The following is a 57,671-nucleotide window of genomic DNA, read 5'->3' on the forward strand; positions in this document are numbered from 1 at the left end:
ATCGCGAGCAAGCTCGCTCCCACAAGGTTTCAGTGTCGCTCACATAATCTGAGCCAGGCACAAAACCTGTGGGAGCGAGCTTGCTCGCGATGGCGGTAGATCAGTCAACATGGATGTTGAAGCTGATGACCCCATCGCGAGCAGGCTCGCTCCTACAGTTGCGACTGTTCAACGTTCGATAATGGCGGTCACGCCCTGCCCGCCCGCCGCGCAAATCGAAATCAGCCCCCGCCCCTTGCCCGCCGCATCCAGCAACTTCGCCAGGTTGGCGACGATGCGCCCGCCCGTGGCGGCAAACGGATGCCCCGCCGCCAGTGAGCTGCCCTTGACGTTGAGCTTGCTGCGGTCGATCGAGCCCAGCGCCGTATCGAGCCCGAGACGGGTTTTGCAGTACTCCGGATCTTCCCAGGCCTTCAAGGTGCACAGCACTTGCGCGGCGAAGGCTTCGTGGATTTCGTAGTAGTCGAAGTCCTGCAAGGTCAGGCCATTGCGCGCGAGCAAACGCGGAACGGCGTAGACCGGCGCCATCAACAACCCTTCGGCACCGTTGACGAAATCCACCGCCGCCGCCTCACCGTCACGCCAGTAGGCCAGTATCGGTAACCCGCGTGCCTTGGCCCATTCCTCGCTGCCCAGCAGCACCAGTGACGCGCCATCGGTCAGTGGCGTGGAGTTGCCGGCGGTCAGGGTGCCCTTGGCGCTTTTCTCATAGGCCGGCTTGAGCGCGGCGAGCTTTTCCAGCGTGGAGTCCGGGCGCAGGTTGTTGTCGCGGGTCAGGCCCAGGAACGGTGTCATCAGGTCGTTGTGCCAGCCCTCGGCGTAGGACGCCGCCAGTTTCTGATGGCTCTCAAGCGCCAATTGATCCTGTGCCTGGCGAGGGATGTTCCAGGTCTGGGCCATCAGCTCGCAATGCTGGCCCATGGACAACCCGGTACGCGGCTCGCCGTTGCGCGGGAATTCGGGGATCAGATGTTTGGGACGCAATTGCAGGAAGGTTTTCAGTTTGTCGCCGGTAGTTTTCGCGCGGTTGGCTTGCAGGAGGATTTTGCGCAGGCCCTCGCTGACACTGATCGGCGCATCCGAGGTGGTGTCCACGCCACCGGCGATGCCGCAATCGATCTGGCCCAGGGCAATCTTGTTCGCCACCAGCAGTGCCGCTTCCAGCCCGGTGCCGCACGCCTGCTGGATGTCATAGGCCGCAGTGGCGGGCGACAGTCGCGAACCCAGTACGCACTCGCGCGTGAGGTTCATGTCTCGCGACAACTTGAGCACCGCCCCGGCGACCACTTCACCAATGCGCTGGCCGTGCAGGTTGTAACGTTCGATCAGGCCTTCGAGGGCGGCGGTGAGCATCACCTGGTTACTGGCCGTGGCATAGGGGCCGTTGGAGCGGGCGAAGGGAATCCGGTTACCGCCGATGATCGCGACGCGGTGCAGTTGGGTCATGAAGAGCTCCTGACAAAAGACCTGATGTAAACACTAACCCCTGTGGGAGCGAGCCTGCTCGCGAAGAGGTCAGCACATGCAACATCGATGTTGGCTGATACACCGCCATCGCGAGCAAGCTCGCTCCTACAATGTAACCAAGCGTAGGCCTTATCTCGTGGATCGAACGACTGATCGCCATTCATGGTCCACACTTTGATCCCCAGCTTTCGGAGCGTGTTCCATGTCTGACCGCTATATCGACTTCGCCAATTCGTCCATCGGCCATCGCCTGGTCGGCGCCCTGGGGTTGCCGACACCGACCAGACTGGAGCGCTGGCAAGCGGGCCGGTTGCGACCTGTAGAAGGCGCCCTGCTGATTGGAGGCGGGCCGTTGGCCGAACACGTCAGCGCTTTCGCCAACCGTCTGACCGACGCGATCTACAGCTACGGTGCCGAGCCTTCGATGGCCACGGCCTGGATTCCCGGCCATGGACCGAAACTCAAGGCCGTGGTGTTCGACGCCAGTGACCTGCTGCACACCGATCAGCTCAAGCAACTTCGCGAGTTTTTCCAGCCGCTGATGAAAAACCTCGACCACTGTGCGCACCTGGTGATTCTCGGGCGCGATCCGCAAACCTTGCGCGACCCGTTCGCCGCCAGTGCCCAGCGTGCCCTGGAAGGTTTCAGCCGTTCACTGGCCAAGGAGTTACGCAGCGGTGGCACCCTGCAATTAATCTACGTCGGTGAAGGTGCCGAGGGGCAACTGGAAGGCCCGCTGCGGTTTTTCCTCTCACCGAAAAGCGCCTTCGTGTCCGGGCAGGTCATTCGCTTGAGTCCGTGTTTGACGCCCGTCACCGACTGGACACGCCCGCTCGCCGGACGCAAGGCACTGGTCACCGGTGCGGCGCGCGGTATCGGTGCCGCCATTGCAGAAACCCTGGCCCGCGATGGTGCCGACGTCATCCTGCTCGACGTACCGCCGGCCAAAACCGATCTCGAAGCCCTCGCCGCACGCCTCGGCGGGCGCACCATCACCCTCGACATCTGCGCCGAAGACGCCGCCGCGCAGTTGATTGAACAACTGCCCGACGGTCTCGACATCGTGGTGCACAACGCCGGCATCACCCGGGATAAAACCCTGGCCAACATGACCCCGGAATACTGGGACGCGGTGCTGGCGGTCAACCTCAATGCGCCGCAAGTGCTGACCAAAGCCCTGCTCGACAGCGGCGCCCTGCACGACAACGGCCGGGTGATCCTGCTGGCGTCCATCAGCGGCATCGCCGGCAATCGCGGGCAAACCAATTACGCGGCGAGCAAGGCCGGGTTGATCGGATTGGCGCAAGCCTGGGCGCCGCTACTCCACGAGCGCAGCATCAGCATCAACGCCGTGGCACCGGGCTTCATCGAAACGCAGATGACCGCGCACATTCCCTTCGGCCTGCGCGAAGCCGGACGCCGCATGAGTTCGCTTGGCCAGGGCGGCCTACCGCAGGACGTCGCCGAGGCCGTGGCCTGGCTCGCGCAACCGGGCACCGGCGCGTTTACCGGACAAGCGTTGCGCGTATGCGGGCAAAGCGTTCTGGGGGCTTAAGGATGATCACCGACTGGCACACACTCAACCACGAACCCGGCCTGCCGGGATTGTACGCACGAGCGGCGACACGGCGAAAAATCACGGGCACCACCCTACCCGATTCGGGTTTGCGTTGCTGGGTCGAAGTCGATCCCAAGCGCCTGGCGGCTTATCGCAAGGTCTGTGGTTTCGCCGACAACGGCCTGCTGCCACCGACCTACCCGCACATCCTCGGGTTTGCCTTGCAGATGCAACTGCTCACGACCAGGGACTTCCCGTTCCCGCTACTGGGCCTGATTCATCTGAGCAATCGCGTTCGTGTACTGCGTCCCATGGGTGGAGTGAATCGGGTGCGCGTCAGCGTACATGTGCAGAACCTGCAACCCCACGCCAAAGGCGCGACGTTCGATCTGCTGACCACCCTCGACGATCAGTTGGGGCCGTTGTGGGAAGCAGAAAGCCGGATGCTCTGTCGCGGCGTCAAACTCGAGGGTGAACCGCTCGAAGAGAGCCTGGTATCCAGCCTGGCCCTGAGCGAAGTCGAGCACTGGAAAGCGCCTTCGGACATCGGCCGGCAATACGCCAAGGTGTCCGGCGACTACAACCCCATCCACCTCAGCGCGGCCAGCGCCCGACTCTTCGGCTTCCCGACCGCCATCGCCCATGGCTTGTGGAACAAGGCGCGCACGCTGGCTGCGCTGGCCGGGCATCTGCCTGTAGCGAATGTCGAGATCGCGGTGCAGTTCAAGAAACCGGTACGGTTGCCCAGTGAGGTGACGTTACTGGCCAGTGCGCCAGGGCCGAGCGGGGATTTTCAGTTGGTGGGTGTCGGGGAGCTGGAGCATATGGTCGGGCATTGGTGGCCGGTTGCCTGATAAAGCTGATACCTCGACGTGGCGAGGGCGCTGGCTCCCTCGCCACAAAAGCTCCGAGGTTAGTTTTGCGGATCGAGATTATCCAACGCCCGGTTCACCGCCAGCTCACCCAGCATGATCACCTGCGCAATCCCCAGCAGGGTGTTGCGCTGCGAGCCCTCCAGAAAACCTGCGAAATCACTCGCCATCACACTCGCCGACGCCAGCGACTCACAGGCGTGGGCCAGCAGGGTCTCGGTATCGATGTCCGGGGCGATGACGAACAGAGTGCTGGGTTTGTGAACGGCAGGTGGCTTGGGCGGATTGAGGTAGTGATCGAGGGCGCGGTCGGCGGCTTCGTGGAATTTATTTGAGTGAGGGGATTGGTAGGGGGAAACGTCGTCGGTTTCGGGGGGATTTGGGGTGGGTTTGAACATGGTGAAGCTCCATTCTTGGATTTGGAGTTCGCCATCACTGCGACCAAGCAGAAGGGTGGCGAACCGTACGCAGGTTGGTCGACCAGGGAATGGAAACCCGGCAGGGCCTAAGCCCTCCCACGCACAGCTCGCCATTAAGCAAGCACAAAAATGCCGCTCACGCGGCACTGTGCGCCATTCTAAACCCGGGCGACCAAACCCGATCACTGATTTTGCAGCGACAGACAAAGGCTAGAGATCGCACTTCCGACGGACAACCTGAAAAACGTGTCGGAGGTTTCCTCGGGACTTGAGGAAAACTACACAGGAATGTGTTGGCTGAAAGGGCGTCATCGCGAGCAAGCTCGCTCCCACAGTGGATTGGGTACACCTGCAAGATTTCGGTCGGCTGGCAGGCCGCCATCGCGAGCAAGCTCGCTCCCACAGCCAAAAGTGACCCGCTAAGAGCGGAACCATAAGTGGCCGTTGCCGAAGAAATGGATATGTACACAACCCAAACCTCCGTTTTGGCGGAATGATTCTATGCTGACATTACTCAGTGATGGTCAAGGTAGACGCACTCATGAAAGCCAGCCTCCCCCACAAACAAAAAAGTGCCGCCGCGAATGAGTTCGCCCTGGGATTGCTGACCGCCGCCATTCATCTGAACCTGCCGGGCATCGGACAGGTACCGAACCTGCCGGCGACCCTCACGACCAGTGCGAGCCTGCAATTTTGAGTGCCGGGGACAAACTCTTCGGGCGCCTGCTCCATCGCCATCCGCCGCCCCCGCCGGAGCCGCAAGAGGCACCGCGGGTGCACAGTTTCGGATTGCAGATGCAGCTCAATGCCGAGGGGCGTGTCGTTCAACTGAGCGGTCCGCTGCGGCACTTGCTGGCCCAGCACCCCCCCAGCGAGCAGGCACCGCATCTGTTCGACTTCCTGTTGCCCCACAGCAGCCTCGTCATCGAAGGCTCGCCGGCGGACTGGCAGGGGCAAACCCTGGACCTGGACTTCTACAGCCTCAACGGCCCCCCGCTGCATTTGCGCGGCTGGGTGCAGCCCTTGGCCGATACCTGGTTGTTGCAGATGCTGGACATCGGCGACCTGCTGCTTGAGCGCCTGCAATCGCGCAACCGCGAACAATGCCAGGTGCTGGCGCAGCAAATCGCCGAACAGTTGCGCCTGTGCAGCCTGACCCGCCTGCCCGAGGTGCTGACCGAGCAACTGCAAAGCCTGGCCCAGCGTTTTCAGATCCCCTGCATTGCCCTCGCCTTGCTCGATGAGCAGGAACATGGTTGGCAGATTCAACAGCACTACGCGGCCCCGGATGCACCGCAACTGTGGCAAAACGGTCAACGCCTGGGCACGGGGCTGGACAGTTTGAGCGGCTCGGCTCCGCAGCACCTGACCCCGCGCGAACACCCGCGCCTGCAAGGTACGTTCGGCAATACCGATGGCTTCGCCGTGCCCTATCATGATGCGCAAGGGGTGGTCGCCTGGTTGCTGTGCGGTTTCTTCACGGCGCAAAAACGCGCCCCCGATGTCACGGAACGCGACTGGCTACAAATCACCGCCGCGCTCGCCAGTCCCTTGCTCGGGCGCCTGCGCGAGCACCGTCATCACCTGCAACTGGAACGACTGGAATCGCTGCAAGCCTTGCTGGGAACAGGCTGGTGGGAAGTTTTCAGCGACAGCGACGAGGTTCAGTTGGCACCTTCGCTGGCGACAACCCTGAACCTTGGAATGTCGCGTTTATCCATGCAGGACTGGCTCGATCAGGTGTATCCCGCCGACCGCGAAGAGCTGCGCATCTGCCTGCAAGACTTGCAGGAGACTGGCACTCCCCTGCTGCTGTGCGTGCGCCTGTATCGCCCCTACGGTGCGCCCGCACCCGCCTGGTATCGCCTGCAAGGCCAGGCGCTGGGCGCGGGAAAAAACCGTCGTCTGGTGGGGTTCATGCTCGACATCAGCGACATCAAGAACCAGGAACAGAGCGCCATCGCCGCCCATGCACGTCTGGACAATCTGATCGCCAGCTCTCCGGCGGTGATTTACGTACAGCGCTATGTCGACGGTACGTTGCACCCGGTGTTTTTCAGCGACAGCCTGTTGCCACTGCTCGGCTGGACCCTCGCCGACTGCGCACCCGGGGCGCTGGGGGAGCGGGTGCATCCCGACGACCGACTGCAGTATTTCGAGCGCACGCGGCTGTTGCTGCGTGAAGGCTCGGTGCGTGCCCGCTATCGGTTGCGTGACAGTCACGGCGACTATCACTGGCTGCTGGATGAAGCGAAGTTGTTGCGCAACGACCTCGGCCTGCCGGTGGAAGCCGTGGGCCTGTGGCTGGACATCACCGAAGCGACCCTGGCCACCGAACAGGTCAGGCAGAGTGAAGAACGCTACCGGATGTTGGTGGAAGACTCGCCGGCGATGATCTGCCGCTACCAGCCGGACTTGACCCTGACCTTCGGCAACCGCCCGCTGGCCACCTGTCTGGAGTTGGCGCCCGAACAATTGCCGGGGGTGAATCTGGGCGACTGGATGTCCGGGGAACAGCGCACTGCATTCATCCAGCGGCTGAACCGACTGAGCCCCGAGTTTCCGGTCAGCACCGCCGAGATCAACCTGCAACTGCCCGGCTGCGAACACGCCTGGTGGGTCTGGTCCGATCGTGGGGTGTTCGATGAACAGGGCCGGTTGCTCGAGGTCCAGGCCGTGGGGCGCGACAACACCGAGGTGCGGCGCGCGCAGCAGCAGCTCACACAAAGCGCGAAAATGGCCACCCTCGGAGAAATGGCCACCGGCCTGGCCCATGAGATCAACCAGCCGCTGAACGTGATGCGCATGGCTATCGTCAACGTACTCAAGCGCCTGAACAACGGCGACGTACAGGTCGATTACCTGATCGACAAGCTCACGCGCATCGACACGCAAGTGCAGCGTGCCGCGCGGGTGGTGGACCACATGCGGGTGTTCGGCCGCCGCTCGGAAACCGAGCAGCAACCGTTCAACCCGGTCCAGGCCATCGAAGGCACGCTGTCACTGTTGTCCGAGGACCTGCGCGACAAAGGCGTCGACCTGCGCATCAGCGAGACCGGTTTTGAGGTGCAGGTGCGCGGCTATGTCGATCAGCTTGAACAGGTACTGATCAACCTGATGGTCAACGCTCGGGACGCGTTGCTCGGCAAGCGCGAAACTCTGCCCGGGTTCAAGCCGTGGATTTCGCTGTACACCGAACGGGATACACACTCGGTACGCCTGTGGGTCGAGGACAACGGCGGCGGTATCGACCCGCGTTTGCTGGAGCGGATCTTCGAGCCGTTCTTCACCACCAAACCGGTGGGCTTCGGCACCGGTCTGGGGCTTTCGGTGAGCTATGACATTGTCGAGAACATGGGCGGCAAGCTGAGCGTCAGGAACTCCACCGAGGGTGCGCGTTTCTGCATAGAACTGCCGATTGTGCTGCCGGATCAGATCACCAGGGATGGGCGTCCCGAGTGACAACGGAGGTTGGCACCCACCTCGACTTTGTTCAGGTCGATCCACAGACTCGTCAGTGCCAAGCATAAAACCCCTGTAGGGCACAGGGGTTGAGAGACTGGCTGACTCTAGGATGCGTGCGGTGGGTAGTTGGCCAATATCCGCGTGACTGTTTCCCAGATGGCATCGCGACGATCCGTCGGGTTCGGCGTGCGGCTGAGTATCTGTTCGTCACTGCCACGCCACACCAGTTTGCCGTCCTTGCCATCGAGCAGGTCGATCTGGATGGTCGCCACTTTGTAGCTGACGTTGCGGGTTTCGTTATACATAGGGGCGCCGTAGTAGCCATACCACGGGTTACCCCAGCCGCCACCGTAATTGGTGGTCACCTGTTGTTGCCGCTCTTCGACAATCAGGTAGGTCTGCACATTCAAATCGCCCTTGGCGCCTGCGGCGGCCGGGCGCAGACCGCGCTGATCCAGTTGATCGGCAACCGCCTGACGGATGCGCTGCTCGGTCAGGTCGCTCTTGATCCGTGGATCGTCGGGACGGTATTGCAGGGCGGGTTCTTTCCAGGTCCAGCTGCGATAGGCAGCAAAGTCGCGGCTGGCGTCGAAGTCATGATTGACCTGGTTGGCGGCGCAGGCACTGAGCAGCGCGGCCACTGCCAGTAAAACAAAACGGCGGAACATGATGAGTCTCCGGTTGAAGGCATGATCCTGCGGAATGCTTCTTATCTACAAGAAGCTAACTAGGAGGATACGCCGACATTGCCTTTTTCACAGCCTCCCGTATGGCATCGGCCCGCTCGCTTTCGCTGCCCCGGTTGCCGGTTTCAGCGCTGGAGCTCCACACCGGCTGGCCGCTCCTGGCGTCAAACATATCCACCTGAACCACCACGACTTGCTCCTGATAGGTACGAACGACAGGTACGGTGGCGTACCCGCCATATCCAGGGCCGTAGCCGTTGTAGCCACCATAACCGCCGCCGTAATAGTCGTCCTGTACCTGGCGCAAACGGGTTTCCAGGCGCAGGTCGGCGCTGACAAACAGGTCGGCCGGGCGATTGTCGTGCAACGGGCGCAAGCCGCGTTGATCCAGTGCATTGCTGACCGCTTCGGCGATCTGTGCCGAGTCGGCCCAGGCGGTGCCCGGTGGCAGATGCCCGTCGAGCCAGGCCCAACTGCGGTAGCGCCCATAGTCACGGGGGGCTGCCGGGTAAGCGCTGCGGTCAAAGGTGTTGGCGGCCTGGGGCGGCGCCGGTGGCAATGGGTTGGACGTGGCGACATAGGGGTTGCTGCCCTGACAGGCCGCCAGCCCCAGGCAGAACACCAGTACACCTGAATGACTTTTCATTGCGTGCTCCGATCAGACAGGCCGACAGATCCAGTGCAAGTAACGTCCAAGCCCGGCAAAGCTCGGATGACGACGGTGGGCCAGTTCCATTTCCAGCAGGTCCGCCAGCTCGGCGCGGGCCTGGAATTCCACCGGCATGTAATCGTGGAAAACCCGCACGCCACTCATGGTTTCGACCTGCCACAGACCTTCAAGTTGCGCCGCCAGCTCACGCGGATCAAGGGGCTGTTGCGGGGTCAGGCTCTGCTTTTCGCCGGCCATGTCGTTCTTGCGCATCTTGCGGAAATGCCCCTTGAGCAAGTTGCGATATATCAGCGCGTCACGGTTGTAGAACGCCAGGGACAGCCAGCCGTCAGCCTTGGTCAGCTGATGCAGCACCGGCAGGATGGCGTGAGGTTCGGCCAGCCATTCCAGCACGGCGTGGCACAACACCAGGTCGTAGGGTTCGGTGAGTTGCCCGAGCAGCTCCTGCCAGGGTGCCTGAATGAACGTGGCGCTCTGCCCTGCTTCGGCAAAACGCTGGCGGGCGCCTTCGAGCATCGGCTCGGCAGGCTCGGCGAGGGTCACCTGATGGCCGCGCTGTGCCAGCCACAACGACATGTGGCCAAGGCCAGCGCCGATGTCCAGCACGCGCAGCGGCCGGTCTGGCAAGATTTCGGCCAGATCGGCCTGCAACACCGCCAGACGGATCGCTCCTTTGGCACCGCCGTAGATTTTTTCGGCGAAACGGGTCGCCAGTTGATCGAAATGACGGTCGCTCATCAGTTGAACCTCCGTTCGCTGTCCGCCAGTTTGTTGCGCACCACGGCGTCCATGTCCAGGCCCAGTTCGCTGCACAGCAGCAATAGATAAAGCACGATGTCACCGACTTCCTGCCCGGCGTGGGCGAGTTTGTCCGCCGGCAACTGGCGTGACTGGTCTTCGGTCAGCCACTGGAAAATTTCCACCAGCTCGGACATTTCCACGCTCGCGGCCATGGCCAGGTTTTTCGGGCTGTGAAATTGCCGCCAGTCATTGCGGTCACGGATGGCGTGCAGGCGTTCGGTCAGTTCAACAAGGTTCATCGGGCTCTCCTGAAGACGTATAGCTTCGGGGGGATCACAGGTGAAGGCAAGGGCAGAAGATGCATGTTCTCTGTGCAACCCTCTATGCTTGTGGGAACTCGGCAGCCTGATCGACAGCCCAAGACTCAATTCTCTTTAAACAGGACGTTCACTTCATGCAGGTAGAAGGTTTTTCCGAATGGCTCGGCCAGGTACTCGGCTCGATCATCCGCTTCATCGTTGATGGCCTCAGTGGTCTGTTCAATCTGTTGAGCAACGCCAGCAGCAATTTCATCGAAGGCCTGTCCCAGGCGCTGGGCATGGATACCTCGGTCATCAGCATCGTGACCTTGATCCTCGGCCTGATCCTGCTGTGGTCAGCGATCCGCGCCTTTCTCAATGCGTCGTTCATCATGGGTTTCATCTGGTTGGTGCTGGGGCTGTGGTTGCTCAGCTGGATCATCCACTGACCCCACCGAACACCTGTGGGAGCGAGCTTGCTCGCGATGGCGTCGGCACATCAAAAATTGATTCAACTGAAAGAGCGCTATCGCGAGCAAGCTCGCTCCCACATTGGATCTCTGGTGTTTTATGAATTGAGCTCACTTAGCTAATCCGTTTTCACCGCTACAATGCCCGCTCCTCCAAGGAGCCTGCATGTCCAACCTGACCGCCGACTGGCGCGACCGCCCTACCCATCGCCGGGTCTGGGCACTCGCCGCGCCGATGATTCTCTCGAACATTTCCGTACCGCTGGTGGCATTGGTCGACAGCACCGTCATCGGTCACCTGCCCCACGCCCATCAACTCGGTGCCGTCGCGGTCGGGGCCAGTCTGTACACCTTCCTTGCCTGGGCCATGGGCTTTCTGCGCATGGGCTCCACCGGGTTCGCCGCCCAGGCAGCGGGGCGTGGGGATGGTGCCGCCTTGCGGCAGATTCTGTTGCAGGGCCTGCTGCTCGCCATCGGCCTGGCCGTGGTCCTGGGTGCGGTGGGCGTGCCTTTGAGCGGGGTCGCGTTGCATTTCATGCAACCGTCGGCTGAGCTCGATCAGCTGACCCGCGAGTTCTTCCATACCCGCCTGTTCGGCCTGCCGGCGGCGCTCGCCAGTTATGCACTGGTCGGCTGGTTCCTCGGCACCCAGAATGCCCGGGCACCCCTGGCGATTTTGCTGAGCACCAACCTGGTCAACATTGCCCTGAACCTGTGGTTCGTCCTCGGCCTGGAATGGGGTGTGGTCGGTGCTGCCCGGGCCTCGGTGATTGCCGAATGGACCGGCGCACTGATCGGCTTGCTGATGACCCGCAAAGCCCTGCGCGCCTACCCCGGGCATATCGTCTGGGCGGCATTGGCGCTGTGGCAGAGTTGGCGGCCATTGCTGGCGGTCAACCGCGATATCTTCATCCGCAGCCTGGCACTGCAATCGGTGTTCTTCCTGATCACGGTGCAAGGCGCACGGCTGGGCGACGCCACGGTCGCGGCCAACGCTCTTTTGCTCAATGGCCTGCTGCTGACCGCCCACGCCCTCGATGGCCTGGCCCACGCTGTCGAAGCCCTGTGCGGACATGCTCTTGGCGCCCGTAACCGCGATGCCCTGCGCCGTTCATTGGTGGTGGCCGGTGGCTGGTCGTTGCTCGCAAGCCTGGGCTTTGCCGCGCTGTTTCTGTTCGCCGGGCATCTGTTCATCGAGATGCAGACCGACATTCAAAGTGTGCGCGACACCGCGTTCATCTACCTGCCCTACCTCGCCGTACTGCCGCTGATTGCCGTCTGGAGTTACCTGCTCGACGGCCTGTTCATCGGCGCCACCCGCGCCCGGGAGATGCGCAACGGCATGCTGTTGACCGTGGCGCTGGTGCTGCCTTTCGGCTGGGCACTGCAAGGCGGGGGCAACCATGGCCTGTGGATAACCTTTCTGTTGTTCATGCTGCTGCGCAGCCTGACCCTCGGCATGATCGCCTGGCGCCTGCGCCGTAACGATGGCTGGTTCGCCGGCGGTATTCACTGATCGGGCGTGGCCCCGACAATCAATTTCGACCTCATGGCCAGGGTGGATCGTTCTGCCACAGGTTTCGCTGGTGATCGAGGCGTTCCTGTTGAGTTCCGCCCGGCAACGGCTGCACGGGCGCCGCGTCGGGATACTGCAGGCGTAGCCATATCCAGCCATCGAGCACCGGGCGCTCGCTGAACCCCAGCGCGATCCCCTCCTGCACATGAGCCCACAGGCGGGGAAAATCGACACCGGTGGATCGGTTCCAGCGCCAGGCATGCTGCTCGAGCAGGCAGGTTTGCAATTTTCCCTGCTGCCCAACGCTGAGGCTTTCCTCGACTGCCAACGGGCTGACCGACAACCCCGGGCTGGACAAGCGCTGCCAGCCCTCACACCCCATCGCGCGGTCGGCCCAACTACCGCCGAACCAGCGTAACTGGTGGATAGGTCCTAGCCAGCGACTCAGTTCAACCGCATCGCAGGCATCGAAAAAATAACTCGCCGTGGTTGGGTTGTAGTAACTCAGAAGGGCCCGGTGCAGGCCAAGCGTGACCGTGAGCATGCGCCGCAAATGCGCCAGCAACGACGAAGCGCCCGCCTCGCTGACCACCAGCAGTCCGGGCCAGCGTTTTCCGTCGACGATGCATAAATCGGCCAGTGCCGGGCAGGTGCGCAGATCGACCAGGACCGGCCCCTGTTCATGTAGCGCATGCCACTCTGTGCCTTCGAACAACCCGAACCATCGGGCCTGGGCAAACATTTGCCGAAGTGTGACACCCGCCTGCGGCGTGCCCGGCACATCCAGCAACAGCCACTGCGGGGGTGCCTCGGGCGTACGTGTGGCAATCATGCTCCAGAGCTCTGGCCAAGCTGCGTCGCCAGACGACAGGTGCACAAAGCCTGTGCGCAATGGTTGAAGCTGCCGCCACCGGGTAGCAGGCACAACATCAGCAATGGCTCCCCCGAGCGCAACCATTGCTCCAGGCCCTCATCATGGGTGCAGCCGGGCTGGGGGGTGTCGGCGTCCGTCACCTCGACCGTTGCCGGCGCATGCAGCACCCCGGTTATCTGCGGTTGATCGGGATCGCCCTCGACAAAACCCACGACCACCTCGGTCCCTTCCCGTATCGGCGTGAACGTCGAACCCTGCAACTGCCTGGCCAGGGGCAGCCAGCAATGACTGGGCGTCGCCCCTTCGCCCTGATAAAGCCAGTCGAATTGCACCGGTACCGGCCTTTGCGGGTCAGGGCTTGGCTCATCGACCTCGACGACCCACGCCCGTTGCGGGCCATGCATCCTTGGTTCGATCGTCACACAGGGCGGTTTGATGGGTGCCGGCCAGTGCAGGACACGGGCCTGGTTGTGGTAAGGCGTCGTCGTATCCTGGCTGCCCCAATGCTCAACGCGGGTCAGCAGCCAGAGCCGATTGCAATCGGCAACCGGATGACCGGACAGTGGCATCAGTCGACCGCTACGCAAGGTCGCCAGGTCCGTCCGGCATTCGGCGCACTGCACAGCTGTCCCACCGCTACGCCGACGTTCGAACTGCCGCACCGCCGGTCGATCGCCCTCGCTGCGCAATACCACAGGTTCGCCGGTTGGAAAATGCTGCCGGTCATCACCAAACACCACACAGTGCCCGCGGGACTGGTGTTCGAAGTGGTAGTGAAGCCCCTCCTGGGCGCACAGTCGCTGGAGAAATTGCAGGTCTGACTCTCGATATTGTGTGCAAAAATCCCGGGGCGGGTATTGGCCACTTAGCTCCAGACGTCGATCCTTGCCGGTAATGCCGTGCTCCTTGAGGACCTGGTCGAGGATTTGCGGCACTGAACGGGCACTGAAGATTCGCTGGCTGAAGCGCTGGGCCAGGCAAGCCAGTTTTGGCCCCAGACGCACCTGGCAGAGTCGGGGTCCGCTGGCGTGGTCACGCTGGACGAGCTCATGCAATTGTCCATGCACGTAGCTTCCGGCTGGTCCGAAATGCAACGAGGCAGGGCGATACAGCAAACTGGCAAGGTCAAGCACCGGGTCTTCGATCAGCAGTTCCAGGTCGAACACGAACGGCTCGCTGATGGCTTCTCTGCCGGTAAAGACCAGGACCTCTAAGGAATCGGGCAGACCTGCTACATCCAGACGAAATGACGGTTCGCTGACTGGATTGAACATCGGCGTTTCTCTACAGGAGGGGCGGCCGGGGATTCTCGCTGAGAGACATGGCCGAGTAGAGTGCCGAAATACAAATTAGGAAATAACCTACGCGAAAAGAAGACCAAATGCGTTGGGTCGTCGAAGATGCTGGAAATTTCGCCTGGAACAGGAGAATTGCCGCACCAGGTCATCTGAAATTTCCGCAGCGAACGGTAAATTTTCAGACGACCTGATGAGCGTGACGCTTACCTCAGGAAGACAGGTAAGACGAACGGGTCAGCCCCAGACGCAAGGCATCGAGGAACTGCGTGCGCTCGGTTGCGCTGATGCGGGCACTGGCGCACTTGTCGCGGTAGTGGGTCATCAGTTCTTCCGGCGACAAGTGCACGTAACGCAGCATGTCTTCGATGGTGTCGTGGGTTTCGATACCGGCGTGGTACACGCTGCCATCGGCGTTCTGGTAGATGTTCACCGAATCGGTATCGCCGAACAGGTTGTGCATGTCGCCAAGAATTTCCTGGTAGGCACCGACCAGGAACACACCCAGCAAGTAGTCCTCACCTTCTTTCAACGCGTGCACCGGCAAGCTGGTCTCGATGCTCTGCTCGTCGACGTACTGGTTGATCTTGCCGTCGGAGTCACAGGTCAGGTCTTGCAGTACCGCACGACGCAGCGGCTCTTCATCGAGACGGTGCAGCGGGATGATCGGCAGGACCTGGTCGATGGCCCAGGTGTCCGGCAGGCTCTGGAACACCGAGAAGTTGCAGATGTACTTGTCGGCCAGCTTGTCGTTGAGTTCGTCCAGCACCTGACGGTGGGAACGCTGGCGTGCCTTCAACGAGTTGTGCAGGCGACGGCACACGGCGAAGTAGCACTGCTCGGCCAGGGCTTTCTCGGCCAGGGTCAGCTTGCCATCGGCGTACTGGGAGGCAACATCACTCATGTAGTGCGTGGCGCGCCAGTAGGTTTCGGTGACCATTTCGATGTCGGTCGGACCCAGCAGGTCCACCAGCCACTGCACGGTTTCCGGCAGCGCTTCCTTGTTCTCGATCTGCGGCACGTCGTCGTTGTGTTTCTCGACGTCGGTCACCTGAATCACCAGCATCGCGTGGTGCGCGGTCAGGGAACGGCCGCTTTCGGAGAAGATGTTCGGGTGCGGCAGGCTCTGCGCATCGCAGAATTCCTTGAGCATCCCGACCACGACACCAGCGTAGTCGTCCATGTCGTAGTTGATCGAACTGGCATTACGCGAGTGCGTGCCGTCGTAGTCCACGCCCAGGCCACCGCCGACGTCGATGTGATCCACCGGAAGGCCGAGGTTGCGCAGTTCGCCGTAGTAACGGATCGCCTCCTTGAAACCGTGCTGGTAGTCCGCCAGGTTGGCGATCTGCGAGCCCATGTGGAAGTGCAGCAGGCGAATGCCCTGGTCCAGGCCCGCCGCGCGGAAACGCTCGACCACCGACAGCAGTTGCGCCGCCGACAGGCCGAACTTGGATTTTTCACCGCCGGTGTCCGCCCACTTGCTCGAGGCCAGGGACGACAGGCGCACGCGCAGGCCGACCTGAGGCTTGACCTTGAGCGAAGCCGCTTCTTCGATCACCAGGCCGACTTCGGATTCTTTCTCGATCACGATGAACACGTTGTGGCCGAGCTTCTGGCCCATCAGTGCCAGGCGAATGAACTCGCGGTCCTTGTAGCCGTTGCAGACGATGGTGCCGCCCTTCGGCGCCAGTGCCAGCACCGCCAGCAGTTCAGGCTTGGAGCCAGCTTCCAGGCCGATGGAAACGTTCTGGGTGGCGATGATGTTTTCGATCACCGCTTCCTGCTGGTTCACCTTGATCGGGTACAGCGCGGTGTACTTGCTCTGGTATTCCAGACGTTCGATGTTGGCGTCGAATGCGCCGGTCAGCTGACGCACGCGGTCTTGCAGGATGTCCGGGAAACGGACCAGCAATGGCAAGGACAGGCCGCTTTTGCGCAGCTGGTCGACTTGCTCGTACAGGTCGATAGGCGAGCTGCTTGGACCGTTCGGACGAACTTCGACGCGACCGGCGTCATTGATCGCGAAATACCCGGCCCCCCAATGGCGAATCCCGTAAACACTGCGGCTGTCCGCAACTGTCCATTGGCTGCCATCGTCTTTGCGTGTGCGTCGTACGGACATCGAAGTCCCCTATAAAGAAGTCATAGTGCGTCGCCTGGGTTCAGGCCGGCGCAGTCTAAAGAATGAAAATGACGGTTCGTCAACGAGGCAATAGACCCCGCCGACCGCAGTGAGTTTAGATACCGGTCATGAACAGGCTCTGTGAAAACCATGTAGACGATGCCGGACCTGAATGTCATCAGGACCGGATCAAGCCGAGGGTGGTTTTCACAGAGGCTGCTAGCCGCCGGACTTCTTCGCTTTGAAACCGAGCTTGATCAGTTCTGCCAAGAGTAGCTCGACATGATCGCCCTGGATTTCGATGACACCGTCTTTCAGCGCCCCACCGGTACCACAACGTTTCTTCAACGTCGTGGCCAGGTCCTTGAGCGCGTCTTCAGCCAACGGCACGCCGGTGATGGTGGTCACCGTCTTGCCGCCACGGCCCTTGCTTTCGCGACGCACGCGAGCGATGCCGTCGCCGGCCGGGATAACGGTCTGTCTGCAGATGCAGGCGTCCACCGGTTTACTGCATTCCGGGCAATGACGACCTGCGTCGGTGGAAAATACCAGGCCGCCCAAGGCGGCGAAGGATGCGGCTTTTTTGGCCACCGGCAATCCTCTTCGGAGGACAAAGACTGGTCGCAGCACTTGGGAAGGCTATCGACCGCGAAGCCCCACTCAGGCAGGGGCAGCGCTACTGAAACGGTACGACATTCATTTCACTGTAGGAGCGAGCTCGCTCGCGATGGACTCAAAAGCGACGCGTTCATTCTGGATGCCCGCGTTATCGTTGACGTCCATCGCGAGCGAGCTCGCTCCTACAGCAACAACCAGCAATACCGGTTCAGTTTAAAAAGGTCGCGCAGTGTAACGGCAAAAACGCCGATTGCTAAGAGCCAATCGGCGCCAATTTATAGCTGTTTTGCGACGTCGATCCGGCGTGAGCGCAAATAGCGCTTCAACGCGGCCAGAGAGTCCGGGCAATAAGGCTTTTGCTCGATTTCCAGCATGACCTGATCGATAGGGATAAAGCGCGCTTCGAGCACCTCTTCCGGTTGCAGGATCAACGGGCCGTCCCACACCGCCGAGAACGCCGAACACCACAGGCGATTGCCGGTGTCCTCAAAGTAAAAGTGGTCATGGGCGGTCAGTTCCACGCCACTCACGCCCAGTTCTTCCTCCAGTTCCCTTGCCGCCGACTCGGCATAAGTTTCACTGGCGAGCACCATGCCCCCCGCCGCCACGTCCCAGAAACCGGGATAGATTGCCTTGCTCAGGGTGCGGCGATGCACGCACAGCTCGCCAGCGGAGTTGAACAACATAATGTAGGTGCCGCGCCCGATCAGCCCGCGCTCGCGCAAATCGGAACGGACCAGGGCGCCGAGCAGGTTGTCCTGCTCGTCAACCCAGGCGATCTGTTCGGCATCGGAAGCCGCACGGTGCGCGGCCTCCCTGGCATTATCGACCATGACTCAGCCCTGATTGAGCAGTTGACGCAAATCGATCACCGCCGCGTTGGCCCGGGAAATGTAGTTGGCCATGACCAGCGAGTGGTTGGCCAGTACGCCGAAGCCACTGCCGTTGAGGATCATCGGGCTCCACACCGGCTCCTGCGACGCTTCCAGTTCACGAATGATCTGGCGCACGCTGACCGTGGCGTTCTTCTTGGCCAGCACATCGGCGAAGTCGACTTCAATGGCGCGCAGCAAATGCGAGAGAGCCCAGGCCTGGCCGCGAGCTTCGTAGAACACGTTGTCGATCTGCAGCCATGGGGTTTCGACGATTTCCTCATCGACTTGCGGCGCCACACCCGGCGTCACCACCTCGGTCTTCAGCGCAGTGTTGAGCTTGACCCGGCCCACACTGGCCGACAGTCGTTGCGACAGCGAACCCAGACGGGTGCCGACGTCACCCAGCCAGTTGTTCAGGTTGTCGGCGCGGGCATAGAACAACGCGCTCTTCTGGTTAGGATCGGACAGTCGCGCCTGATAGCGGCTCAGGGAATTGATGCCCTCCAGGTACTCGGACTCACTGGATGGCAGCACCCAGCTCTTGTTGTCGAAGTTGAAGCGCGGCTCGGCCTTGGCCAGGTCGGCGTCTTCGGCGGACTGCGACTGCGAACGGGCGAAGTCTTTACGCAGTGCCCTGCTCAGGTCGCGGACCTGCACCAGCACGCCATATTCCCAGCTCGGCATGTTGTCCATCCACAGGCCTGGCGGGAATCGGTCGTTGGAAATATAGCCGCCCTGCTTGGTCAGCAAGGTGCCGGCAACGGTCTTGAGGGTTTCCACCGTGGTGTAGCCAACGACCATCTGCTTGCCTTCTTTTTCGGCCGCCAGTTGAGCGGTTTGCTGGACCGGGAACAGCGCCGGCTCCTGGCTCCAGTACCAGCCCAGGACACTCGCCACCAACAGGTAGATGCCCAGCAGAGTGGCCAGCGCCCGGCTGAACAACAGACCACCCAGATAACTGCGGGTCTCCGACTTCGGTTCAGCGGCACGTTCAGGCGCACTGTCTGTGCGGTTCTTCCAGTCCAGCATGGCGATATCCTTTCAAGCTCTTGAGTTCAACGGTTCGACCACAACCATACAACAACGTGCCTTGGCCCGGCACCCGCCATCGCACCGATGCGGAAAATTACCGAGCTTGCGGATCAAAAGAACGTCTGCGCATCCGACGACGCGGCGACCCTCAAAATCCCCCCTAATGGTTTGGATTGCCACCCTAAGGGAATCCCCGACCCTCTAATACCCGAAAAAACGGGCCGATCAGCACTGGCAAAAAAATCATGAATGGCCGGCGTTCCGTCACTCGCCCATTTCCACCCCGCCCCCGCCAAGTGCCCTGATTCAGGTACTTCGCCCCTTAAAACCGCGACTTGAAAGGCTAGAACAAGACCGGCCAGTCACAAACTGAATAAAGACACATTGCAGATTATTGACGTACAGCACTCATGTAATGGAAAAGTGGTGCTAGCATAGAGCCACCACTCGACCTCAGTGTGCACCCTAACTAGTAGTCAGGATATGACCGAGCCAGAAGATCCCAGCCGCGAGCGCCTCAAGCACCACTTTGCCCAGCGGGTAATTCATCAGGCTCGTCAGATTCTTGAGATATGGCAGCGCCTGCAACGCAGTGAGTGGTCCACCGCCGACCTTTCGGAACTGAGCGAGGCCAATCTGCGCCTGCTGCGTTTCGCCGAGCGTTTCGAACAACCGGAACACTCGCAACTGGCACGCCACATCGGTCAGTCACTGGAAGCGGTCGACGCCAATCGCGGACGCCTGAGCAGTGGCCTGATCACCGATCTCAACCGCTTGATGCAGCGCCTGTCACGCACTGGCCTGCGCCATGGCGACCAACTCGATCAAACCTTCCTGCCGCCGCTGCGCAAGCCCATCTACGTGATGTTGCAGGATCACGACCGCGCCGAGCGCCTGGCCAAACAACTGGAATTCTTCGGCCTCAGCGCCCAGTCCCTGGACAGCGTAGACGCGTTTCGCTCATCGATGGTCGAGCGCATGCCGGCGGCGATTGTCATGGACGTGGACTTCAGTGGCACCGGTGTCGGCCTGAAACTGGCCGCCGAAGCCCAGGAAGGCCTCGATCATCAGCTGCCGCTGCTGTTCTTCAGCCTGCACGAAACCGACACTCCGACCCGCCTGGCCGCCGTGCGTGCCGGCGGCCAGGAATTCCTTACCGGCACCCTCGAAGCGTCGAGCCTGCTGGAGAAGATCGAAGTCCTGACCTGCGTTGCCCAGTACGAGCCTTATAAAGTGCTGATCATCGACGACTCCCGCGCCCAGGCCTTGCACACCGAGCGTCTGCTCAACAGCGCCGGGATCGTCACCCGCACGCTCATCGAGCCGATCCAGGCCATGGCCGAACTGGCGGACTTCCAGCCGGACCTGATCATCCTCGACATGTACATGCCGGCCTGCACCGGTACGGAACTGGCCAAGGTGATCCGCCATAACGACCGTTACGTCAGCGTGCCGATCATTTACCTGTCGGCCGAAGACGACCTGGACAAGCAGCTCGACGCCATGAGCGAGGGCGGCGACGACTTCCTGACCAAACCGATCAAGCCCCGGCACCTGATCACCACCGTGCGCAACCGCGCGGCCCGGGCACGCAACCTCAAGGCACGGATGGTCCGCGACAGTCTCACCGGGTTGTACAACCACACGCATATCCTGCAATTGCTCGAAGACTGCTCGTTCCGCGCCCGCCGCGAAAGCAAGCCACTGAGCTTTGCCATGCTCGACATTGACCACTTCAAACGGGTCAATGACAGCCACGGCCACCCCATGGGCGACCGGGTGATCAAGAGCCTGGCGCTGTTTCTCAAGCAACGCCTGCGCAAAACCGATTTCATCGGCCGCTACGGTGGCGAAGAGTTCGCCATCGTCATGCCGGATACCGATATCGAAGCGGCCTACAACGTGCTCGATGAAATCCGTCAGCGCTTTGCCGAGATTCACTATCCCGCGCAACCCGAGGATCTGTGGTGCACCTTCAGTGCCGGAGTGGTTGAGCTTTGCGAAAGCTCCGACAGCTTGATGATGGCCAACCAGGCGGACGAAGCGCTGTATCGCGCCAAACACGGCGGACGCAATCGCGTACAGGGCGCACGCACATCAAAGCAAAGTGCCACTTTTTTATCGGAATCGACCGATACGGTCATAACCCTGTAACAGAAACGCAATAACTTCAGGCACTTACCATTTCTGCCGTTGGTAGTCCGTAATGCGCCTGAAGCTGCTGACCAATCTCAATACCCTCCTTCTGGTGGCCGTGTGCGTGGCCCTCGGCGCTACGCTGTGGTGGTCGCAGAAAGCCCTGGAGCGCCCATATCTATTAATGGAGCGCTACCTGGGCCTGTCGCAGCAATTTCAGAATGACGTCGCCCGCAGCATTGAGGATTACCTGGGCAGCGGCGATGCGCTGCGCCTGAGCAGTGCCGCCCAAGGCATCGACAGCCTGCAAAAAGAACTCGGCGAATTGCCACCGGCCTTGGCCGAGGCGTTGCGCCCCAGCCTGTCGACCCTTGAAGAATTCAGCAAGACCGACCTGCTGGCCGCCGGCAAACTGGCAGGTGATCCGCAGGCCTTGCTGCTGCAGGCCGAGCGGGAACTGGGCGCCAGTCTCGATCAGCTCAGCCAGTACGCCAGTGGCAATGCGGCCTACCTCACGCCGCTGCTCACCGCATCGCAACACTTGGGAAAATTGTCCCTGACCCGGGACAAACTGGTCAGCAGCGGCCGTAGCGAATTGGCCGCCGATGTCGAACGCGAAGTGGCCAACATCCGTATCCAGGCAGAGAAACTCGACGCCCTGCCATTGCTGGGCGTGACCACCAGCAGCGAGTCGAACACCGATGATTTCGCCTCGATGATGGGCCTGGAGAACAAGGAAACAACCGTCGCCGAAGATGCCGGCGTCGGCCTCAAGCGCGAGCTCAACAGCCTGCTCATCCGCTATCCGGCCGAGCTCTCGCGCACTCGCGATCAAATCCGCAAACGCGCCGACCTCAGCGCGGCGACCCACCTGAAAATCGCCGACGTGCAACAGGCCATTGCAGGGATGGAACCGGTGGTGCGCGCCCAGCACGGGAAGATCCAGGGTGAAGTACGGCTGATGCAAGGCGTGATGATCGGCTTGATTCTGTTGATCGCATTGCTGATCGACACCCTGCAACGCAAACTCGCACGGACCCTGACCAACCTCGCCCCGGCCCTCTCGACTTGGGCCGAAGGCGACTTCAGCCGCGACATTCAACTGGGCAACACCAACCGCGAATTGCATGACATTGAAGCCTCCCTCAACCGCTTGCGCGCTTATCTGGTGGACCTGGTGGGGACCATTCGCCGCAACGCCGAACAAGTGGCCGGCAGCAGCCGCACCCTGGCCGACCTGAGCAACGACCTGCATGACGGTGCCGAGCATCAGGCTGGCGACACGGCACTGATTCGCGACTCCCTCAGCGAACTGGAAGCGACCATTCAGCAAGTTGCCGGCGACGCCAGCCAGGCCGCCGAAGCCAGCCGCCACGCCGGCCTGGCCGTGGAGCATGGACAGAAAGTCATCGGCCTGAGCCTCACCGGCCTGCATGCGCTGGTGGATGAAGTGCAAGGCAATGCACAAATGATCGAACACCTGGCCGAAGAGTCGGCCACCATCGGCGGCGTGTTGACGGTGATCCGCTCGATTGCCGACCAGACCAACCTGCTGGCCTTGAACGCCGCCATCGAGGCGGCCCGGGCCGGGGAAATGGGCCGAGGCTTTGCGGTGGTTGCCGAAGAGGTGCGCTCACTGGCGCAACGTACCGCCGGGGCCACCGCAGAAATCCAGACGCTGATCGCAGGGCTGCAAACCGCCGCGCGGCAATCGGTGGAGGGCATGCGAGCCCAGGTCGAACACGCCGAAGCCACGGCCAGCCAGGCCCAGGCCGCTGATGGCGCGCTGGATAAAATCGTCGGGGCGATCCAGACCATTTCCGACACGGCGGTACGCATCGCCGATGTCACCGCCCAGCAAAGCGGTGCTGTCAGCGAAATCCGTGACCACAGTGAGCGGATTCACCAGCTGGGCGGGGATAATTTGCTGCGCATTGGTGAAGGGCGTGAACAGGGAGAAAATCTTCTGGTGCTGGGTGGTCGATTGCATACAGCCGTTCAGGCCTTCCGCGTCTGATAGACCGCCATCGCGAGCAAGCTCGCTCCCACATTTGATTTGTGCACGACGCAAATCCCCTGTGGGAGCGAGCTTGCTCGCGATGGCGTCAGAACAAACACCTCAGACTCCCCTCCTGCATATCACGCCGCCGTCCGCTATCATCCCCCCAATTCCGATACGCGAGATCGTCATGCGCCGCTTGCTCTGCCTGTTGTTTTTAGTGTTCGTCCTGCCGGCCAGCGCCACTGGCTTGCTGGAGAACCGACCCAGCTCAAGCCTGGGCTCGATCAACAACAGCGCCGACTTCCTGCCGGTGCGCGAAGCTTTCCAGCTGAGCCTGGTAGACAGCACACCGCAATCGATCAAGTTGCGTTTCGTCGCCACCGAAGGTTACTACCTCTACCGCCACCGTTTTCAGTTTCGCGCCGACCCGGCCGATGTCCTCCTCGGCGCGGCGAAACTGCCCGACGGCCAGAAAAAGCACGATGAATACTTCGGCGATGTCGAGGTCTACCACGGCATTCTCGACGTTGAGTTGCCGCGCACCGACCAACGTGCCTTCACCCTGGTCGTGACCTATCAGGGATGTGCCGACAAAGGCCTGTGCTATCCGCCGGAAACCGAGCGCCTGAGCATCGACGGCAGCGGCGCTCCGGCGACGGCTTATCAATGGAGCTGGCGCGAACTGGCGTTGTTTTTCCTCGCCGGCCTGGGCCTGACGTTCACGCCATGCGTGCTGCCCATGCTGCCGATCCTTTCCGGGGTGGTGCTGCGCGGTCAGGTCGGTGGCTGGCGCGGTTTCAATCTTTCGCTGGCCTATGTGCTGCCGATGGCCGCCTGTTTTGCCCTGCTCGGCGCCCTGATGGGCCTGTTCGGCGCCCAGCTCAATCTACAGGCGCGGCTGCAATCGGCCTGGGTGCTGGTGCCGTTCGCGATGTTTTTTGCCGTGTTTGCCTTGGCGATGTTCGGCGTCTTCGAACTCAAGCTACCGCATGCCATCAGCAGTCGCCTGGACCGCATCGCCGGCCGCACCGAAGGCGGGTCACTGTGGGGCGCCGCGGTGTTGGGCGTGGTCTCCAGCTTGCTGGTTTCACCCTGCGTTTCGGCGCCATTGGCCGGGGCGTTGCTGTACATCAGCGCCAGTGGCGATGCGCTGGGTGGCGGCTTGAAACTGTTCATGCTCGGCCTCGGCATGGGCGCGCCGCTGTTGCTGGTGGCCACCGGTGGCGCAGCCTGGCTGCCGAAGAGCGGTCCGTGGCTGGTCTACGTGAAAAACGCGATTGGTGTGTTGTTGCTCGGGTTGGCCGTTGGCCTGCTCGGCCGCGTCTTGCCGGGCCAGGTCACCTTGCTTCTGATCGGTTTGCTGGCAGGCGGCGTCGGCCTGTTCATGGGGGCGCTGGAGTTCGTCTATAAACCACCGCGCAAACGCCTGGGGCAATTGTTCGGCATGTTCCTGCTGTTTTACGCACTGGCCTGCTGGTATGGCGCCTTCAGCGGCCAGACCGACCCGTTCAACCCGATCGGCCAGCCCCGTATCGCTGACAACAACGGACCCGCGCAAAACACCAGCACCTGGCAAACCGTCAGCACTTCCGCCGATCTGGACCGCGTGCTCGCTGAGGCCCGGTCGTCCGGCACACCGCTGCTGCTCGACTGGTACGCCGACTGGTGCATCAGCTGCAAGGTCATCGAACGCGAGGTACTGGATGACCCTGTCGTCATCGAACGCCTCAAGGGTTACCGGCTGATCCGCTTCGACATCACCGCCAGCAACTCCGAGCAACGCGCCCTGCTCGATCGCTACCAGTTGTTCGGCCCCCCGGCCCTGATGTTTTTTGGCAAGGACGGTGTCGAACGCGCCGATGTGCGAGTGATCGGCGAGATCAACGCCAGGGACTTCGCCGAACGTGTAATCAGGGCGAATGACCAATTTTAATCAAGCAGTCATATATTTCGCGCAAACATCGGTCATCGTGCTGGCTATTGCAGAGAACTGGACAGTCACAAAGGCTTTGCGGCATAGTCGCCGGGTTCTGACAATTGCTCACAGATAACATAGGAACCGCCGATGGCGACGTTACTCGTTCTGCACGGACCCAACCTGAACCTGCTCGGCACTCGCGAACCGGGCACCTACGGCGCCACGACGCTGGCGCAGATCAACCAGGACCTGGAACGCCGTGCCCGCGAAGCCGGTCACCATTTGCTGCACCTGCAAAGCAACGCCGAGTACGAATTGATCGACCGCATCCACGCTGCCCGCAGTGAAGGCGTGGACTTCATTCTGATCAACCCAGCAGCTTTTACACATACAAGTGTCGCATTACGTGACGCGCTGCTGGCGGTGAGCATCCCATTCATCGAAGTGCATTTGTCTAACGTGCACAAACGCGAACCTTTCCGCCATCACTCTTACTTCTCCGACGTAGCGGTGGGAGTGATCTGCGGCCTTGGCGCCAGCGGTTATCGACTGGCCCTGGAGGCCGCCCTGGAACAGCTTGAACAACAAGTTAACCGCCCCTGACCGACCCTTGGGAGTTGATGATTCATGGATATCCGTAAAGTTAAGAAACTGATCGAATTGCTGGAAGAGTCCGGCATCGACGAGCTCGAGATCAAGGAAGGCGAAGAGTCCGTACGCATCAGCCGTCATAGCAAGACCCCGGCTCAGCAGTACTACGCGCCAGCTCCAATGCATGCTCCGGCTGCCGCGCCTGTTGCTGCCGCCGCTCCGGTTGCCGCTGCCGCACCTGCTGCCGCCGCCGCGCCAGCACTGAACGGCACCGTTGCCCGTTCGCCGATGGTCGGTACGTTCTATCGCAAGTCTTCGCCAACCTCGCCGTCTTTCGTGGAAGTTGGCCAGACCGTGAAGAAAGGCGACACCCTGTGCATCGTTGAAGCCATGAAGATGATGAACCACATCGAAGCTGAAACCAGCGGTGTGATCGAATCCATCCTCGTCGAAGACGGCCAGCCGGTTGAGTACGACCAACCGCTGTTCACCATCGTTTGAACCGCGGAGAGCCTTTGATGACTGCGAAGTTGGAAAAAGTTCTGATCGCCAACCGCGGTGAGATCGCCCTGCGGATCCTGCGCGCCTGCAAAGAGATGGGCATCAAGACCGTCGCCGTTTACTCCAAGGCTGACAAGGAACTGATGCACCTGGGCCTGGCAGACGAATCCGTCTGCATCGGTCCGGCATCGGCCGCCCACTCCTACCTGCACATTCCGGCAATCATTGCCGCAGCCGAAGTGACTGGCGCCACCGCCATTCACCCGGGCTACGGTTTCCTTGCGGAAAACGCCGACTTCGCCGAGCAGGTCGAGAAATCCGGCTTTGCGTTCATTGGCCCAAAAGCCGAAACCATTCGCCTGATGGGCGACAAGGTATCGGCCAAGCACGCCATGATCGCTGCCGGCGTACCGACTGTTCCGGGTTCTGACGGCCCGCTGCCGGAAGACGAAGAAACCGCTCTGCGCATTGGTCGCGAAGTCGGTTACCCGGTGATCATCAAGGCCGCTGGCGGCGGCGGTGGTCGCGGCATGCGCGTTGTGCACAAGGAAGAAGACCTGATTGCCTCGGCGAAACTGACCCGCTCCGAAGCAGGCGCGGCGTTCGGCAACCCGATGGTCTATCTGGAAAAATTCCTGACCAACCCACGTCACGTGGAAGTCCAGGTCCTTTCCGATGGCCAGGGCCAGGCTATCCATCTGGGCGACCGCGACTGCTCGCTGCAACGTCGTCACCAGAAGGTTCTTGAAGAGGCGCCGGCACCAGGTATCGACGAAAACGCACGTGAGGAAGTACTCGCACGCTGCGTCAGGGCTTGCATCGATATCGGCTACCGTGGCGCAGGCACTTTCGAGTTCCTGTACGAAAACGGCCGCTTCTACTTCATCGAGATGAACACTCGTGTCCAGGTAGAGCACCCGGTTTCGGAAATGGTCACCGGCATCGACATCGTCAAGGAGATGCTCAGCATCGCCGCCGGCAACAAGCTGTCGTTCACCCAGGATGACGTGGTCATCCGCGGTCACGCGCTGGAATGCCGGATCAACGCCGAAGACCCGAAAACCTTCATGCCAAGCCCGGGCACGGTCAAGCATTTCCACGCTCCAGGCGGCAACGGCGTTCGCGTCGACTCGCACCTGTACAGTGGCTATGCGGTTCCGCCGAACTACGATTCGTTGATCGGCAAGCTGATCACCTACGGCGCAACCCGCGACGAAGCCATGGCGCGCATGCGCAATGCGCTGGACGAGATCGTGGTCGACGGGATCAAGACCAACATCCCGCTGCACCGCGACCTGACCCGCGATGAAGGCTTCTGCAAAGGGGGCGTGAACATTCACTACCTCGAGCACAAGCTGGCTGGCGAGAAGCACTAAGCTTCGACCCGATCAACAAAGCCGCCTTCGGGCGGCTTTGTTGTATCTGGACATTTCATCCGACTGCCCCCCCTGTGGGAGCGAGCTTGCTCGCGATAGCGTCGGCAAATCCACTATCGATGTCGACTGATAGACCGCCATCGCGAGCAAGCTCGCTCCCACAGGGGTATGTGTCGATGTGCAGGGCAAGCCACTCCCACAAAACCTCCGCGCTCGCGTAAACTTGCGCGCTTCTCGCAGCCCGCTAGGCTGCAATCAATATTTTTCAAAGGTGCCCGCCATGCCTTGGCTGCAAGTCCGTCTCGCCATCAGCCCAGAACAAGCCGAAACCTATGAAGACGCTTTCCTTGAAGTGGGCGCCGTGTCGGTGACCTTCATGGACGCCGAAGATCAGCCGATCTTCGAGCCGGAACTCAACACCACGCCGCTGTGGTCCCACACGCACCTGCTGGCCCTGTTCGAAGGCGGCACGGAGCCAGGCCCGGTATTGGCCCATCTGGAGCTGCTGACCGGCAGCCCGTTGCCCGAGCACCACAGCGAAGTGATCGAAGACCAGGACTGGGAACGCAGCTGGATGGACGGATTCCAGCCAATGCGTTTCGGCCAGCGCCTGTGGATCGTGCCGAGCTGGCACGCCGCACCGGAGCCTGATGCAGTGAATTTGCTGTTGGACCCGGGCCTGGCATTCGGCACCGGCACCCACCCGACCACCGCACTGTGCCTGGAATGGCTCGACGGCCAGGACCTGAAAGGCTGCAACGTGCTGGACTTCGGCTGCGGCTCGGGGATTCTGGCGATTGCGGCCCTGCTGCTGGGCGCCAAGGAGGCCGTGGGTACCGACATCGACGTGCAGGCGCTGGAAGCGTCCCGCGACAACGCCGGGCGCAATAACATCGCTGATGAACTGTTCCCACTGTATCTGCCGGAAGATTTGCCGCAGGTTCAAGCCGATGTGCTGGTGGCCAACATTCTCGCCGGCCCGCTGGTTTCCCTGGCGCCGCAGCTGTCGGGCCTGGTCAAGTCGGGCGGGCGCCTGGCGCTGTCGGGCATCCTCGCCGAACAGGGTGACGAAGTCGCTGCCGCCTACGCCAAGGACTTCGATCTGGACCCGATCGCCAATCGCGATGGCTGGGTGCGCATCACTGGTCGTCGGCGCTAGAATGATCGCCTGCATAATCCGGATCGCCGCATGACCGACAGCTTCGTCACTCAGTGCCCGCATTGCCAAACCAGCTTCCGCGTCAGCCATGCCCAGTTGAGCGTGGCTCGCGGGGTGGTTCGTTGCGGCTCCTGCCTGCAGGTGTTCAATGCCGCCAGGCAGTTGCTTGAGCAGGCCGGCAAGGAGGCACCGGTCGCGACGCCGCTCCCGCCTGTGCAGCCTGAGGAGCCCGTTGAGCCATCGCCACCGCGCGCCATCAGCCAAAAGCAATGGAGCGCGACCGAACTGGACCTGGACAGTCTCGACCTCGACGAAGAACTCGCCCGGCTCGAACAGCGGGAAATCCAGCCGGCCACCGAACTCGGCCGCCATCGCGACGACTCGCTGAGCGCCCGTCGCGACAGCGCCGGGCAGGACGACGAGGAGCCGTGGTCCGACAGCCTGTTCAGCGCGTCGGCGGCCGATCGTGCGCCAGTCGACGAACCGCTCGACAGCCTTGAAACACCAGAGCCGACGGTCGAAACGAGCAAAACCTCACGCACCGAACCTTCGCTGTCCCTGGAACCGGTTGATCTCGACGACGAATCGCAACCACCCCATTTGCGATTGCACGACCCTCTTGATGCGCCGCTGAACCATGAACGCCTGTCGGCCGCCGACGAGAGCGAAATCGACGACAACCTGCCCTCGATAGAACCGCTGCGCAAGCGACGCGAACGCAGCGAACCGGGCGTGCGCGCCGAAGCGCTGCAAGACCTGACCGACGACCCGCTGCAACTGGACTGGCAAAAACGCCGCTCACCTTGGGGCCGACGGCTGTTGTGGTTGCTGCTGGTGCTGATTGCCGCAGGCGCCCTCGCTGGCCAGTACATCGCCTACCATTTCGACGAACTGGCGCGACAGGATCAATATCGCCCGTGGTTCCAGCAACTGTGCCCGCAAATCGGCTGCACCGTGCCCTCCAAAGTCGACATCGCGAAAATCAAAAGCAGCAACCTGGTGGTGCGCAGCCACCCCGAGTTCAATGGCGCCCTGGTGGTCGATGCGATCATCTATAACCGCGCGCCCTTCTCCCAGCCCTTCCCGCTGCTGGAACTGCGCTTCGCCGACCTCAATGGCCATCTGATCGCCAGTCGTCGCTTCAAGCCTGGCGAGTACCTCAATGGCGATCTCGAAGGCATGGCGGAGATGCCTCCGCAAACGCCGATCCACATCGCCCTGGACATTCTCGACCCAGGTGCCAAGGCCGTGAACTACAGTCTGAGCTTCCACTCTCCGGAGTGAAACGCTTCATTACTCCCGGATTAACGCCGGCTTTCTGACTGTTCCAGGCGAACCAAACCACGGGTAATAACAGAATAACTGTTCAGAATTTGTTCAATTCAGCCTTTATCCAGTCATCGAGAGCGGGTATCATGCCAACCCTTTTTCGAACTCTCATGATCCGGCCCCACAACAGGGAAGTCCTATGTCGGCGGTACGCATCGGCCCATACACATTACATAACAGCTTGATTCTCGCCCCCATGGCGGGTGTCACCGACCAGCCCTTTCGTCAGCTGTGCAAGCGCTTGGGCGCGGGACTGGTCGTCTCGGAAATGGTCACCAGCGACATGAGTTTGTGGAACACCCGCAAGTCGCGCATGCGCATGATCCACGAAGGTGATCCCGAGCCACGCTCGGTACAGATCGCCGGTGGGGACGCGCAGATGCTGGCGGACGCCGCCCGTGCCAACGTTGAAATGGGTGCGCAGATCATTGATATCAACATGGGCTGTCCGGCAAAAAAAGTCTGCAACAAGGCTGCCGGTTCCGCACTGTTGAAGGATGAACCCCTGGTAACCGAGATCCTGCAGGCCGTCGTGGCTGCGGTCGATGTGCCGGTTACCCTGAAGATCCGGACCGGTTGGGACCGGGACAACAAGAACGGCCTGACGGTGGCGAAGATCGCCGAACAGGCAGGCATTACGGCGCTGGCGGTGCATGGCCGCACCCGTGCCGACCTGTACACCGGTGAAGCCGAGTACGACACCATTGCCGCAATCAAGCAGGCGGTGTCGATTCCGGTCTTCGCCAATGGCGATATCGATTCGCCAGAAAAAGCCCGGTACGTGCTCGACGCGACCGGTGCCGATGGCCTGTTGATTGGCCGGGCTGCCCAGGGGCGGCCATGGATTTTTCGCGAGATCGACCATTTCCTGCGTACCGGCGAGAAACTCCCGGCGCTGGAACTGATCGAGGTGGAACGCATTCTGCTAGAGCATCTGGCTGCCCTGCACGCCTTCTATGGTGATGTGATGGGCGTACGCATTGCTCGAAAGCATGTGGGCTGGTATCTCGCAACCCTGCCGGGCGCCAGGGAGTTTCGCGCCCACTTCAATCGTTTGGATGGTACGGATGCACAATGCGCCAACGTTCGGGCGTTTTTCGCCGAGCGTTACAAGAGCCTGACAGGGGACGGAGAGTGGGTGGCCGCATGACGATGATGACCGAGACTTTAGTGAGTGGAACAACACCCGTGAGCGACAACGTGAATTTGAAACAGCACCTCAATACGCCAAGCGAAGAAGGTCAGACCCTTCGCGGGAGTGTCGAGAAGGCGCTGCACAATTATTTCGCCCACCTTGAGGGCGCTGCCGTCACGGATGTGTACAACCTGGTGCTCTCCGAAGTCGAGGCTCCCCTGCTCGAATGCGTGATGAACTACGTCAAGGGCAACCAGACCAAGGCCAGCGAGATGCTCGGGCTGAACCGGGGCACGCTGCGCAAGAAACTCAAGCAGTACGATTTGTTGTAAGCATTCAATCAAACCAGAAAGGCGCCCGCGTAAAACCGGTCGCCTTTTTTGCTGACTTCCTTTGCTTTTGATGGAAATTGAGATGACCGACCAGACTACCCGCCTGCCGATCCGCCGCGCCTTGATCAGCGTTTCCGACAAGACCGGGATCCTCGAATTCGCCAAGGAGCTTGAAGCCCTGGGCGTCGAGATCCTCTCCACCGGCGGGACGTTCAAGCTGCTGCAGGACAACGGCGTTGCCGCAGTGGAAGTCGCGGATTACACAGGCTTCGCGGAAATGATGGACGGCCGGGTAAAGACCCTGCACCCGAAAATCCACGGCGGGATCCTCGGTCGTCGCGGTATCGACGACGCCATCATGAACGAGCACGGCATCAAGCCGATCGACCTGGTAGCGGTCAACCTGTACCCGTTCGAAGCCACCATCAACAAGCCAGGCTGCGACCTGCCGACCGCCATCGAGAACATCGACATCGGCGGCCCGACCATGGTCCGTTCCGCCGCCAAGAACCACAAGGACGTGGCCATCGTGGTCAACGCCAGCGATTACGCCAGCGTCCTGGAAAACCTCAAGGCCGGTGGCCTGACCTACGCCCAGCGTTTCGACCTGATGCTCAAGGCCTTCGAGCACACCGCCGCCTACGACGGCATGATCGCCAACTACATGGGCACCGTGAACCAGTCTGCCGACACCCTGAGCACCGAAGGTCGCAGCGAGTTCCCGCGCACCTTCAACAGCCAGTTCATCAAGGCCCAGGAAATGCGCTACGGCGAGAACCCGCACCAGAGCGCGGCGTTCTATGTTGAAGCCAAGCCTGCCGAAGTCGGCATCGCCACCGCGACCCAGCTGCAAGGCAAGGAACTGTCGTACAACAACGTGGCCGACACCGACGCCGCGCTGGAATGCGTGAAGAGCTTCGTCAAGCCGGCTTGCGTGATCGTCAAGCACGCCAACCCGTGCGGCGTGGCTGTCAGCCCTGATGCCGAAGGCGGCATCCGCAAGGCCTACGACCTGGCCTACGCCACCGACACCGAATCCGCCTTCGGCGGCATCATCGCCTTCAACCGCGAACTGGACGCCGAGACTGCCAAGGCCATCGTCGAACGTCAGTTCGTCGAAGTGATCATCGCTCCGTCGGTCAGCGAAGAGGCCCGCGCCATCGTCGCTGCCAAAGCCAACGTACGCCTGCTGGCCTGCGGCGAGTGGTCGGCTGACCGCGCGGCGGCCTGGGACTACAAGCGCGTCAACGGTGGCCTGCTGGTACAAAGCCGCGACATCGGCATGATTGGCGCCGACGACCTGAAAGTGGTGACCAAGCGCGCACCGAGCGAGCAGGAAATCCATGACCTGATCTTCGCCTGGAAAGTTGCCAAGTACGTGAAGTCCAACGCCATCGTCTACGCCAAGAATCGCCAGACCATCGGTGTCGGCGCCGGCCAGATGAGCCGCGTGAACTCCGCGCGTATTGCTGCTATCAAGGCGGAACATGCCGGTTTGCAGGTAGCCGGTTCGGTGATGGCTTCCGACGCCTTCTTCCCGTTCCGCGACGGTCTGGACAATGCGGCCAAGGCGGGCGTGACTGCCGTGATCCAACCAGGCGGCTCGATGCGTGACAACGAAGTGATTGCTGCAGCTGATGAAGCCGGCATCGCCATGGTGTTCACCGGCATGCGCCACTTCCGTCACTGACAGCACAGCATTCCCCTGTAGGAGCGAGCTTGCTCGCGAAGAACGACTAGACGCCACAGTGTTTCAGACACCCCGCGTTATCGTTAACCACCATCGCGAGCAAGCTCGCTCCTACAGTTCCCAGATTTGCGTCATCCGAGGTTTTTGAAATGAATGTTTTGATCATTGGCAGCGGTGGCCGTGAACACGCCCTGGCCTGGAAAGTGGCTCAGGATCCGCGCGTGCAGAAGGTGTTCGTGGCGCCGGGCAACGCCGGTACCGCCATCGAAGCCAAGTGCGAGAACGTCGCCATCGACGTACTGGCGCTTGAGCAACTGGCAGACTTTGCCGAGAAAAACGTTTCCCTGACCATCGTTGGCCCTGAAGTGCCGCTGGTTGCCGGTGTTGTGGATCTGTTCCGCAGCCGTGGCCTGGATTGCTTCGGTCCGACCGCTGGCGCTGCGCAGCTGGAAGGCTCGAAAGCCTTCACCAAGGACTTCCTGGCTCGCCACAAGATCCCGACCGCCGATTACCAGAACTTCACCGAGATCGAGCCGGCCCTGGCTTACCTGCGTGAAAAAGGCGCTCCGATCGTGATCAAGGCCGATGGCCTGGCCGCCGGTAAAGGCGTGATCGTCGCCATGACCCTGACCGAAGCCGAAGACGCCGTGCGCGACATGCTGGCTGGCAATGCCTTTGGTGATGCGGGTTCGCGCGTGGTCATCGAAGAGTTCCTGGACGGCGAAGAAGCCAGTTTCATCGTCATGGTCGACGGCAAGAACGTCCTGCCGATGGCCACCAGCCAGGACCACAAACGCGTCGGCGACGGCGACACCGGTCCAAACACCGGCGGCATGGGTGCTTACTCCCCGGCGCCAGTGGTCACCGCCGAAGTGCACAAGCGCGTCATGGACCTGGTGATCTGGCCGACCGTGCGCGGCATGGCCGAGGAAGGCAACGTCTACACTGGTTTCCTGTACGCCGGTCTGATGATCGACAAGGCTGGTAACCCAAAAGTCATCGAATTCAACTGCCGCTTCGGCGACCCTGAGACCCAACCGGTGATGCTGCGCCTGCAGTCGAGCCTGGTGCTGCTGGTCGAGGCTGCTCTGGCCCAGGCGCTGGACAAAGTAGAAGCGCAATGGGATCCACGCCCGAGCGTCGGCATCGTGCTTGCCGCTGGTGGCTATCCTGGTGACTACGCCAAAGGCGTGGCCATCAAGGGGCTGGATGCAGCCGCCGCACTGGAAGGCAAAGTCTTCCACGCCGGTACTGCGCTCAAGGACGGTCAAGTCGTAACGGCCGGCGGTCGGGTGCTTTGCGCAACGGCCATGGGCGCCAGCGTTGACGCTGCACAGCAGCAGGCCTACAAGCTCGCGGCTTCGATTGACTGGGAAGGCTGCTTCTATCGCAAGGACATTGGCTACCGCGCCATTGCCCGCGAGCGTGGCGAAAATCAGGAATAAGGTAAACACCGCGCCAGGCAATGAACACTGTTTATTGCCTGGCTATTCCGGCGCCGCGCATCGTTATATTCTGGCATCAACCTAACGAAGGGATTTCGCCGTGCGCTGGCTCAGGATTGCCATAAGCTTGACCGTCACTTTGCTGACCTTGCTCTGCATGCTACCGGCCCAGGCCGCGCAAGGCAGTGGCTGGGCGGTATTGCTCGACGAACAGGGCGACCTGCAACTGAGCGACATCCGCTCCGCACGTTACACCAATCAATTCAGCCCTATCGAACTCGACCACATTACCGCCGCCGAACCCGATGGCGCGTTATGGTTGCGATTCAGGCTTGCACCGGGCAAACATGAACAGTTGCTGCGCGTGTTCGCACCTGACCTGCGCCAGTTCAACATGTACGTACTGGACGGCGATAAGCTGATCGATCAATCCAGCACGGGCAACGAACACCCCCAATCCGAGCGACCATTGCCCAGCAGCGACTTCATGCTGGCCCTGCCGCAAAGCGACACCCCCCTCGACGTATACCTGCGACTGGCCTCCGACCACCAGTTACGACCCTACATCACCCTGCAGTCAGCGATCATCTCGGCCGCCAACCAGAACCAGACGCTGATTTATGGCCTGCTGTTCGGTTGCATCGCCATGCTGATCCTGCACAACCTCATCCGCTACGCCTACACCCGCTCGCACAGCGCCCTCTGGTTGGCGACGTGCGAAGGGCTGTTGATGCTCAGTCTGCTGTTGTTGCTGAATCTCGCCGGCCCCTGGCTGCCGGACTGGCATGCACTGCAAACGCCGGGGGCTTACCTGGCATTATTAATGACTGCCCCCTGCGGCCTGATGCTTGCCTATCGTTTCTTCGCCCCGCTCGGGCCGCATCCGCTGAACCGGTTGCTGCTTGGCGAGGTCGTGCTGATCACCGCCTGCAGCCTGATGCTGCTGTTCGTCAATACCTTGCCACTGAACTTCATCACCTACGGCCTGGTAGCCCTGGCTGGCCTGACTATGCTGTTCATCAGCGCCTATCACTGGCAAAAAGGTTATCGCCCGGCTCGCCTCTTCGTGGCGGCCATGGTGGTGTTCAACCTCGGGACACTGGTCATCCTGCCTGCTCTGTTGGGGCTGACCCTGATCGAACCCCATGGCCTGATCACCACATTGCTGGCGTTCATCTGCATCAGCGGCCTGTTGATGAGCATTGCACTGAGCGAGCGCCAGCGACGCATCACCGAAGACCGCTTCAGCATCAGTCGTGACCTGGCGGCCAGCAACGCCGAGATCAACGCCAAGGCCGAGTTCCTGGCGAAAATCAGCCATGAAATCCGCACCCCGATGAACGGCGTCCTCGGCATGACCGAACTGCTGCTGGGCACACCGCTATCGGTCAAGCAACGCGACTATGTTCAGACGATCCACAGCGCCGGCAACGAACTGCTGACACTGATCAACGAAATTCTCGACATTTCCAAACTCGAGTCCGGACAGATTGAACTGGACGACGTGCAGTTCGACCTCAACGCGCTGATCGAAGACTGCCTGAGCATCTTCCGCGCCAAGGCCGAGCAGCAAAACGTCGAGTTGATCAGCTTCATCCAGCCGCAAGTGCCGCGGGTGATCAGCGGTGACCCGACACGCTTGCGCCAGACGCTGTTGAGCCTGCTTGAAAACGCCCTGAAAAAAACCGATGAAGGCGAAATCCTGATCGTCGTGGCGCTCGACGAGCGCAACACCAAACCACGCCTGCGTATCGCCGTGCAGGACAGCGGCGAGCCCATGGACGCCGAAGAGCGCGACGCCCTGATGCACGCCGAACTGCACAGTCGGCATTTTCTTTCGGCCACCCAGTTGGGCGGCAACCTGGGGCTGGTGATAGCCCGCCAGCTGATCCGCTTGATGCAGGGGGAATTCGGAATCAAGAGCGGCAACAACCAGGGCAGCACCCTGTGGCTGACCCTGCCGCTGGACCCGGATCGCCTCGAACACCCGACCTCCGACCTCGACGGCCCGCTGCAAGGCGCGCGGGTATTGGTGGTGGATGACAATGACACCTGTCGCAAGGTGCTGGTGCAGCAATGCAGCGCCTGGGGCCTGAACGTCAGCGCCGCATCTTCCGGCAAGGAGGCGCTGGCCCTGCTGCGCACCAAGGCTCATTTGCGCGATTACTTCGATATAGTCTTGCTGGACCAGAACATGCCCGGCATGACCGGCATGCAACTGGCGGCCAAGATCAAGGAAGACCCGAGCCTGAACCATGACATCCTGCTGATCATGCTCACCGGCATCAGCAACGCACCGAGCAAGATCATCGCGCGCAACTCCGGGATCAAGCGCATCCTGGCCAAGCCGGTTGCCGGCTACACCCTCAAGACCACTCTGGCCGACGAACTGACCCAGCGCAACAAAGGGCTCGTCGCGACCCAGCCCGTGCCAATCGGCCCGATGCTGCCGGTCAAGGTCCCCTGCGACTTCCGCATTCTGGTGGCTGAAGACAACAGCATCTCGACCAAGGTGATCCGCGGCATGCTGAGCAAGCTCAACCTGCAACCGGATACCGCCTGCAACGGCGAAGAAGCCCTGCAGGCGATGAAAGCCCAGCGTTACGACCTGGTGCTGATGGACTGCGAAATGCCGATCCTCGACGGCTTCTCGGCCACCCAGCAATTGCGTGCCTGGGAAGTCGGCAACCAGCGGGTTCGCACACCTGTGGTGGCGTTGACCGCCCATATCCTTGCCGAACATAAAGAGCGTGCGCGCCAGGCTGGCATGGACGGACACATGGCCAAGCCGGTGGAACTGTCGCAGTTGCGCGAACTGATCGAACACTGGGTCGCCCAGCGTGATCAGCAGAAACGCACGACGACCCCAACGTCCTGAGCCGACAGACTTCGCAACCCCTGATAGACTCCCCCTCGTCTTCCCTCGCCAGTGAGCCCGGCACCATGCTCCATGTGTTGTTCAGCGTTTATCTGAAGATGCTGGTGCTCTACAGCCCATTCTTCGTGTTGTCCTGCTTCATCAGCCTGACCCGTGGTTATTCGCGCAAGGAACAGCGTCGGTTGGCCTGGAAAGTAGCGGTCGCCACCCTGGTCTCCAGCGTTCTGCTGTACTTGTTCGGCCGAGTGATTTTCAGTGTGTTCGGCATTACCGTGGACGCCTTTCGTATCGGTGCCGGCAGTGTGCTGTTCATCTCGGCGCTGGGCATGGCGCAAGGCAAATCGGCGGTACAGACCGACAATGTGCAGCAGGATGTCACCATCGTTCCATTGACCATCCCGCTGACAGTCGGCCCCGGCACCATCGGTGCCTTGCTGGTGATGGGCGTGAGCCAGCCGCACTGGGACGACAAGCTCACGGCCATTGTCGGCATTGCCCTGGCCAGTTTTACCGTGGGCGTGGTGCTGTTCTTGTCCAGCCGCATCGAACGGATTCTCGGCGACCAGGGGTTACAGATCGTCAGCCGATTAATGGGGTTGTTCGTGTGTGCACTGGCGGCACAGATCATCTTCACCGGGGTCAGGGGCTACCTGCTTCCTTAGCCCGTCATGTCTCTCACCGTTCTTGTTCTCGGTCCCCCTTGAGCGGTGTCGGAAAACCGGCATCAATCAACGAGGAGACTGCACAGCGTGCTCGCTGACCTTGATGCACAGTGCCTGTCGTTGCGACCCTAACCACAGCACTGTGTCTTCTCTGAATGCCTTGTATTCGTCGACCGAAAACCGCGAATGAAGGAACGAAGTGCTCACACCTCCCACAACGCGACTCAAGGCAAAATCCTGCCTGATGAACTGGCGATCTATCGCCTGACCCGTTTCAAAAAACACCGAAGCCAACGTCAGGAAGCCATCAGCCTCGACAACGCCTGCCAGCACTCTCACGCGATGATGACGGTTGCCGGCGTAATGACCTGCCGTGCTCGCCGATTCAGTCTCGACAGTCATGATCGATTGCCCACGGAAAACACCGGCTGCCACCGACGTCTCCGGCAATTGCGCGACCCTGCGCAAAGCACTTGCCGTTAGCACGATCTGCTCAGCGGACAGACTTGATTGAAAGGCCGCATGGACAGCGTCCTGTATTGAGAAAACCGTAACACCTGCAACCGGGAACATTCCCGAAGTTCTCCCTTGATCGCGGAACTTCCAACCACAGGCAACCAGCGTATCCACAAATACATCGGTCCATTGAGCGTGGTTCCTGCCGCCTGGAAAATCTTCCTCTGCCGCGAGTTGCGCAAACAAAATAGTGTCAAGGGCGTCCTGCCCGACTGCAGCCGACAACGACGTCGACAACAGCAAAACGCTGCCTGAATTTATCAATACGGAATACGCCATACGCTTTCCTTATTTTCAAGAAGGCCAGAGACACAAAGCCTCTGGCCTTGCCCCTTCACTTGCGCCGGCTGAAACGCTTGACCAGAACTTCCTTTCGGTGGACGCCAAGATACTCTTCGATATCCGACTTGATTTCCGCATAATGGACGGGATTGAAAGTAATGAACGACTTTCCGTGAAAAATATCCAGAGAGGACGTCTTCCAATCAACAAACAGCAAGCCGCCGTCCTTACCCCCACCCTGATGATCAACCGCGCCTATCGCAATCAGGATAATTCCGTTTGCCATTTGTTCGCAGGGAATAGTGGACAAGCGCACGCCTTCGGCATTCTTCGACTCAAGATTCAACAGGTTGATCGCCTCAGGCTCTTTCTTCAATGCATCCAATGTAGAGCTGGTCACTGCACTGAGCACGGAGGCCCCTGGAATTGCAGCCTTTGCGGCTTCGACGGCCGCCTGAATAATATCGACCATGACATTATCCATCGTTACCTTAAGCGAAGTGGCGCTGTATTTTGAATAGCCTTTATCCGGCACGAAACATCCAAGATCCTCCATGCACTTTGTAAACGCATGGTACCAAGCCTTGGGATCCTTACTATCAGAAACCTCGTAAGTTGCTTCCATCTTCGACATGGTGATCAAGTTTTCAATAATCGCCATGTTCTCGAGACTTATTTTGTCTCCGTACCCGACTAGACTGTTGCCAAGTACCACCGCGTTGAGCTCCTTTGTAGGGCTCGATGCAATCGACAAAGCCAAGGACCTTACACGCGGCCTGCCAGCCAAGGCAACTTTACGCTTCTGAATACACTTTCTTACAAAGTCAACGCGTTGCGAAACACTTACCGCACTCTCAAAATTATCCACAAACAATACTCCTTTATATATTAATAAGCGCCCCATCCGGGAGCGCCCTGAATCTAACCTGCCCTATCCAGACTATCAACAGCGACTAAATACAACATATGTACCTCAATCAATATTTACTAAGAGCACATACAACTCATACAGATAAAGCACGCAAGACAACCGGACCGTCATTAACCTATGACGATCCGGTTTTATCCAATAAATAAAAAATACTTACTGTTATAGGGGGGTGAGCTTATCGCCATAGCTGCGCGGCGTGTACACCCACGTACTGCCATCGAGGCGAGGAATCACGCGCGTTGTCGAAGAGCCGATGAGTACCATGGTCCGCATGTCCACCTGATCAACACTCAGTTGACCGAGTGTTGTCACCCGCAAGGTCTGACCCGGACGGCCGATGTCCCGCCCCAATACAACCGGAGTGGCCGGTTCACGATGCTGGCCAACAATCTCCAGCGCCCGCCCTAATTGCCACGGCCGCGAACGTGAGATCGGGTTGTAAAAGGCCAGAGCGAGATCGGCTTGAGCGGCCAGATCCAGGCGTTTTTCAATGATCGACCAAGGCTTGAGGTTGTCCGACAGCGACAGCACACAGAAGTCATGCCCCAAGGGCGCACCGGCCTGGGCAGCCGTTGCCAACGAAGCAGAGACACCCGGCAAAATCTCAAGATCGACGCTGTGCCAGATGGCATCGCTAGACTCGTGAAGCGCCTCAAGCACAGCGGCTGCCATGGCGAAGACACCCGGATCGCCAGACGACACCACCACCACCGACCGACCTTGGGCAGCCAGTTCAAAGGCGTGACGGGCGCGCTGCATTTCTTCACGGTTATCGGTGCAGTGCAGGATCTGATCAGCCCGGAACGGCCCGGCCATGCGCACGTAGGTCTCGTAGCCGAGAACATCGCTGGCACGAGCCAGTTCCGCCTTCACCGCCGGCACCATCAATTCGGCAGCGCCCGGCCCGAGACCAATCACCGCCAGGCGCCCGCGAGGGCGGCCGATCTGCAAGGGGTCCAGCGGCTGCTCGGCGACCGCAATGGCAATAGTGTCATCACCAACGATGGAGACAGGCTGCGCTATGGCATGCCGCAGCAGTTCACTGGCCGCACCTGCAGCACTGACAAAACGCAATGGCACACCCAGCTCAAGCGCAGCTTCGCGCAGCGCGGAGCTGGCCATTTCGGTGTCGGCGGCCAACAGGCAAGCCATCGATTGCACGGCGATTCCGGCCTGATGCAAAGCCTCGCGAATGGTCCCCGACACATTGCTCGATTCGCCCGTGACGGCAACCAGCACGTTGCGTGGATAGATCAACAATTCGTTGGCGGCTGGCTCGCGCTCGGTATGGCCGACGTGAACGGTCAGCCGCGCCTGCTCATTCTCAGGCAACTGCACGTGTGCCAGCCACGGAGCCTCACCCTCAATGCGCACCGTTTCGCCGGCGAGCAAATCGGAAACGAAACGCTTGCCCAACTCCAGATCACCAAGGGCATAGCCACTGGGCGGGTTGAGCAGGCACGTGCCGAAACGCAACTCGCCGCTGGTGGTGATCGCCGCCGCGACTTCCAGCGCGGCGGCAATCTCCCGCGCCATCACATTTACCCCACCAAGACCACCCAGCAGTGGAACCACTGCGCTGCCGTCTTCGGCTACCGCCAACACCGGTGGTTCGGCGCCTTTTTCCAGCAACAAGGGCGCCAGCGTGCGGATCACGATCCCGGCCGCGCACAGGGCAATGATCGGCGTGCCCTGTTGATAGAGTTCGCGCAGGGTCGCACCGAACTCCTGATAGGCCCGATCCGCGCCTTCGACCCGTTCGGCCAAGCCATGGATCAGGGCGTCGGGATACACCTGCTGAATACTACGCGCGGTGGCGAGGCTGCCATTGCCAAGAATGACAATCGCCGGAACTGGACGGGTCATCAGCCTTGCCACCTTTCACCAGGAACGATGATCAACGAGAAGTACGGCGAGGACATCGGCTCGACCTGATCCAGCGGCACGATCTTCTGATTGGCCATGGTCGCGCGCTCGACGTACAACGCGCGCTCGGCCAGGCCGAGTTCTTCCAGCACTTGGCGAACCTTGGGAAAGTTGCGCCCAAGCTTCATGATCACCGCCGCATCGGCATCGGCCAGGCGACGCTTGAGTTCGTCATGCGGCAACACACCGGACAACACCGACAGACTCTGATTGCGATACACCAGCGGCGCACCGAGCACCGAGGCCCCGCCGAGCATCGAGCACACACCGGGCACGACTTCGGCCTGATAACGCTCGGCGAGCCGGTCGTGCAGGTACATGTAGGAGCCGTAGAAGAACGGATCGCCCTCGCAGATCACCGCCACGTCGCGACCGGCATCGAGATGCGTCGCCAGTGCGTCGGCTGCGTCATCGTAGAAGTCGCTGATCACTTGCTCGTAGGACAGCGGTGCCGGCAAGGCTTCGGTGGTCACCGGGTACACCAGCGGCAACAAATTCTGCGCTTCCTGCAGATGCGCCTCGATGATACCGAAGGCGTTGCCTTTCTTGCCCTTGGCCACGAAGTACGCCACCACTGGGGATTCGCGCAGCAAGCGCAGGGCCTTGACGGTAATCAGTTCCGGATCACCGGGACCGACGCCGAGGCCGATCAAACGTCCAGGTTGCTGCATCATTCGATCTCCGTGGCGAGGGCATTGACGGCGGCGGCGGCCATGGCGCTACCGCCCAGGCGACCCTGCATGATGACAAAAGGCACTCCACGGCTGTCAGCCGCCAGCGCGGCCTTGGATTCGGCGGCGCCGACGAAGCCCACCGGAAAACCGAGGATCAGCGCCGGTTTTGGCGCACCGGCGTCAAGCATTTCCAGCAAGTAAAACAGTGCCGTCGGAGCGTTGCCGATGACCACCACGCTGCCTTCCAGATGCGGGCGCCACAGTTCCAGCGCCGCGGCTGAGCGGGTGTTACCCAAATCACGAGCCAGTTCCGGAACACTCTCGTCGCGCAAGGTGCAGATCACCGGATTGTTCGCCGGCAACCGCGCACGGGTCACGCCTTCGGAGACCATCCGCGCATCGCACAAAATCGGCGCGCCGGCCGCCAGCGCATCACGCCCGGCCTTGCCCGCACCTTCGGAAAACTGCAGGCCGTCGATGGCCTCGACCATGCCGCAGGCGTGAATGACACGGACCGCGAGTTTCTCCAGATCGTCCGGGATTCGGTCGAGGTTGGCCTCGGCGCGAATGATCGCGAAGGAGTTGCGATAGATCTCCTGACCGTCGCGGATGTAATCAAGCATCAAGGGGGCTCCGTGAGCGGGCGTCGAGCAGGGCCGCGACCGCTTCAATAGTAAGGTTGCGTGCGTGCAGCGCGCCGAAACCCGGCTGCGCTGCATCGCGAAAATAGAGGTCGTAGTGACCGTGGGCGACGGCCAGTAATGTGACGGGCGCCGTATGCGCGGCGGCGCAGGAGCGCGCGCACCCGCTCAAATGGACACTCGGCGTTTGTCCGTGACGTTGCAGCAATGTGGCCAGTTGCAAGGCATCACCCTTGGTCTCGGCCAGGCTTTTACCGCAGCCGTTTGAGCCGGTGCAGGCAATCAACCGGGACAATGGCAGATCGGCTTCGCACTGTAAGCCCAGACATTGCAATTGCCGAATGACCTCAGCGGCGTTTTCCGTGCAGACATTGGGCAACAGCAGGCTTTGCCAAGGCGTGAAGCGCAGACTGGAATCACCGAACTCCCGCGCCAGTTGTGCCACACCCCGCAGCATCGCCGGATCGAGTCGCCCCAGCGGCGGGACGGCTCCCACATAGACAACACCGGACTCGGCCTGGGGATGGGCACCCATGTGCAAATCACTGGAGCCCGAAACCCGTTGCCAACCGATAACGGCCTGCAGCGGCACTCGCTCAGCCAGTCGAAGCACAATGCCCCCGATCGGGTACTCGGCCAGCAAATGGCGCATTCGCGTCTGCTCGGGGCGCGCCAGTTCAAGGAACAACTCAAGGACCGCGACTACCAGCGCGTGCCCGTCAGCCAGTGCAACCGAACCGGCGGGGCTGTCCGTCGGACATCCCGCCAGACCGAACGCCAGCCGTCGCTCGCCGTCTTGTTCAAACGCCGAGAGCCACAGGTCATGGGGATGCTCGAGCATCGTCAGGTCTTCACCGCCATCAAGCTGCACGGCGAACTTGGCACTGAGGTCGTGGAACGCTTCGTGGTTTTGCAGTGTGGCGAGGATCTGCCCGGCCAGCGGGCGGGTGTCGAACAGCATGCGCCGATCGATCCCGGCACCGGGGCTGAGCATCAGGTTGCGCACATCGTCGCCAGCCGCCGTACGCGGCCCCAGATCGGCGGCCAGCAGGCTGTCGATCAATGCCGCTTGCTCGTTGCCAATGCCGCGGATCTGCAGGTTGGCCCGGTTGGTCGCCTCGATCGCTCCGCTGGCATATCGCTCGGAGGCATCGGCCACAGCGATTGCCTGGTGCGCACGGATGGCGCCACCGTCGAGTTTGATCCGGCAAATACCACCGTCCAATGCCTGGACGACACGCAACAACCCGGGACAGGCGGAAGGGCGCAAGCGGTTGGGTATCTGACGTGACTTCACAGGACGACCGGTACAAGACGAAGGACAGCATTATGCCTGCTTTGGGCGGTCTGATGAAAAGCCCAAGCGGCTTGACGACGAAATACTCTCGATCCAGACATAAAGTTGCTCGCTTACAAACAGCAAGAATCAACTTCACCCATCAATCTTATTCAAACCACACGGCCACTCTTGTACTTTTACCCAACATACAAAACAAACAACACCGGAATATAGATATATTCAAGGAGTAGTACATGAACACGGAAACACCGGCTGGAGCATTGACCGCCCACAATCTCATTTCATGCATCGAGCAACTTTCGCTGCAAGATTACGATGACTTCACTCATTGCACTCAGATAGCCACCCAGTCCGCCGACATGGTCAGCAGTCGCTTTGCCAACTCGACAAAGTGGCTGCATGAATACGTCACAACGTTGAATTTTCTTGGCTGGTCCGTCTTTCAGGATGCGATCTTTACCCGCACTCAACACACCCTCTCGAAAAGCATTGCGGAGTTTCTGGTCCAAAGCGCTCAAGCCATGCCGGATATCCGACAAGGGAACGCCATGATTGACACGCTCGACGCGCTGAAAACCGACGAGCCCGCGCTGTATTCGCTGGATCAACAAAGCCTCTTGGGAGAGCGGTTTCAGGTAATACCTGCACGCTATGATTCAAAGGGTTTTCTTGAGATCGCAGTTTTTAATCTCGAATTGGTGACATCTACAAAAAGGAGCAATTTTCTATTTTTTCACATGGAAGAACAGACGACAAAGATCATTCAGCACCGAGCCACTCTGAAACTTGACAAAAACGTACTCGAAAGCAAAAGAGCGCTCATAGACCGCAAACGGAGCGAAATCAGGATGAAGAGATTCGACCTGCAAAAGGTACCAACAATACATCCGTAATAGTGCGCTATCACCGTCAATGACGCTTTCTCCCGCTGACAACCGGCGAACTCAATCCACACCGCGCTATGATGCACCACCGCACAGGTCGACACAGACCGGCAGCGCGATGATTTGGCTTCGATTGATAGAAGAGGAACAGCATGACCCCCTGGCTGACAGTGGTAGGCATTGGAGAAGAAGGCTTCAAGGGGCTTGGCAAAAATGCCCGACACGCTCTGCTGAACGCTACGCGGATCATTGGCGGTCAACGGCAACTGGACCTGTTGCCAGCCTGCATCTGCGGTGTACGGCAATTGTGGCCCAGTCCTTTCGCCCTTGAACCGGTTTTGGCGAAACAGGGAGAACCCGTTTGCGTCCTCGCCAGCGGTGATCCAATGTTTTTCGGGGTGGGAGCCAGTCTCTCCCGACATTTATCCAGCGATGAAATGCTTATTCTGCCCGCTCCCTCTTCCTGCTCGCTCGCCGCGGCGCGAATGGGTTGGCCTTTGCAGGAAGTGGTCACGTTGTCAGTGGTTGCCCGCCCCGTCGCCGCACTCAACGCGCAATTGTCCAGTGGCGTGCGCTTGCTGGTGTTGAGTAACGACGGCCGCAGCCCCGCCGCCATCGCCGCACTGCTGCGTGAACGTGGTTTCGGTCCGAGCCGGATAACGGTGCTCGAACATTTGGGCGGTGAAGCCGAGCGACGTGTCGACGGTATCGCCAATGACTGGACCGATCCTGTGATCGCCGACCTGAACCTGATCGCTATCGAGTGCATCGCCGAGCCGGACACGCTACGCCTGTCGCGACTGGCCGGCCTGCCGGACTCCGCCTTCAAGCACGACGGCCAACTGACCAAGCGCGATGTGCGCGCCATCACCCTCGCGCGCCTGGCCCCGACCCCCGGCGAACTGTTGTGGGATGTCGGCGCCGGCAGTGGCTCGATCGGCATCGAATGGATGCGCGCCCACCCCGGTTGCCGCGCACTGGCCATCGAGGCAGATGCGGGCCGACAAGCGTTGATCGAATACAACCGCGATGCCCTAGGCGTTCCCAGCCTGCAACTGGTTCGCGGCAGCGCGCCGCAGGCACTGACCGGGCTGGAGCGGCCAGATGCGATTTTCATCGGCGGCGGTGTCACCCGCGAGGGCGTGCTCGATACCTGCTGGGCCGAACTCAAACCCGGTGGCCGACTGATTGCCAACGCAGTCACACTGCAAAGTGAAATGACCCTGATGGCCTGGCGCGAGCAACACGGCGGGGAGCTGACGCGAATTCATATCGCCCAGGCCCAACCACTGGGCGACTTCGACACCTGGCGCCAGGCCTTGCCGATTACCTTGCTGGACGTGACGAAACCCTTCGATGCGTGACGAAACCGCCGAACACCCCGCCCCTCTGCGCAGCGGCCTGACCACCGGCAGTTGCGCCACGGCCACCAGCCTTGCCGCCGCACGTCTGCTGCTGGCTGGCACATCGGCCGATGCGGTGGAAATCGTGTTGCCCAAGGGCAAACAGGTGCAGATGCGCCTGGAGTTCTGCCGCCTCACCGAGGACGGCGCCGAATCGGGAACCCTCAAGGATGCCGGTGACGATCCGGACGTGACCCACGGTGCCCTGCTCTACTCCCAGGTGCGCCTGAGCAGCGAACCGGGGACGCGCTTCAAGGCCGGTCGCGGTGTCGGCACCGTGACCCGGCCCGGGCTGGTGCTGGGAGTCGGCGAGCCCGCGATCAACCCGGTGCCGCGCAAAATGATCAGCGAACACCTGGCCCGACTGGCTGACGAACTCGACTACAGCGGCGGTTTCGAGGTCACGGTCAATGTCGAGAACGGCGAGGCACTGGCACTGAAAACCATGAATCCACGCCTGGGCATTCTTGGTGGCCTGTCGATCCTCGGCACCAGCGGTATCGTCCGGCCGTTTTCCTGTGCGGCCTACATCGCCTCGATCCACCAGGGCATCGACGTGGCGAAAACCAACGGTTACCTGCACATCGCCGCCTGCACCGGCAACGCCAGCGAAGACACCATGCGCCGGGTCTACAACCTGCCGGAAATCGCCCTGATCGAAATGGGCGACTTCGTTGGCGCCGTGCTCAAGCACCTGCGCAAAGTACCTGTGGATAAACTCAGCCTGTGCGGTGGTTTCGGCAAGATCAGCAAACTGGCGGCCGGGCACATGGATTTGCACAGTCGCCATTCGAGCATTGACCTGCCGCAACTGGCGTTATGGGCGGCGCAGGTCGGCGCCGATGCGGCGTTGCAGCAGAACATCCGCGAGGCCAACACCAGCCAGCAGGCACTGGCCATGGCCGCCGCAGCCGGGGTCGCCCTGGGTGATGCAGTCTGTCAGCACGCCCTGGATTTTGCCCGCAGCGTGGTGCCGGCGCAGGTTCAGGTGGAAGTCTTCGCCATCGATCGCCAGGGCGGGATCGTTGGCCATGCGGGAGCCTTTCAATGAAGCGCATCCTGTTACTCGGCGGCGTGACCGAAGCCATGGCCATTGCCCGCACGCTGGGACCGCAGCATATCTACAGCCTGGCCGGCATCGGTCGGATTCCGACGGATCTGCAATGCCAGGTTCGCGTCGGTGGCTACGGTGGTGCCGAAGGGTTGGCGCAATTCATTCGCGATGAAGGTATCGATCTGCTGCTCGACGCCACTCACCCCTACGCCGCCCGGATCAGCCAGAACGCCGCGACCGCCGCGCGCTTGAGCGGCATTCCCTGCTGGGCGCTACGGCGTCCGGCCTGGCAAGCCCAAGCGGGTGATGACTGGCGGGAAGTCAGCGATTGGGCCGGACTGATCGACGCCCTGAAGCCGTTCCGTCGACCGCTGTTCACCCTCGGTCGCGAGCCTCTGCAACACCTGGACGAAATTCCTACAGAGCAATTCTGGACCCTGCGCGCACTGGATGTGTATCCGGGCAACGAGCGCTGCGAAGTGATTGGCGCACGTGGACCCTTCCAGATCGACGATGAACGTGAGTTGTTCGAACGGCGAAACATCGACGTGCTGATCAGCAAGAACAGCGGCAGCACGGCGACCGAACCGAAACTGGAAGTGGCACGTGAGCGGGGGGTGCCGGTGATCGTCTTGAAGCGGCCGGTGTTGCCGGGGGTTGATCGGGAGTTCCTGACGCCTGAGGAAACAGTTGGCGCGTTGTCGGTCTTCGTTCATTAGCTCAGGATCATTGGCTTGCATGATAAGTAACCTATTTGTTACCGTCAGGGCCGCCTGTGATCACACTCGAAGAATACGTACAGGACAACGAAACCAGCCCCTTCAGTCACTGGTTTTCCAACTTGAATGCGCAGGCAGCGCTCAAGGTATCCACCGCACTGCTGCGCCTTGAGTTAGGAAACACATCAAACATCAAGTGGTTCGACGGGCTCGGCGAGTACCGGATAAATTGGGGCCCGGGCTATAGAATCTATCTCGTTCAAGAAGGGAAACACCTGATCATCCTTTTTGGTGGCGGTGACAAGTCCACACAAAAAACTGACATCAAACAAGCGAAAGTACTGATAGCCGAGTTTCGATCCCGAAAAAAGACTGAACGGCACCGGAGATAACGTCATGGCGCTCACCCGAAGTTACAAACACACCATTGCCGAGCGTGCCCAACGTGATCCCGAGTTCGCCCAGGCACTGTTGGATGAGGCTGCTACTCTGTTTCTTAACGGCGAACCCGAAATGGCCCGGATCATCCTGCGCGATCTCATCAACGCCACCGTTGGTTTTGAAGAACTGGCAAAGGAAACGGCAAAGCCCAGCAAAAGCCTCCATCGAATGTTGTCCGCCAAAGGCAACCCAAGTATGGACAACCTGGCTGCAATATTCGCCGTAATTCGCGCTACGCTTGGAGTAGAAATACAAGTACATGCGGTACGTGCGCACTGAGCTGGGATCTTTTTGCTGCGACACCACACCGCACGCCGCCTTTTTACTTATCGGCCCTGATCAGGCTAAATAGCCCGCGCCTGATCGCCCACCCAAACGGATTTTGTCCCATGTCCCGACAACGGCTCGCAATTGCCTGGATAGCCTGCTTCGCAGTGCTGTTCAACATGCTCGCCATGCCGATGTCCGGAGCGATGGCGCAAACGGCGAAGTCATCCGCCGAACAGTTGTTGTGGGGCAGCTTCTGCAGCTCCAGTGGCACCAGGATGGTGGCGATTTCCATCGGCGACCTTGAACACAAAGCCCCGCAAAGCGACGATCATTCCAACATGCAGCATTGCTGGTGCTGCTCGGGTTCCGCGCCATTGGTGGCGTTGCCGGGGCATACGCCACAACTGTATTTCGCGCACTTCGAGTCCAACCGAAGCCTGCCTGCCGCCTCTCTGGAAAGCCCGTCACCGCGCCAGCAATGGCCGAGTCTCAACCCCCGCGCGTCCCCTCTGGTGTGATTTTTTCTCGCAATTGACTGCGTTTTAAATCGTTCCGGAGAATTGCCATGTTGAACAAACTCATCGTTCTGGCTGCGTTGCTGCTGCCTGCCTGCTTTGCCAATGCCCACGAATACAAGGTCGGCACACTGGAAATCGCTCATCCGTGGTCCCAGGAGTTGCCGCCCAATGCACCCACCGTTGCGGCGTATTTCGTGATCAACAATCAAGGCAAGACCGCCGACCGCCTGCTCAGCGTCGACACCCCCATTGCGGGCGAAGCGCAATTGCATGAGCACGTGATGCAAGGCGACATGATGAAAATGCAGCACGTACCGAGCGTGGAAGTGCCCGCCGGTGGCGAGGTCACTTTCGCACCCATGGCCTATCACGTGATGTTGCTGGGCCTCAAGGACCGCAGCCTGCTCACTGACGGCAAGCGCTTCCCCATGACGCTGCACTTCGAGAAGTCCGGTGACGTGACGGTCGAAGTCGCGGTGCAGAAGCAGGCGCCGGACGCCATGCAAGAACACAAGCACGCGCAATAACCACCCGCGCTGAATACGCCCATGCGCCCGCTTAGCGCCAGGTCATCCGGGTCACGCAATCAGGCATTGAGCCTGACACGTGGCAGCTGGATCAGCCTGTTCGCCATGCTGATGATCTTTATCGGTCCGCTGATTTCTCAGTCGATGCCGATGGATTCGCGCGCCATGTCGATGAGCATGCCTACGGGTATGAGCATGGACATGTCGGCGATGGAGCATGCCGACCATGCCACGCAAGCCACCGCCGAGCATTGCCCGCCGGCCCCGGGGCACCATGTGCTGTGGGAAAAGTGTGGCTATTGCAGCCTGCTGTTCAATTGCCCGGCGCTGACCGGTGGCGTGTCTTTCGCCAACTTCGTCATCCCGCCCATCAATACCTTCACCACACCCTCTGCGCGCCAGGGCCATGCCCGGCCAACCTTCTTCCCCGGCGCCCGCACCCGCGCCCCGCCCGTCGTCGCGTAAACACTCACTTCTGATTTCACACGGTCCGCAAGACAGCCAAAGCAACCTGTGGGAGCGAGCTTGCTCGCGAAGAGGAAGTGTCAGTCAACGTTGATGTCGTCTGGCACACCGCTTTCGCGAGCAAGCCTGCTCCCACAGGGACAGCTTCAGGCTGCCGGCCGTGTCGTTTACGACTGTTCGATGGAAATTGTCATGTCCAGGTTTTCCGCTGTCCCGTGCTTGAGCCCTGCCCAAGCCTCTTATGCCCTGAACGAATCCGGCGTTCGTTTCAGACACGCCACCGCTATCCTGTGCGGTGCATTGCTGGCGCCTTCTGTGCTGGCCGATGACCATGCCGGTCACAGTGAAGAACTGAGCCCGACGGTGATTACCGCCGTTGCGCCCAGCTCGCCCCTGACCATCGTCACCAACCCCAAGGACCCGCGACAACCGGTGCCCGCCAGCGATGGCGCCGATTACCTGAAGACCATCCCCGGCTTTGCCATGGTGCGCAATGGCGGCACCAATGGTGACCCGGTGCTACGCGGCATGTTCGGCTCGCGGCTGAACATCCTCACCAACGGCAGCATGATGCTCGGTGCCTGCCCGGGCCGGATGGACGCCCCGACCTCATACATCTCGCCGGAAACCTACGACAAGCTCACCGTGATCAAAGGCCCGCAAACCGTGCTGTGGGGACCGGGTTCCTCGGCTGGCACTATCCTGTTCGACCGCGAGCCGGAGCACTTCGGCGCACTCGGCACCCGGGTCAACGCCAGCGTGCTGGCCGGTTCCAACGGCCGCTTCGACAAACTGGTGGACGCTGCCGCCGGTGGACAATCGGGTTATGTGCGGGTCATCGGCAACACCGCACACTCCGACGACTACCAGGACGGCAACAACGACACCGTGGCGTCGCGCTATGACAAATGGAACGGCGACGTGGCCGTCGGCTGGACGCCGAACACCGACACCTTGCTGGAGCTGACCGCCGGCCGTGGCGATGGTGAAGCCCGCTACGCCGGGCGCGGCATGGACGGCTCGCAGTTCCTGCGCGAAAGCCTTGGCCTGCGCTTCGAGCAATCCAACATCGGCGAGGTACTGGATAAGGTCGAGGCGCAGGTCTACTACAACTACGCCGATCACGTGATGGACAACTACACCCTGCGCACGCCCTCCGGCACCGGGATGATGGCCGGCCCCATGGCATCCAACGTCGACCGCCGCACCCTCGGCGCCCGGGTCAAGGCCACCTGGCGCTGGACTGATGTGCAACTGATCAGCGGTATCGACGCGCAGACCAACGAACATCGCCAGCGCGGTGCCATGGGCGTCGACACCTACAAGGACCTGCCGTACACCAAGGATGCTGACTTCCATAACTACGGAGTCTTCGGCGAATTGACCTGGTACGCCGCCGACCGTGACCGCCTGATCAGCGGCGCGCGCCTGGACCGCGCCTCAGCCAAGGATTATCGGCAGACCACCGGCTCGGGCATGATGACCCGCCCCAATCCGACCGCCGACGACACCCGCGCCGACACCCTGCCGAGTGGTTTCATCCGCTATGAACATGACTTGGCCGACAGCCCGACCACCCTGTATGCCGGCCTCGGTCACTCCCAGCGGTTCCCGGATTACTGGGAGCTTTTCTCTCCCAAGTCCGGCCCCGCCGGTTCGGTGAATGCCTTCGACTCGATCAAACCGGAAAAAACCACCCAGCTCGATTTCGGCCTGCAATACAAGACCGAAGACCTCGAAGCCTGGGCCTCGGCTTACGTCGGGCAGGTGCGCGATTACATCCTGTTCAACTACACCCCGACAATGATGGGTACGACCTCGCAAGCCGAAAACATCGACGCGCGAATCATGGGCGGCGAACTGGGCGCCGCTTACAACTTCACCGACAACTGGAAAGCCGACGCGACCCTGGCCTACGCCTGGGGCAAGAACAGCAGCGATGGCAGTGCATTGCCGCAGATGCCGCCGCTGGATGCCCGTTTCGGCCTGACCTACAGCGAAGACAACTGGAGCGCCGGCGCACTGTGGAGAGTGGTTGCCGCACAAAACCGCATCGACCAGAACAAGGGCAACGTGGTCGGCAAGGACTTCGACAAGACGCCGGGCTTCGGCGTGTTCTCCCTCAACGGAGCCTATCGGATCAACAGCAACTGGAAGGTCAGCAGCGGCATCGACAACCTGTTCGGCAAGGCTTACGCCGAACACTTGAACCTGGCCGGCAACGCCGGTTTCGGCTACCCGGCCAATAACCCGCAAGCCATCAAGGAACCGGGGCGAACGCTCTGGACCAAGGTGGACATGAGTTTCTAAAAACTTCGCGAGCAAGCTCGCCCCTACAGGGGAGCGAGCCTGCTCGCGATCGGTTGCGCAGCAACCGCAAAAACAAACAACTAAAAGATCCAGCCAAGCGGAGCACACGTGATGAAACAGCCCAAAGTGAATTTCTACAACCTGGCCTGGCGCTGGCATTTCTATGCCGGATTGTTCGTTGCGCCATTCATGGTGATGCTGGCGTTGACCGGCACCGTCTACCTGTTCAAACCGCAGCTCGACTCGCTGATGTACAGCAGCCTGCTCAACGTCCCGGCCGGTCATCACACCGTCCCGGCCGACGACCTGCTGACACGGGTGAAAACGGCTTACCCACAAGGTCAGGTCACCCAGTACCTGCCGCCGGTCACTGCCGAGCGCAGCGCGCAGTTTGTCGTGCTCAACGATGAAAAGGAGCTGAACGTTTTCGTTGATCCGTACCACGGTGACATCCTCGGTGAACAAGATGCCAAGAAGAACCTGCAAGCCATCGCCCGGTCGATTCACGGCGAGCTGATGATCGGCACCGTTGGCGATCGGCTGATCGAACTGGCCGCCGGGTGGGGCGTGGTGCTGGTGGTGTCCGGCATTTTCCTGTGGTGGCCGCGCGGTCAGGCGGCAGGCATTTTGTGGCCACGCCTGAACAGTCGAGGTCGCGTATTGTGGCGCGACCTGCACGCGGTCACCGGGTTCTGGGGCGCGTCCCTGCTGCTGGTGATGCTGCTCAGCGGCATGACCTGGACCGGTTTCTGGGGCAAGCAATACGCCGAAGTGTGGAACGTGTTCCCGGCGGCCATGTGGGATGACGTGCCGAAGTCCGACGTCGAGGCACGCAGCCTCAACACCGCCACCCGCCAGACCGTGCCGTGGGCCATGGAAAACACCCCGATGCCGATGTCCGGCGACCATGCCGAGCACATGGCTCACGACGGTGCAGCGACCGGCCCGGCATCGCCGACCATCCGCCTGCAGGACGTACAAAACATCGCCAGAGAGCGCAAGGTCGAACCGGGCTACAGCATCACCCTGCCGACCACCGCGACCGGCGTGTTCACCATCGCCGTTTTCGCCGACGACCCGCGCAATGACGCCACGCTGCACATCGATCAGTACACCGGCAAAGTCCTGGCCGATGTACGCTTCGAGCAGTACGGCACCGTCGCCCGCGCCACGGAAATCGGCGTAATGCTGCACGAGGGCAAGATGTTCGGTGTGTTCAATCAGATCGTCGTATTGCTGATCTGCCTGATGATTTTGCTCAGTGCGGTCAGCGGCGTGGTGATCTGGTGGAAGCGCCGTCCGCAAGGAAAACTCGGCGTGCCGCCGCTGCGCCATGACCTGCCAAAATGGAAAACCGCGATGGTGATCATGTTCGCCCTGGCAGTGGCCTTCCCGTTGGTGGGTGCTTCTCTGGTGGCGGTGTGGGTGCTCGATCGCGTGCTGCTGTCGCGCTTTACCCGGCAAACTGAGTCAGCTTCATCTTCATCTTGAAACAGGCGAGATGCGCCGGGCGAAAGGCACTGTAAACTCCCCGCGCATCACCTCAGCCCCATCGCGAGCAAGCTCGCTCCCACAGGGATTGCGTAAGACCTGTGGGAGCGGGCTTGCCCGCGATGGGGCCATCAGCATCACCTCAAGAGTCACTGCATGACCTCGCTGAATCTGACAAACCTTGCCTGGTCCCCACTGGGTCACGGCCATTGCCACCACCAATTCCAGCTGCGTGACGCCTCGCTACACGTGGCCGCCGGTGAGTTCGTCGGGCTGATCGGCCCCAACGGCAGTGGCAAGACCAGCCTGTTGCGGTGTGCCTGGCGCTTCAATCAACCGGAAAGCGGCGAGGTCAGACTCGATCACCAGAACGTCTGGAAGCACTCCTCGCGCTGGTGCGCGCAACGCATCGCCGTGGTGTTGCAGGAGTTCCCTGATGCCTTCGGCCTGACCGTCGAGGAGGTGGTCGCCATGGGCCGCACGCCGCACAAAGGCTTGTTCGATGGCGACACCCTTGAAGACCGCGACCTGGTCAATCAGGCCCTGGAATCCGTCGGCCTCAAGGGCTTCGAAGACCACGGGTTCGCCACTCTCTCCGGTGGTGAAAAACAGCGGGTCATCCTCGCCCGCGCCCTGGCCCAGCAACCACAACTGCTGATCCTTGACGAGCCGACCAACCACCTCGACCCGCGTTATCAGCTTGAGCTTTTGAAGTTGGTCAAGCGCTTGAATATCGGCACCCTGGCGAGCATCCACGACCTCAATCTGGCGGCGGCTTTTTGTGATCGACTGTACGTGATCAACCATGGTCGTATCGTCGCCAGCGGCACGCCGAAAGAAGTCCTGACCGCTGCGCTGCTGCGCAATGTGTTCGGCGTCCAAGCACTGATCGATGAACATCCACTGCACGGCTACCCACGAATCACCTGGATAACCCAACCATGACTTTGCGTTCCCTGCTGCGATCCTGCCTCTGCCTCGCGATGCTGCTGGGCAGCACCCAGGCATTGGCCGAAGCCACCCGTTACCCGCTGACAATCAAAAGCTGCAACCGCGAAGTGACCTTCAAGCAGGCACCAAAACATGCGCTCAGCCACGACATCAACATGACCCAGATGATGCTCGCCCTCGGCCTCAAACCACGGATGGCCGGTTACAGTGGCATCAGTGGCTGGAAGGCCGTGACGCCCGAGATGCAGAGCATTCTCGAAGGCCTGCCGGAGTTGGCGGCCAAGTACCCGTCGGTGGAAACCCTGCTCGATGCCAACGTCGATTTCCTCTTCGCCGGTTGGGACTACGGCATGCGTATCGGCGGCGATCTCACGCCGCAAACCCTGCAACCGCTGGGCATCAATGTGTATGAGTTGAGCGAGTCCTGCGCCTTCGTGATGAAACGCCCGCCGGCCAGCCTCGAAGACACCTACAACGACCTGCGCAACCTCGGCAGAATCTTTGACGTGCAGGACCGCGCCAATGCCCTGATCACCCACATGCAGGCGCAAGTGGCAGACATTGGCAAAGACCTGCCCGCGGAAAAACCGCGGGTCTTCCTGTACGACAGCGGCGAAGATCGCGCCATGACCTCAGGAAGCCTGGGTATGCCGCAAGCGCTGATCGACGCCGCTGGCGGGCGCAATGTTCTGGAGGATGTCGACGCAAGCTGGACCCGGGTCAATTGGGAAACCGTGGTCGAGCGCAACCCGCAGGTGATCGTGATCGTCGACTACAGCGAAGTCACTGCCGATCAGAAGATTCAATTCCTGCTGAGCAACAAGGCCCTGCAATCGGTGGACGCGATCAGGCACCAGCGCTTCATCGTCATCCCTTACGTGCAGGCCACGCCGGGGATCGATAACGTGCTGGCGGTCGCAACCCTGGCCAAGGGTTTCCACGGCGAATGACCAACCGTCGCTACGCCCTGATGCTGATCGCACTCGGTGCCCTGTTGCTGGTGTCGTGCGTGGTGTCCCTGGGTTTCGGCCCGGCGCGGGTACCGCTGGATGTGGTGTGGCGCATCCTGTTGCATAAACTGTTCGGTTTCGGTGTGGCGGACTGGAACCCCGGACAGGAACATATCGTCTGGCTGATCCGCGTGCCGCGCATGCTGCTCGGCGCGCTGGTGGGTGCGGGCCTGGCGTTGATCGGCGCGGTGCTGCAAGCAGTCACGCGCAACCCGTTGGCTGACCCACACCTGCTCGGCGTGACTTCCGGTGCCACACTTGGCGCGGTGATCGTGGTGCTGCATGTCGGTGAAATCGTTGGCCTGTTGACCTTGCCGATCGCGGCATTCATCGGGGCATTGCTGAGCATGCTGGTGGTGCTGATGATCGCCAGTCGTCATGGGCGCCTGGACAGTGACCGCTTGCTGCTGTGCGGCGTAGCGGTGTCGTTCGTGATGATGGCGATTGCCAATTTGCTGCTGTTCATGGGCGACCATCGAGCCAGTTCGGCGGTGATGTTCTGGATGCTCGGCGGGCTCGGGTTGGCACGCTGGGAATTGCTGGCGGTACCGACAGCCAGTGTGTTGTTCGGGCTGATATTGCTGCTGGGTATGGCGCGACCGCTGAATGCACTGATGGCCGGTGAACAGACGGCGGTGACCCTGGGCCTGAATGCACGCACCGTGCGCCTGCGGGTGTTTTTGATTGCCTCGTTGATGACCGGAGTGCTGGTGTCGATCAGCGGCTCGATTGGTTTTGTCGGGTTGATGGTGCCGCATATTGCGCGGCGCCTGGTCGGGGCTGAACACCGACGGTTGCTGCCGGTGTGCGTGTTGCTTGGCAGCGTGTTTCTGGTTTGGGTCGACGTCGCCGCCCGGACCATGATTGCTCCTGAAGATCTTCCCATTGGCGTCGCTACCGCCGCGATTGGCGGACTGTTCTTCATCGGCCTGATGCGCCGTCGCTGATCCCTGTGGGAGCGAGCTTGCTCGCGATGGCGGCGGCACATCCAACATGACGGTGTCTGACCCACCGCTATCGCGAGCAAGCTCGCTCCCACAGTTGATTGGGGTTGCCCACAAGATCTGCGCTCCAATCTGGCGCACCTCTTCGCACCAACACGCCTGTCGCGATCCTTCATGGTGCGCCATCAAACCGCACGACCGCTCTAAACCGACATTTCCCTGCCTTTGCCGACCGGGCACAGCCCTTGCAAAACACACCTTCAGTAGTCCGCATCTGC

General features: G+C 60.9%; 52 protein-coding genes. 34 read left to right on the forward strand and 18 right to left on the reverse strand.

The genetic code is table 11. The features are described 5' to 3' along the window. Window positions 1–168 precede the first annotated feature (168 nt). Window positions 169–1,446: an acetyl-CoA C-acetyltransferase gene (locus AC1RS8_RS00180; protein WP_057712141.1), complete on the reverse strand. Its 1,278-nt coding sequence runs from the start codon at window positions 1,444–1,446 to the stop codon at window positions 169–171. 223 nt (window positions 1,447–1,669) lie between these two features. Here AC1RS8_RS00180 and AC1RS8_RS00185 point away from each other — a divergent pair, with 223 nt between their 5' ends. Continuing rightward, window positions 1,670–3,022, forward strand: a complete 1,353-nt coding sequence (locus AC1RS8_RS00185) for a 3-oxoacyl-ACP reductase (RefSeq protein WP_489339688.1) — start codon at window positions 1,670–1,672, stop codon at window positions 3,020–3,022. Window positions 3,023–3,024: 2 nt separating this feature from the next. Next, the gene (locus AC1RS8_RS00190; protein ID WP_489339687.1) at window positions 3,025–3,879 is read left to right on the forward strand and encodes a MaoC family dehydratase; all 855 of its coding nucleotides are present in this window, start codon (window positions 3,025–3,027) and stop codon (window positions 3,877–3,879) included. Window positions 3,880–3,938: 59 nt separating this feature from the next. Here AC1RS8_RS00190 and AC1RS8_RS00195 read toward each other — a convergent pair whose 3' ends face one another. After that, window positions 3,939–4,295 carry a DUF6124 family protein gene (locus tag AC1RS8_RS00195; RefSeq protein ID WP_057712144.1) on the reverse strand — a complete coding sequence of 119 codons (357 nt, stop codon included), beginning with the start codon at window positions 4,293–4,295 and terminating at the stop codon, window positions 3,939–3,941. 562 nt (window positions 4,296–4,857) lie between these two features. Between AC1RS8_RS00195 and AC1RS8_RS00200 the strand changes: the two genes are divergently transcribed. Next, the gene (locus AC1RS8_RS00200) at window positions 4,858–5,013 is read left to right on the forward strand and encodes a hypothetical protein (RefSeq protein WP_198530222.1); all 156 of its coding nucleotides are present in this window, start codon (window positions 4,858–4,860) and stop codon (window positions 5,011–5,013) included. Next, a complete protein-coding gene (locus AC1RS8_RS00205) occupies window positions 5,010–7,778 on the forward strand; it encodes an ATP-binding protein (protein ID WP_489339686.1) in 2,769 nt (922 codons plus the stop codon). Before AC1RS8_RS00200 ends, AC1RS8_RS00205 begins: the two co-directional genes overlap by 4 nt. A gap of 107 nt (window positions 7,779–7,885) precedes the next feature. On the opposite strand, the gene AC1RS8_RS00210 is transcribed toward AC1RS8_RS00205, so the two are convergent. From AC1RS8_RS00210 to AC1RS8_RS00225, 4 genes are read right to left on the reverse strand one after another with little or no spacing between them, the layout of a single operon-like run. Continuing rightward, window positions 7,886–8,449 (reverse strand): DUF4136 domain-containing protein, encoded by a 564-nt coding sequence (locus tag AC1RS8_RS00210; protein WP_057712146.1) that lies wholly within the window; start codon window positions 8,447–8,449, stop codon window positions 7,886–7,888. A gap of 55 nt (window positions 8,450–8,504) precedes the next feature. Next, on the reverse strand, window positions 8,505–9,113 hold the full coding sequence (locus AC1RS8_RS00215; RefSeq protein ID WP_057712147.1) for a DUF4136 domain-containing protein: 609 nt from the start codon (window positions 9,111–9,113) through the stop codon (window positions 8,505–8,507). 12 nt (window positions 9,114–9,125) lie between these two features. Then, complete coding sequence (locus AC1RS8_RS00220; RefSeq protein ID WP_008053922.1) at window positions 9,126–9,875, reverse strand: methyltransferase domain-containing protein; 750 nt, start codon at window positions 9,873–9,875, stop codon at window positions 9,126–9,128. Continuing rightward, entirely contained in the window at window positions 9,875–10,177 is a 303-nt protein-coding gene (locus AC1RS8_RS00225; protein WP_057712149.1) for a MazG-like family protein, read from the reverse strand. Before AC1RS8_RS00225 ends, AC1RS8_RS00220 begins: the two co-directional genes overlap by 1 nt. A 155-nt stretch (window positions 10,178–10,332) precedes the next feature. Here AC1RS8_RS00225 and AC1RS8_RS00230 point away from each other — a divergent pair, with 155 nt between their 5' ends. Together AC1RS8_RS00230 and AC1RS8_RS00235 are read left to right on the forward strand one after the other, a co-directional pair. After that, on the forward strand, window positions 10,333–10,626 hold the full coding sequence (locus tag AC1RS8_RS00230; protein WP_057712150.1) for a hypothetical protein: 294 nt from the start codon (window positions 10,333–10,335) through the stop codon (window positions 10,624–10,626). A 187-nt stretch (window positions 10,627–10,813) separates the two neighbouring features. Continuing rightward, on the forward strand, window positions 10,814–12,163 hold the full coding sequence (locus AC1RS8_RS00235; protein WP_154910389.1) for an MATE family efflux transporter: 1,350 nt from the start codon (window positions 10,814–10,816) through the stop codon (window positions 12,161–12,163). 31 nt (window positions 12,164–12,194) lie between these two features. On the opposite strand, the gene AC1RS8_RS00240 is transcribed toward AC1RS8_RS00235, so the two are convergent. The 6 genes from AC1RS8_RS00240 to AC1RS8_RS00265 form a co-directional block, all read right to left on the reverse strand. Then, complete coding sequence (locus tag AC1RS8_RS00240; protein ID WP_489339685.1) at window positions 12,195–12,995, reverse strand: DUF4123 domain-containing protein; 801 nt, start codon at window positions 12,993–12,995, stop codon at window positions 12,195–12,197. Continuing rightward, a complete protein-coding gene (locus AC1RS8_RS00245) occupies window positions 12,992–14,311 on the reverse strand; it encodes a type VI secretion system Vgr family protein (protein WP_489339684.1) in 1,320 nt (439 codons plus the stop codon). The genes AC1RS8_RS00240 and AC1RS8_RS00245 overlap by 4 nt, the downstream gene beginning before the upstream one ends. 232 nt (window positions 14,312–14,543) lie before the next feature. After that, on the reverse strand, window positions 14,544–16,457 hold the full coding sequence (speA, locus tag AC1RS8_RS00250; RefSeq protein WP_057712154.1) for an arginine decarboxylase: 1,914 nt from the start codon (window positions 16,455–16,457) through the stop codon (window positions 14,544–14,546). Window positions 16,458–16,676: 219 nt separating this feature from the next. Next, entirely contained in the window at window positions 16,677–17,048 is a 372-nt protein-coding gene (locus AC1RS8_RS00255) for a translation initiation factor Sui1 (RefSeq protein WP_057712155.1), read from the reverse strand. Window positions 17,049–17,350: 302 nt separating this feature from the next. Beyond that, complete coding sequence (locus AC1RS8_RS00260) at window positions 17,351–17,908, reverse strand: NUDIX hydrolase (protein WP_057712156.1); 558 nt, start codon at window positions 17,906–17,908, stop codon at window positions 17,351–17,353. Between the two features lie 3 nt (window positions 17,909–17,911). Next, window positions 17,912–18,979, reverse strand: coding sequence for a DUF2333 family protein (locus AC1RS8_RS00265; protein ID WP_090452925.1), 1,068 nt, complete (start codon window positions 18,977–18,979; stop codon window positions 17,912–17,914). A 486-nt stretch (window positions 18,980–19,465) separates the two neighbouring features. On the opposite strand from AC1RS8_RS00265, the gene gcbA reads away from it, so the two are divergent. The 14 genes from gcbA to AC1RS8_RS00335 all read left to right on the forward strand — a co-directional run bounded on the left by gcbA (window position 19,466) and on the right by AC1RS8_RS00335 (window position 38,136). Further along, a complete protein-coding gene (gene gcbA, locus AC1RS8_RS00270; RefSeq protein ID WP_057712158.1) occupies window positions 19,466–21,136 on the forward strand; it encodes a diguanylate cyclase GcbA in 1,671 nt (556 codons plus the stop codon). 955 nt (window positions 21,137–22,091) lie between these two features. After that, window positions 22,092–23,135, forward strand: coding sequence for a methyl-accepting chemotaxis protein (locus AC1RS8_RS00275; RefSeq protein ID WP_407515164.1), 1,044 nt, complete (start codon window positions 22,092–22,094; stop codon window positions 23,133–23,135). A gap of 172 nt (window positions 23,136–23,307) precedes the next feature. Next, window positions 23,308–25,053: a protein-disulfide reductase DsbD gene (locus AC1RS8_RS00280; RefSeq protein WP_493162051.1), complete on the forward strand. Its 1,746-nt coding sequence runs from the start codon at window positions 23,308–23,310 to the stop codon at window positions 25,051–25,053. Window positions 25,054–25,185: 132 nt separating this feature from the next. After that, window positions 25,186–25,641: a type II 3-dehydroquinate dehydratase gene (gene aroQ / locus AC1RS8_RS00285; protein WP_007971361.1), complete on the forward strand. Its 456-nt coding sequence runs from the start codon at window positions 25,186–25,188 to the stop codon at window positions 25,639–25,641. 24 nt (window positions 25,642–25,665) lie between these two features. Beyond that, complete coding sequence (accB, locus tag AC1RS8_RS00290) at window positions 25,666–26,130, forward strand: acetyl-CoA carboxylase biotin carboxyl carrier protein (protein WP_008053948.1); 465 nt, start codon at window positions 25,666–25,668, stop codon at window positions 26,128–26,130. 17 nt (window positions 26,131–26,147) lie between these two features. After that, the gene (gene accC / locus AC1RS8_RS00295) at window positions 26,148–27,506 is read left to right on the forward strand and encodes an acetyl-CoA carboxylase biotin carboxylase subunit (RefSeq protein ID WP_057712161.1); all 1,359 of its coding nucleotides are present in this window, start codon (window positions 26,148–26,150) and stop codon (window positions 27,504–27,506) included. Window positions 27,507–27,786: 280 nt separating this feature from the next. Further along, entirely contained in the window at window positions 27,787–28,665 is an 879-nt protein-coding gene (prmA, locus tag AC1RS8_RS00300) for a 50S ribosomal protein L11 methyltransferase (RefSeq protein WP_218495148.1), read from the forward strand. A gap of 30 nt (window positions 28,666–28,695) precedes the next feature. Continuing rightward, a complete protein-coding gene (locus AC1RS8_RS00305) occupies window positions 28,696–29,949 on the forward strand; it encodes a DUF3426 domain-containing protein (protein ID WP_489339681.1) in 1,254 nt (417 codons plus the stop codon). A 184-nt stretch (window positions 29,950–30,133) separates the two neighbouring features. Further along, on the forward strand, window positions 30,134–31,144 hold the full coding sequence (dusB, locus tag AC1RS8_RS00310; RefSeq protein ID WP_057712163.1) for a tRNA dihydrouridine synthase DusB: 1,011 nt from the start codon (window positions 30,134–30,136) through the stop codon (window positions 31,142–31,144). Then, window positions 31,141–31,461: a DNA-binding transcriptional regulator Fis gene (gene fis / locus AC1RS8_RS00315; RefSeq protein ID WP_015093301.1), complete on the forward strand. Its 321-nt coding sequence runs from the start codon at window positions 31,141–31,143 to the stop codon at window positions 31,459–31,461. The genes dusB and fis overlap by 4 nt, the downstream gene beginning before the upstream one ends. Window positions 31,462–31,543: 82 nt before the next feature. Beyond that, window positions 31,544–33,151 carry a bifunctional phosphoribosylaminoimidazolecarboxamide formyltransferase/IMP cyclohydrolase gene (purH, locus tag AC1RS8_RS00320; RefSeq protein WP_223502810.1) on the forward strand — a complete coding sequence of 536 codons (1,608 nt, stop codon included), beginning with the start codon at window positions 31,544–31,546 and terminating at the stop codon, window positions 33,149–33,151. Between the two features lie 149 nt (window positions 33,152–33,300). Beyond that, the gene (purD, locus tag AC1RS8_RS00325; RefSeq protein WP_489339680.1) at window positions 33,301–34,596 is read left to right on the forward strand and encodes a phosphoribosylamine--glycine ligase; all 1,296 of its coding nucleotides are present in this window, start codon (window positions 33,301–33,303) and stop codon (window positions 34,594–34,596) included. A gap of 100 nt (window positions 34,597–34,696) precedes the next feature. Beyond that, window positions 34,697–37,474, forward strand: a complete 2,778-nt coding sequence (locus AC1RS8_RS00330) for a hybrid sensor histidine kinase/response regulator (RefSeq protein WP_489339679.1) — start codon at window positions 34,697–34,699, stop codon at window positions 37,472–37,474. 65 nt (window positions 37,475–37,539) lie between these two features. After that, a complete protein-coding gene (locus AC1RS8_RS00335; RefSeq protein ID WP_057712167.1) occupies window positions 37,540–38,136 on the forward strand; it encodes a MarC family protein in 597 nt (198 codons plus the stop codon). A gap of 66 nt (window positions 38,137–38,202) precedes the next feature. On the opposite strand, the gene AC1RS8_RS00340 is transcribed toward AC1RS8_RS00335, so the two are convergent. The 6 genes from AC1RS8_RS00340 to cobG form a co-directional block, all read right to left on the reverse strand. Next, window positions 38,203–38,931 (reverse strand): hypothetical protein, encoded by a 729-nt coding sequence (locus tag AC1RS8_RS00340; protein WP_489339678.1) that lies wholly within the window; start codon window positions 38,929–38,931, stop codon window positions 38,203–38,205. Between the two features lie 55 nt (window positions 38,932–38,986). Further along, window positions 38,987–39,802, reverse strand: a complete 816-nt coding sequence (locus AC1RS8_RS00345; RefSeq protein ID WP_489339677.1) for a hypothetical protein — start codon at window positions 39,800–39,802, stop codon at window positions 38,987–38,989. Window positions 39,803–40,024: 222 nt separating this feature from the next. Then, window positions 40,025–41,731, reverse strand: coding sequence for a precorrin-3B C(17)-methyltransferase (gene cobJ, locus AC1RS8_RS00350; protein WP_489339676.1), 1,707 nt, complete (start codon window positions 41,729–41,731; stop codon window positions 40,025–40,027). Beyond that, a complete protein-coding gene (locus AC1RS8_RS00355) occupies window positions 41,731–42,462 on the reverse strand; it encodes a precorrin-2 C(20)-methyltransferase (protein WP_057716525.1) in 732 nt (243 codons plus the stop codon). Before AC1RS8_RS00355 ends, cobJ begins: the two co-directional genes overlap by 1 nt. After that, window positions 42,462–43,088, reverse strand: coding sequence for a precorrin-8X methylmutase (locus AC1RS8_RS00360; RefSeq protein ID WP_057712171.1), 627 nt, complete (start codon window positions 43,086–43,088; stop codon window positions 42,462–42,464). Before AC1RS8_RS00360 ends, AC1RS8_RS00355 begins: the two co-directional genes overlap by 1 nt. After that, on the reverse strand, window positions 43,081–44,388 hold the full coding sequence (gene cobG / locus AC1RS8_RS00365) for a precorrin-3B synthase (RefSeq protein ID WP_489340597.1): 1,308 nt from the start codon (window positions 44,386–44,388) through the stop codon (window positions 43,081–43,083). The genes AC1RS8_RS00360 and cobG overlap by 8 nt, the downstream gene beginning before the upstream one ends. A gap of 251 nt (window positions 44,389–44,639) precedes the next feature. Here cobG and AC1RS8_RS00370 point away from each other — a divergent pair, with 251 nt between their 5' ends. From AC1RS8_RS00370 to AC1RS8_RS00435, 14 genes are all read left to right on the forward strand, one after another. Beyond that, window positions 44,640–45,299, forward strand: coding sequence for a hypothetical protein (locus AC1RS8_RS00370; protein WP_090452906.1), 660 nt, complete (start codon window positions 44,640–44,642; stop codon window positions 45,297–45,299). A 143-nt stretch (window positions 45,300–45,442) separates the two neighbouring features. Next, a complete protein-coding gene (cbiE, locus tag AC1RS8_RS00375; RefSeq protein ID WP_090452904.1) occupies window positions 45,443–46,654 on the forward strand; it encodes a precorrin-6y C5,15-methyltransferase (decarboxylating) subunit CbiE in 1,212 nt (403 codons plus the stop codon). Next, window positions 46,647–47,744: a cobalt-precorrin-5B (C(1))-methyltransferase gene (locus AC1RS8_RS00380; protein ID WP_090452902.1), complete on the forward strand. Its 1,098-nt coding sequence runs from the start codon at window positions 46,647–46,649 to the stop codon at window positions 47,742–47,744. The genes cbiE and AC1RS8_RS00380 overlap by 8 nt, the downstream gene beginning before the upstream one ends. Then, on the forward strand, window positions 47,741–48,466 hold the full coding sequence (locus tag AC1RS8_RS00385; RefSeq protein ID WP_489339675.1) for a cobalt-precorrin-6A reductase: 726 nt from the start codon (window positions 47,741–47,743) through the stop codon (window positions 48,464–48,466). The genes AC1RS8_RS00380 and AC1RS8_RS00385 overlap by 4 nt, the downstream gene beginning before the upstream one ends. 56 nt (window positions 48,467–48,522) lie before the next feature. Continuing rightward, the gene (locus AC1RS8_RS00390) at window positions 48,523–48,858 is read left to right on the forward strand and encodes a type II toxin-antitoxin system RelE/ParE family toxin (protein WP_057712177.1); all 336 of its coding nucleotides are present in this window, start codon (window positions 48,523–48,525) and stop codon (window positions 48,856–48,858) included. Between the two features lie 4 nt (window positions 48,859–48,862). Continuing rightward, window positions 48,863–49,186, forward strand: a complete 324-nt coding sequence (locus AC1RS8_RS00395; RefSeq protein WP_008016808.1) for a helix-turn-helix domain-containing transcriptional regulator — start codon at window positions 48,863–48,865, stop codon at window positions 49,184–49,186. A gap of 110 nt (window positions 49,187–49,296) precedes the next feature. Next, entirely contained in the window at window positions 49,297–49,695 is a 399-nt protein-coding gene (locus AC1RS8_RS00400) for a DUF2946 domain-containing protein (protein WP_489339674.1), read from the forward strand. 47 nt (window positions 49,696–49,742) lie between these two features. Further along, entirely contained in the window at window positions 49,743–50,222 is a 480-nt protein-coding gene (locus tag AC1RS8_RS00405) for a copper chaperone PCu(A)C (RefSeq protein ID WP_057712179.1), read from the forward strand. Between the two features lie 21 nt (window positions 50,223–50,243). Continuing rightward, complete coding sequence (locus AC1RS8_RS00410) at window positions 50,244–50,687, forward strand: DUF2946 domain-containing protein (RefSeq protein WP_489339673.1); 444 nt, start codon at window positions 50,244–50,246, stop codon at window positions 50,685–50,687. 192 nt (window positions 50,688–50,879) lie between these two features. Next, window positions 50,880–52,997, forward strand: a complete 2,118-nt coding sequence (locus AC1RS8_RS00415) for a TonB-dependent copper receptor (protein WP_489339672.1) — start codon at window positions 50,880–50,882, stop codon at window positions 52,995–52,997. 111 nt (window positions 52,998–53,108) lie between these two features. After that, on the forward strand, window positions 53,109–54,488 hold the full coding sequence (locus AC1RS8_RS00420; RefSeq protein ID WP_489339671.1) for a PepSY-associated TM helix domain-containing protein: 1,380 nt from the start codon (window positions 53,109–53,111) through the stop codon (window positions 54,486–54,488). 156 nt (window positions 54,489–54,644) lie between these two features. After that, on the forward strand, window positions 54,645–55,433 hold the full coding sequence (locus tag AC1RS8_RS00425; protein WP_154861093.1) for an ABC transporter ATP-binding protein: 789 nt from the start codon (window positions 54,645–54,647) through the stop codon (window positions 55,431–55,433). After that, a complete protein-coding gene (locus AC1RS8_RS00430) occupies window positions 55,430–56,389 on the forward strand; it encodes an ABC transporter substrate-binding protein (RefSeq protein WP_489339670.1) in 960 nt (319 codons plus the stop codon). Before AC1RS8_RS00425 ends, AC1RS8_RS00430 begins: the two co-directional genes overlap by 4 nt. Beyond that, on the forward strand, window positions 56,386–57,396 hold the full coding sequence (locus AC1RS8_RS00435) for a FecCD family ABC transporter permease (RefSeq protein WP_223502824.1): 1,011 nt from the start codon (window positions 56,386–56,388) through the stop codon (window positions 57,394–57,396). Before AC1RS8_RS00430 ends, AC1RS8_RS00435 begins: the two co-directional genes overlap by 4 nt. Window positions 57,397–57,671: the final 275 nt, after the last annotated feature.

It is taken from the genome of Pseudomonas sp. GW821-FHT12A04 (genome assembly GCF_058807755.1).

What these genes read in the sequence shown, in the direction of transcription:
- AC1RS8_RS00280 (WP_493162051.1), top strand. Translation starts at nt 23,308, where the DNA reads ATGCGCCGCTTGCTCTGCCTGTTGTTTTTAGTGTTCGTCCTGCCGGCC.
- AC1RS8_RS00355 (WP_057716525.1), bottom strand. Translation starts at nt 42,462, where the DNA reads ATGCAGCAACCTGGACGTTTGATCGGCCTCGGCGTCGGTCCCGGTGAT.
- AC1RS8_RS00435 (WP_223502824.1), top strand. Translation starts at nt 56,386, where the DNA reads ATGACCAACCGTCGCTACGCCCTGATGCTGATCGCACTCGGTGCCCTG.
- AC1RS8_RS00190 (WP_489339687.1), top strand. Translation starts at nt 3,025, where the DNA reads ATGATCACCGACTGGCACACACTCAACCACGAACCCGGCCTGCCGGGA.
- AC1RS8_RS00230 (WP_057712150.1), top strand. Translation starts at nt 10,333, where the DNA reads ATGCAGGTAGAAGGTTTTTCCGAATGGCTCGGCCAGGTACTCGGCTCG.
- AC1RS8_RS00410 (WP_489339673.1), top strand. Translation starts at nt 50,244, where the DNA reads ATGCGCCCGCTTAGCGCCAGGTCATCCGGGTCACGCAATCAGGCATTG.
- AC1RS8_RS00180 (WP_057712141.1), bottom strand. Translation starts at nt 1,446, where the DNA reads ATGACCCAACTGCACCGCGTCGCGATCATCGGCGGTAACCGGATTCCC.
- AC1RS8_RS00185 (WP_489339688.1), top strand. Translation starts at nt 1,670, where the DNA reads ATGTCTGACCGCTATATCGACTTCGCCAATTCGTCCATCGGCCATCGC.
- dusB (WP_057712163.1), top strand. Translation starts at nt 30,134, where the DNA reads ATGTCGGCGGTACGCATCGGCCCATACACATTACATAACAGCTTGATT.
- gcbA (WP_057712158.1), top strand. Translation starts at nt 19,466, where the DNA reads ATGACCGAGCCAGAAGATCCCAGCCGCGAGCGCCTCAAGCACCACTTT.
- AC1RS8_RS00245 (WP_489339684.1), bottom strand. Translation starts at nt 14,311, where the DNA reads ATGTTCAATCCAGTCAGCGAACCGTCATTTCGTCTGGATGTAGCAGGT.
- purD (WP_489339680.1), top strand. Translation starts at nt 33,301, where the DNA reads ATGAATGTTTTGATCATTGGCAGCGGTGGCCGTGAACACGCCCTGGCC.
- AC1RS8_RS00380 (WP_090452902.1), top strand. Translation starts at nt 46,647, where the DNA reads ATGCGTGACGAAACCGCCGAACACCCCGCCCCTCTGCGCAGCGGCCTG.
- AC1RS8_RS00260 (WP_057712156.1), bottom strand. Translation starts at nt 17,908, where the DNA reads ATGGTCGATAATGCCAGGGAGGCCGCGCACCGTGCGGCTTCCGATGCC.
- AC1RS8_RS00265 (WP_090452925.1), bottom strand. Translation starts at nt 18,979, where the DNA reads ATGCTGGACTGGAAGAACCGCACAGACAGTGCGCCTGAACGTGCCGCT.
- AC1RS8_RS00430 (WP_489339670.1), top strand. Translation starts at nt 55,430, where the DNA reads ATGACTTTGCGTTCCCTGCTGCGATCCTGCCTCTGCCTCGCGATGCTG.
- AC1RS8_RS00420 (WP_489339671.1), top strand. Translation starts at nt 53,109, where the DNA reads ATGAAACAGCCCAAAGTGAATTTCTACAACCTGGCCTGGCGCTGGCAT.
- AC1RS8_RS00215 (WP_057712147.1), bottom strand. Translation starts at nt 9,113, where the DNA reads ATGAAAAGTCATTCAGGTGTACTGGTGTTCTGCCTGGGGCTGGCGGCC.
- purH (WP_223502810.1), top strand. Translation starts at nt 31,544, where the DNA reads ATGACCGACCAGACTACCCGCCTGCCGATCCGCCGCGCCTTGATCAGC.
- AC1RS8_RS00415 (WP_489339672.1), top strand. Translation starts at nt 50,880, where the DNA reads ATGTCCAGGTTTTCCGCTGTCCCGTGCTTGAGCCCTGCCCAAGCCTCT.
- AC1RS8_RS00220 (WP_008053922.1), bottom strand. Translation starts at nt 9,875, where the DNA reads ATGAGCGACCGTCATTTCGATCAACTGGCGACCCGTTTCGCCGAAAAA.
- AC1RS8_RS00405 (WP_057712179.1), top strand. Translation starts at nt 49,743, where the DNA reads ATGTTGAACAAACTCATCGTTCTGGCTGCGTTGCTGCTGCCTGCCTGC.
- AC1RS8_RS00400 (WP_489339674.1), top strand. Translation starts at nt 49,297, where the DNA reads ATGTCCCGACAACGGCTCGCAATTGCCTGGATAGCCTGCTTCGCAGTG.
- AC1RS8_RS00425 (WP_154861093.1), top strand. Translation starts at nt 54,645, where the DNA reads ATGACCTCGCTGAATCTGACAAACCTTGCCTGGTCCCCACTGGGTCAC.
- AC1RS8_RS00385 (WP_489339675.1), top strand. Translation starts at nt 47,741, where the DNA reads ATGAAGCGCATCCTGTTACTCGGCGGCGTGACCGAAGCCATGGCCATT.
- cbiE (WP_090452904.1), top strand. Translation starts at nt 45,443, where the DNA reads ATGACCCCCTGGCTGACAGTGGTAGGCATTGGAGAAGAAGGCTTCAAG.
- prmA (WP_218495148.1), top strand. Translation starts at nt 27,787, where the DNA reads ATGCCTTGGCTGCAAGTCCGTCTCGCCATCAGCCCAGAACAAGCCGAA.
- AC1RS8_RS00275 (WP_407515164.1), top strand. Translation starts at nt 22,092, where the DNA reads ATGATCGGCTTGATTCTGTTGATCGCATTGCTGATCGACACCCTGCAA.
- AC1RS8_RS00210 (WP_057712146.1), bottom strand. Translation starts at nt 8,449, where the DNA reads ATGTTCCGCCGTTTTGTTTTACTGGCAGTGGCCGCGCTGCTCAGTGCC.
- speA (WP_057712154.1), bottom strand. Translation starts at nt 16,457, where the DNA reads ATGTCCGTACGACGCACACGCAAAGACGATGGCAGCCAATGGACAGTT.
- AC1RS8_RS00225 (WP_057712149.1), bottom strand. Translation starts at nt 10,177, where the DNA reads ATGAACCTTGTTGAACTGACCGAACGCCTGCACGCCATCCGTGACCGC.
- AC1RS8_RS00235 (WP_154910389.1), top strand. Translation starts at nt 10,814, where the DNA reads ATGTCCAACCTGACCGCCGACTGGCGCGACCGCCCTACCCATCGCCGG.
- aroQ (WP_007971361.1), top strand. Translation starts at nt 25,186, where the DNA reads ATGGCGACGTTACTCGTTCTGCACGGACCCAACCTGAACCTGCTCGGC.
- AC1RS8_RS00240 (WP_489339685.1), bottom strand. Translation starts at nt 12,995, where the DNA reads ATGATTGCCACACGTACGCCCGAGGCACCCCCGCAGTGGCTGTTGCTG.
- AC1RS8_RS00195 (WP_057712144.1), bottom strand. Translation starts at nt 4,295, where the DNA reads ATGTTCAAACCCACCCCAAATCCCCCCGAAACCGACGACGTTTCCCCC.
- fis (WP_015093301.1), top strand. Translation starts at nt 31,141, where the DNA reads ATGACGATGATGACCGAGACTTTAGTGAGTGGAACAACACCCGTGAGC.
- accC (WP_057712161.1), top strand. Translation starts at nt 26,148, where the DNA reads ATGACTGCGAAGTTGGAAAAAGTTCTGATCGCCAACCGCGGTGAGATC.
- AC1RS8_RS00370 (WP_090452906.1), top strand. Translation starts at nt 44,640, where the DNA reads ATGAACACGGAAACACCGGCTGGAGCATTGACCGCCCACAATCTCATT.
- cobJ (WP_489339676.1), bottom strand. Translation starts at nt 41,731, where the DNA reads ATGACCCGTCCAGTTCCGGCGATTGTCATTCTTGGCAATGGCAGCCTC.
- AC1RS8_RS00335 (WP_057712167.1), top strand. Translation starts at nt 37,540, where the DNA reads ATGCTCCATGTGTTGTTCAGCGTTTATCTGAAGATGCTGGTGCTCTAC.
- AC1RS8_RS00340 (WP_489339678.1), bottom strand. Translation starts at nt 38,931, where the DNA reads ATGGCGTATTCCGTATTGATAAATTCAGGCAGCGTTTTGCTGTTGTCG.
- AC1RS8_RS00200 (WP_198530222.1), top strand. Translation starts at nt 4,858, where the DNA reads ATGAAAGCCAGCCTCCCCCACAAACAAAAAAGTGCCGCCGCGAATGAG.
- accB (WP_008053948.1), top strand. Translation starts at nt 25,666, where the DNA reads ATGGATATCCGTAAAGTTAAGAAACTGATCGAATTGCTGGAAGAGTCC.
- AC1RS8_RS00360 (WP_057712171.1), bottom strand. Translation starts at nt 43,088, where the DNA reads ATGCTTGATTACATCCGCGACGGTCAGGAGATCTATCGCAACTCCTTC.
- AC1RS8_RS00305 (WP_489339681.1), top strand. Translation starts at nt 28,696, where the DNA reads ATGACCGACAGCTTCGTCACTCAGTGCCCGCATTGCCAAACCAGCTTC.
- AC1RS8_RS00395 (WP_008016808.1), top strand. Translation starts at nt 48,863, where the DNA reads ATGGCGCTCACCCGAAGTTACAAACACACCATTGCCGAGCGTGCCCAA.